Raw genomic sequence first — 55028 nt, 5'->3', positions numbered from 1 at the left:
TTCTCGGTGCCGTCCGGGTGCAGGTGGCAGCTGTTCGGGAAGGGGCAGTGCAGCAGGATCGTCTCGTAGCTCACCTCGAGGCGCCCGTCCTCGACGTCGGTGGCGCTCGCCGAGAGCTTGACGGGCTCACCGACCTTGAAGAGCTTCCCCGCGGCCGGCAGGGTCACCGACAGGGCGGGGGAGTGGTTGGCCGGGTAGACCGTGACCTCGGCGCTGTCCGTGGCGCCGATCTGGTCGGTCGCGGTGACCTTGACCTGCTGCGCGCCCGTGCCGGTGTAGGTGTGCTTCGGGGTCTCGCCGGTCCCCGTGGAGCCGTCGCCGAACTCCCACCGGTAGGTCAGCTTGTCGCCGTCGGGGTCGTACGAGCCGCCGGCGGAGAAGGAGACCGTCCTGCGGTCGGCGTCGGTGGTGAAGGCGATGTCCGCCGTGGGCTTGCGGTTGCCGCTGCCGTAGACGATCCGCTGGATCTTGCCGCTGAGGATGTCGGCGTACGTCATGTCGCCGTTCGGGCCGGGGTGGAAGGCGACCGGACCGCCCGCGCCCTTGATGAAGCCGGCGCCCTCGGGCTTGCGGGTCATCTTGCCGTTCGCGTCGACGGCCATGCTCCACACGAGGTTGCGGGTGTAGTCGCCGAGGAAGTAGGAGTTCTTGTACTGCGCCGGGTAGGCGGAGCCGGTGTAGAGCGCGCCGCCGGTGATCGAGGCGCCGCGCCCGGCGTGGTTGTAGGTCCAGATCGGGCGGACGTCGTCGCCCTTCTTGTAGAGCGCCTTGCAGGTCCCGTAGGTGCCGAAGCTGGTGCGCTTGGCCCCCTCCATGCAGGGCCAGCCGGCGTTGGCGCCGGAGCCGACCATGCTGACCTCCTCCACGTTGCGCCAGCCGACGTCACCGACGTTCAGCAGGCCCGAGCGGGCGTCGATGCTGAAACGGAACGGGTTCCGGAAGCCGTACGCGTAGACCAGGCTCTTGACCGAGCGGGGCTTGTCGTCGTCGTAGAACGGGTTCGAGCTCACGCCCTCGCCCTCCGGCGTGACGTGCAGGATCTTGCCGTGCGGGTCGTCCAGGTCCTGCGCGCGGAGAGCCTTGGGGTCGCCGTTGTTGCCGGCGTTGTCGCCGATGCTCCAGAAGAGCGAGCCGTCCTTCGCCACCACGACGGAGTCCGGGCCGTGCGTGGTCCCGGTCTCGGTGATGTCCTCGGACAGGTCGCTGCCGTCGACGACCGTGCGCGACTTCGTGAACGTCGTGGGGGACGCGGCGGGCAGCGCCTGCCACTCCTCGAGCATGCCGTGTCCGGTGCCGCCGACCTTGCCCTTGTCGTAGCTGAGGTAGACCTTGCCGCTCGTGGCGTGGTCGCGGGCGAGCGCCAGGCCGAGCAGGCCGTGGTCGTCCACGGCGCGCACGCCGGGGACCTTGCCGATCTTGCGGGCCTTGCCGCCGTCGGGGACGAAGGTGACCGTCCCGTCCTTGCCGATCGTCAGCAGGCTGCCGTCCGGCAGCCAGGTGAAGTTCGTGAGGTTGTAGTCGTCCTGCCCGCTGTCGTAGCTCACCAGCGAGAAGCCGGCCGGCAGCTTGGGTGCGGCGACGGCCGGGGCCGCGAGCAGCACGGAGGCCGTGGACACGGCGAGGACGGTGGAGGCGACGAGGAGACGTCTCAGCATGGCGTGACCCTGGGTTTCTCGGCGGCGGACCGGGGCCCGCGGGGAGGTGAGGGCGGCAAGGCTCCCCCGAGCCGCCCGCAGCCCCAGTAGAACTCAGGCGCACCACCCGTGCAACGACCTCGGGGGCGCGCCCGCCGACGAATACCCAGGGCCCGCCCGGCTCAAGCGATCTTCGGCGGGCTGGGCAGGCGGTAGCCCGACGGCCCGACCGTCTTGCGCAGGGCCGCCTTCCAGGAGCCGTCCGCGACGTACGACGTCAGGGCCGCGTTCACGTTCGTCACCATCGCGGTGTCGCCCTTCTTCACCCCGATGCCGTACCGCTCCTCGGAGAAGCCCTTGCCCAGGACGCGCAGCTTGCCCTTGTACTGCGGCTCGGCCGCGAAGCCCGCGAGGATCACGTCGTCGGTCGTGACCGCGTCCACCTCGCTGGCGGCCAGGGCGGAGACGCACTCGGAGTAGCGCGGCTTCTCCAGCAGGGTGATCCGGCCCTTGTAGCGCTTGAGGATCTCGTCCGCCGACGTGGTGCCCGGCACCGTGCACAGCGTGCGTCCGGTCAGGGTGGCCGGCCCGGTGATGTCCTCCTCGTTGCGCCGGACGAGCAGGTCCTGCTCGGCGTCGAAGTAGGGCCCGGCGAAGTCGACGACCTGCTTGCGCTCGTCGGTGATCGAGAAGGTCGAGACGATCAGGTCGGCCCCGCCGGAGGTCAGCAGCTGCTGGCGCGTGTCGCCCTCGGCCTCGACGAACGTGATGTTCTCGGCCGGCACGCCGAGCGCCTTGGCCACGTACGTCGCCGTCTCGACGTCGAAGCCGGAGTAGCTGTCGCCGTCCTTCATGCCGAGGCCGGGCTCGTCGAACGGGATGCCGATGGTGAGCCTCCCCCCGCTGGACGCGCCGGGCACCAGCGAGGGGGAGGCGTTGGGCTCGGCGCTCCCCCCGCAGGCCGCCAGGGTCGTGGTCAGGAGGGCCGAGCCGACGGCCGCGAGCGCGACCCGTCCGGCCCGGCGCGTCCGCGCTGCGTTCACCGTGATGCTCCTTTGCATGGTGGTGGGGTCCTGCTCGGCCCTGGTGAGGGGCCCGTGCTCAGCCGGGGAGCTTGGTGTCGTCCTGCTCCGCGGTGTCGAGGTCCTCGGGCCGGACGTCGTCGCCGTACGTCGGACCGTCGAGCGACCAGACGGCCTTCATCCGGTCGTGGGTGTTCTCCTTGACCTTCGGCTTCACCACGCGCCACCCGATGGCCAGCGCGAGGATCAGGACCGGGATCCCGAACACGACGACGAGGAAGCTCGTCTTGTGCAGGAACTCGTCCGAGGCCTGCCAGCCCGAGATCGCCAGGCCGATCAGCACCAGGACCAGGAACGCGATGCCGACGTAGCTCGTGTACGGCGAGCCGGGCGCCTGGAACGGGCTGGCCGGGACGACCCCGCGGTCGCTGAGCTGCCGCAGCCGGATCTGGCAGGCGAAGATCGTGCCCCACGTCCAGAGGATCATGATCGAGGTCGCCTCGACCGCGATCTCGAAGGCGTCGGGGGTCAGGGCGTTGAGCACCGAGCCCAGGACGAAGACGATCGAGGTCATGAGGATGCCGGCGTACGGGACGCCCGACTTGCTCATCTTCAGCGTGAACTTCGGCGCCTGGTCGCTCATGCCGAGGCTGCGCAGGACGCGGCCGGTGGAGTAGAGCCCCGAGTTGAGGCTGGACATGGCCGCGACGATCAGGACGGCCTGGATCAGGGCGCCCATCCAGCTGAACCCGAGCCGCTCGAAGACGGTGACGAACGGGCTCGTGCCGGCCGTGTAGTCCTGCGTCGGCAGCATGCAGACGAGCAGCAGGATCGAGCCGATGTAGAAGACGGCGATGCGGAAGATCACCGCGTGGACGGCCTTCGGCACCTCCTTCTGCGCGTTGGCCATCTCGCCGGCGGCGACGCCGACCATCTCGATGGCCGCGTACGCGAACACGACGCCCGACATCACGAGGATGGGGCCGTACCAGTTGTAGTCACCGCTGGAGGGCCAGAAGCCGCCCGGGTTGCTCCACAGGTTCTGGAAGCCGGCCTTGTGGCCGCCGATGTCGAAGCCGCCGATCACCACGACCAGGCCGACGAGCAGGAAGACCACGATCGCGCCGACCTTGAGGATGGCGGCCCAGAACTCGAACTCGCCGAACGCGCGGGCCGACAGCAGGTTGATCGCCAGCACGACCACCAGCGCGACGAGGACCGTGATCCAGGTCGGCAGGGTCGGGAACCAGTACTGCATGTAGAGCCCGACGGCCGAGAGCTCGGCGATGCCGGTCAGCGCCCAGTTGAGCCAGTAGACCCAGCCGGTGACGAAGGCCCACTTCTCGCCGAAGAACTCGCGCATGTAGGAGACGAACGCGCCCGAGGTGGCGCGGTGGAGCACCAGCTCGCCGAGGGCGCGCATCAGGAAGTAGGCGATCACGCCGACCACGGCGTAGCTGATGATCAGCGCGGGACCGGTGCTGTGCAGGCGCGAGGCCGAGCCCAGGAACAGACCGGTGCCGATGGCGCCGCCGATCGCGATCATCTGGACGTGGCGGCTGCCGAGCGTCTGGTGGTAGCCGGCCTGCTCGGCGTCGAGGCCGGTGTGCTCGCCCCCGCCGGACTCGGTGTTGTCGGCGGCGTCGGCCGCCTTCGTGCTCTGGCTCATGGGGGTCGTCCTCGGGGGTTCGTGACCTGACGGTCGGTGGGGGAGGAACGTGCCTCAACGAGCACACTGTCGGTTCGGTTCCGGCTTGGCAAGGACATCTATGTAACGGTCCGTCACGCTGGTGTTCCGGCAACGTTCACCTCCGCCGCGAGACGGGGCCCGCGCGCGGAGGTCCCGCTAGTGTCGTGGACCGGTGTCCCGAACGGGTGCGCGCCGGTCCGAGGGAAGAGGGAGGGTGCCGGTGAGCATCAAGGTCGCGCTCGAGCACCGCACGACGTACAGCTTCGGTGCGCCCACCCGGCTCTACCCGCACGCGGTGCGGCTGCGGCCCGCCCCGCACACGCGGACGCCGGTCGAGGCCTACTCGCTGACCGTGACCCCGGACGACCACTTCCTGAACTGGCAGCAGGACCCGTTCGGCAACTGGGTCGGCCGCCTGGTGTTCCCCGAGCCCGCCCGCGAGCTCGAGATCGTCGTCGGCCTGGTCGTCGACCTCGGCGTGATCAACCCCTTCGACTTCTTCGTCGAGGAGTACGCGGAGACCTTCCCCTTCACCTACGACGACGAGCTCGCCGCGGACCTCGGCCCCTACCTGGCCAAGGCCGACGACGCCCCGGGACCGCTGTTCACGGGGTGGCTCGACGGCCTGCCGCTCGACCTGTCGACCCCGCAGCGCACCGTCACCTTTCTCGGCGCGCTGAACTCGCTCGTCACCTCCCGCGTCGCCTACTCGGTGCGCATGGAGGTCGGCGTCCAGTCCCCCGAGCAGACCCTCGAGCGCGGCATCGGCTCGTGCCGCGACTCCGCCTGGCTGCTGGTCGAGGCGCTGCGCCACTTCGGCCTCGCCGCCCGGTTCGTGTCCGGCTACCTCGTCCAGCTCTCCTCCGACGACCCCGCGCAGGGCGGGCCGGCGGAGGACTTCACCGACCTGCACGCGTGGGCCGAGGTGTACGTCCCGGGCGCTGGCTGGATCGGCCTCGACGCGACGTCGGCGCTGTTCGCGGGCGAGGGCCACATCCCGCTGTCGGCCACCCCGAGCCCGGCCTCGTCCGCCCCGATCACCGGGTCGACCGGTCCCGCGGACGTCACCTTCTCCTTCTCCAACACGGTGCGCCGGATCCACGAGGACCCGCGCGTCACCAAGCCGTACGCCCCCGCCCAGGTCGAGGCGCTGCAGCGCTCGGGCGCGGCGGTCGACGCCCGGCTGCGCGACGCCGGGCTGGCGCTGACCATGGGCGGCGAGCCCACCTTCGTGTCCCGCGACGACATGGTGAGCCCGCAGTGGACCGTCGCGGCCGACGGGCCGGAGAAGCGGCTCGCGGCGAACCGCCTGGCCGGCGCGCTCGCGGAGCGCTACGCCGGCGGGGGGCTCGTCCAGCGCAGCCAGGGCAAGTGGTACCCGGGCGAGCCGCTGCCGCGCTGGCAGATCGGCCTGATCTGGCGCCCGGACGGCACGCCCGTCTGGACCGACCCCGCCCGGCTGGCCGACCCGTACGACCCGGCGCACGCCCACGACGACGCGCCCGCGCAGGCCGCGGCCCTCGCCGCGGCGATCGCCACCGACCTCGGGCTGCCGGCCGGGCAGGCGCTGCCCTGCTACGAGGACCCGCTCGCGGCCCTCGCGGTCGAGGTGCGCCAGCCGGTCGGCCCGCCGCCGGAGGTCGACCCGGCCGAGGCCGACCCCGAGGTGGTCGCCCGGCTCGACGCCGACGGCCTCGCCGTCGGCGACGGGGACCGGGTCGGCCGGGACGCCGTGGCCTGGGCGCTGCCGATCGTGCCCGCCTGGTTCGGCGACGTGTGGGCGAGCCCGGCCTGGCGCACCCGCCGCGGCCGCCTCGTCCTGGTCCCCGGCGACTCCCCGGCCGGCGCCCGCCTGCCGCTGAGCTCGGTGGCGTGGCGCGAGCCCGACTACGCGGGGGAGCCCTCGTACGTCGACCCCGACCCGGACCTCTCCGCCTCGGTCGGGCGCCCGCAGGCCGTCGTCGTCGACCCGGTCGAGGTGCCGACCCGGACCGCCGTCGTCACCCAGGCGCGCGACGGCCTCGTGCACGTCTTCCTGCCGCCGGCCGAGCAGCTGGAGCGCTGGCTGGAGGTCGTCGCGCTCGTCGAGCGGGCGGCCGCCGCGACCGACGTCCGCGTCGTCCTGGAGGGCTACGGCCCGCCGCCGGACCCGCGGATCACCTCGCTGCTCGTCACCCCCGACCCCGGCGTCATCGAGGTCAACCTGCACCCGACCGGCAGCTGGGAGGAGCTCACCGAGCTCACCCACACGCTCTACGCCCTCGCCGCCGAGCAGCGCCTCGGCACGGAGACGTTCGCCATCGACGGGCGCCACTCCGGCACCGGCGGCGGCAACCACATCACCCTCGGCGGCGCGACGCCGGCGACCTCGCCGATGCTGCTGCGCCCCGACCTGCTCGTCAGCATGCTGACCTGGTGGCAGCGCCACCCGTCGCTGTCGTACGTGTTCTCCGGCCGGTTCGTCGGCCCCACCAGCCAGGCGCCCCGTTTCGACGAGGGCCGTCCGGAGAACCTGTACGAGATGGAGATCGCCTTCGCCGAGATCGAGACGTACGCGCCCCCGGCCGACGTCGAGGACCCCGACCTGCCCGAGTCGCGGCGCCGCGGCCTGCCCTGGGTGACCGACCGGGCGCTGCGGCACCTGCTCACCGACATCACCGGCAACACCCACCGGGCCGAGTTCTGCATCGACAAGCTCTACAGCCCGGACTCGCCCCGCGGCCGGCTCGGGCTGCTCGAGCTGCGCGGCTTCGAGATGCCGCCGCACCCCGACATGGCCCTGGTGCAGGCGCTGCTGGTCCGGGCCCTGGTGGCCCGCTTCGCCGAGGAGCCCTTCTCCGCGCCGCTGGTTCGCTGGGGGACCTCGCTGCACGAGCGGTTCCTGCTGCCGCACTTCGCCATGGCCGACCTCGGTGAGGTGGTGGCCGACCTGCGCGCCCACGGCTTCGAGATCGAGGAGTCCTGGTTCGCGCCGTACGCCGAGTTCCGCTTCCCGCGGCTCGGGGTCGCCCGCGCGGGCTCGGTCGAGCTGGAGCTGCGCCAGGCGATCGAGCCCTGGAACGTCCTCGGCGAGGAGGCCACCTCGGGCGGGACGGCCCGGTTCGTGGACTCGTCGACCGAGCGGATCCAGGTCAAGGTGACGGGCTTCAGCCCCGAGCTGCACCTGGTGACCTGCAACGGGGTCGCCGTGCCGATGACCCCGACCGGCACGCCGGGCGAGCACGTCGCCGGCATCCGCTACCGCGCGTGGAAGCCGTGGTCCTCGCTGCACCCGACGCTGGAGATCGACGCGCCGCTGCGCGTCGAGGTCGTCGACCGCGCCAACCGGGTCTCGCTGGGCGGTGCGACCTACCACGTCGTGCACCCCGGCGGTCGCTCGTACGACACCCCGCCCGTCAACGCGCACGAGGCGGAGGCCCGGCGCGCCCGACGGTTCGAGGCCATGGGCCACACGCCCGGCGAGATCGACGTGACGGCGCTGGAGGAGGAGCTGCTGCGGCGTACGAGCGACGGCACCGACTACCCGCTCACGCTCGACCTGCGTCGCCGGGTGCCGTCGTCGTGGGGTCGCTCGTGACCGTGCTGGGCTCCCACCTGCAGCGCTACCTCGACGCGGCGCGGCAGCCCGACGCGGAGCAGGCCGGCGACCCCGCGCCGGGAGGGTTCGACGAGCTGGCGATGCCCGACGGCACCCCGCGGCCGGCCTGGGCCGAGCTCGTCGACGGGCTCGCCCTGGCCGCCGACGACCTGACGTCCGCCCGGCGGGAGGTCGCCCGGCTGCTCGAGGACGACAACGTCACCTACACCCCCAGCCCGGCCTCGACGCGCTCGATCGCGGACCCGCCGACCGAGCCGCCGGCGACCCCGGCGGGGCTGGAGCAGCCGCGGCCCTGGCGGCTCGACCCGCTGCCGCTGGTCCTGCAGGACCGCGAGTGGGCCACGCTCGAGGCGGGCCTGGTCCAGCGGGCCGAGCTGCTCGACGCCGTGCTCGCCGACCTCTACGGCGCCCGCCGGCTGCTCGCGCGCGGGCAGCTGCCGCCCGCGGTGGTGCTCGACCACGAGGAGTACCTGCGGCCCGTCGTCGGTGCCGAGAGCGTCGTCGACCAGCGGCTGTTCATGACCGCGGCCGACCTCGGCCGCGACGCGACGGGCGCGTGGAAGGTCATCTCCGACCGCACCCAGGCGCCCTCCGGCGCCGGCTACGCCATGCAGAACCGGCGCGTCGTGTCCCGGCTGATGCCGGAGATCTACCACGCCGCCCACCTGCACCGGCTGACCCCGTTCTTCCAGGCCATGCGGGTGGCGCTGGTCGAGTCGGCCCCGAGCACCGTGGAGGACCCACGCGTCGTCGTGCTGAGCCCCGGCACGCACTCCGAGACCGCGTTCGACCAGGCGTTCGTCGCCTCCCTGCTCGGCTACCCGCTGCTCGAGGGCAGCGACCTCCTGGTCCGCGACGGCCGCGTCTGGATGCGCGTGCTCGGCCGGCTCGAGCAGGTCGACGTGATCCTGCGCCGGGTCGACTCGACCTGGATGGACGCGCTGGAGCTGCGTGGCGGCTCGCGGCTCGGCGTCACCGGGCTGCTGGAGTGCGTGCGCCAGGGGACCGTCAGCGTCGTGAACACCATCGGCTCCGGCATTCTCGAGAACCCGGCGCTGCTGCCCTTCCTGCCCGAGCTGTGCGAGCGGCTCCTCGGCGAGCCGCTGCGGCTGCCGTCGGTCGACACCTGGTGGTGCGGGGACCCGGAGGGCAAGGCGTACGTCCTCGCGCACCTCGACGAGCTCGTCGTCCGTTCCGTGAGCCGCGGCCTGGGCCGCAGCGTCGTCGGTGCCGCCCTGACCCGCGAGCAGCGCGAGCGGCTGCTGGCTCGCATCGAGGACGCCCCGCACCGCTTCGTCGGCCAGGAGGTGCTGCCGCTCTCGTCGGCGCCCACCCTTCCCGACGCCCCCGAGGGCACGGGCTCCGGCAGCGCGGCCGGCCTCGTCAGCCGCCGCGTCGTGCTGCGCTCCTTCGCCGTGCGCAGCGGCAGCTCGTACACCGTCATGCTGGGCGGCCTCGCCCGGACGAACGACGAGGACGCGACCGGCCGCGGGCCGCTCGTCACCGCGCCCGACGGCGGCATCGCCAAGGACGTGTGGGTCGTCAGCAGCGAGCCGGCCCCGGCCTCTCGCGTCGCCGCGACCCGCAGCCGTGCCGAGGAGGGCAGTGCCGTGCTGCCGAGCGCGGCCTCGGCGGCCATGGTGCCGCGCGTGCTGAGCGACCTCTACTGGTTCGGGCGCTACGCCGAGCGGGCCGAGGACCTGGTGCGGCTCGTCCTGGCCAGCCGGACCGTGAGCATCGAGACCGACGCCGACGTCCGGCCCGGCCTCGCCCTCGACGTGCTGCTGCAGGCCCTCACCCACGTCAGCACGACCTACCCGGGCTTCCTCGCCCTGCCCGCCGAACCGGCGCTGCGTCGGGCGGCCGTGATGCCCGAGCTGCGGTCGCTGATGCTCGACCGGCGCCGCTCGGGTTCCGTCGCGCAGTCCCTGCAGGCCCTGACGACCAACGCCCAGGGCGTGCGCGACCAGCTGTCCGAGGACGTCTGGATGGTCCTCGCGAACATGGAGCGCGCGCTGCAGACGCTGGCCCGCCAGCCCCAGGACCAGGGCCTGCACCTCAACGAGGCCGGCGAGCAGGTGCTGTCCGGGCTGCTCGCCCTGTCCGGCATCGCCGGGGAGAACATGGTGCGCGACCCCGGCTGGCTGCTGCTGGACGCGGGCCGCGGGCTGGAGCGGGCCCTGCAGGTGGTGAGCCTGCTGCGCGCGACGCTCGTCGAGTCGTACGGGCCCGACGTCGACCGCGCCGTCCTCGAGGCCGCGCTGACGTCGAGCGAGTCGATCGTCACGTTCCGCCGGCGCTACCGCGGCCGTTCCGGGGTGCCGGCGGTGATCGAGCTGCTGGTCGTCGACGCCACGAACCCCCGGTCCGTGGCCTACCAGCTGCAGCGGATGCAGGCCGACCTGCGGGCGGTGCCCAGCACCTCGCCGACGGCGCGCCCGATCCGGCTGCTCGACCGGCTGGCCGAGACCGTACGCCTCGTCGACCCGGTCGCCCTCGGCGTCGTGCTGCCGCCGTCGCCCGACGCCCCGGCCGACGCCCCGGCCCGCCGCGACGCGCTCGACGCCTTCTGCGCCGAGCTGCACGGGGCGCTGCGCGAGCTGTCCACCGCGGTCCGCGACCACTACCACGAGCCGCCGCCCACCCAGCAGTCCCTGCTGCGCCAGCAGGCGCTGAGCGACGCGCCGACCGGTGCGGAGGTGTCGCGATGACGAGGTACCGGATCGAGCACGTCACCCGCTACGACTACGACGCGGACGTGACGGGGAGCTTCGGGCAGTTCCACCTGACGCCGCGCGACCTGCCCTGGCAGAGCGTGCTCGAGCACGAGGTGCGCATCGAGCCCGGGCCCGGGACGCTGCTGTCGCACACCGACCTCTACGGGAACACCAAGTCGTCGTTCCACGTGACCGAGCCGCACACCGAGCTGGTCGTGCGCGCGGTCACCGTGCTGGACGTGGTCCCGCCCGTGCTGCCGCCCGAGGCCCTCGCCGTGCCGTGGGAGGACGCCCGGCCCGCGGTCCGGACCGATGAGCCGGACGCGTGGGAGGCCACCGACTTCACCTTCGCGTCGCCGTACGTCGACGTCCCGGAGGCGGTCGAGGAGTACACCCGCGTCTCGTTCACCCCCGGGCGCCCGCTCGGGGAGGCGGCCACGGAGCTCATGCACCGGGTCCACGACGACTTCGCCTACAAGCCGCGGTCGACGATCATCGGCGAGAAGGTCGTGGACCTGCTGGTCAAGCGTCACGGCGTCTGCCAGGACTTCTCGCACGTCATGGTCGCGGGGCTGCGCTCGCTCGGGCTCGCCGGTCGCTACGTCAGCGGCTACCTGGCCACCCGCCCGCCGCCCGGACGGCCGCGCCTCGTCGGCGCCGACGCCAGCCACGCGTGGGTGGGCGTCTGGGTCCCCGGCGCCGGCTGGCTGCACCTCGACCCGACGAACGACCGGCTCACGGACGCCTCCCACGCCACCGTGGCCTGGGGCCGCGACTACGGCGACGTGCCACCCGTGCGCGGCGTGATCTTCACCGAGTCCAAGCACTCCTCGATGAAGGTCTCCGTCGACATGGCCCCCGCGGGCTGACCCGGCCTCACCCTCCTCCCGGGCGACCAGTGGTCATTCCGGGCGCTCGCCACGCCGCCAGACCGTCCCCTGCTGACCACTGGTCGACGAGGGGCGGGTCCGGACGAGGGGATGGGAGCCGATGAACGGCGGCACCGGGCCGGGTCGTACGGGAGGTGAGGGGTTCCGAGGCGGGCGTGGGCAAGGTCGTGGTGAACCGGGCGATGTCGCTGGACGGCTTCGTGGCGGGACCTCGCCACGAGATGGGATGGATCTTCGAGCACCTGCGCGACGACCTCTTCCCCGAGGTCGTGGCGGCCACGGGCGCGATGTTCGTCGGCCGGACGACGTACGAGGTCGCCCGCCGGATGGCCCCCGAGGACACCGGCTACGACGGTGGTCCGCAGCTGGTGCTGACCCACCGACCGCCCGAGGAGCCGCGTCCGGGGGTCACGTTCCTGACGGGGGACCTGGCCGAGGCCGTCGCGACGGGTCTGGCCGCCACGACGGGCCGGGACCTAGAGGTCCTCGGCGCCGACCTCGCGAGCCAGTGCCTGCGCGCCGGGCTCGTCGACGAGGTGCTGGTCTACGTGCTGCCGGTGCTGCTGGGCGACGGCGTCCGGTTCTCGACCCCCGGGCTCGGCCGGATCGACCTCGAGCCCCTCGGCTCCACGTCCGCCGGTTCCGTGACGATGCTGCGCTTCCGGGTGGTGGGGTAGACCTCCGGTGAGCCGCGGTCCGGACGCGGCGACGAGGAGCAGCGATGATCGACGACCTGCCCGGTGCGCACGAGCGCCTGGAGGCCCTGCGGCGCCACGCCGACCGCGCGACCGCGCTCGCCCTCTTCGACGCGCTCCCGGCCGTCGCGGTCGAGGACCTGGCCGGCGCGTGGCGCGGTTACGAGGTGCGGACCGGGCACCCGCTGGACGGTCTCCTCGAGCGCTACGGCTGGTGGGGCAAGCGCTTCGACTCACCCGAGGAGGCGCACCCGCTGGTGTTCGAGGACGCGCGCGGCCGGTTCGGCGTCGACCCGGACGGGATCCCGCTGGCCCTGCTGGTCCGGTCGAGCGGGCTGCTGCACCAGAGGCCGCTCGCCCTGGTGGCCCGACGGCTCCGCCGGCTGCGGCGGACGATGAGGCCCAAAGCGCGGCTGCGGATGGTCGAGCACCGCGGCGTCGTCACGGCCGCGATGGTCTACGACGCGCTGCCCGTGCTCGACCATTTCCGCCGGGTCGACCCCGACACCCTGCTCGCGGTGATGGACGCCCGCGGCGTCTCGGAACCGTTCTTCTTCCTGCTGCGCCGGGCCTGAGGTTCAACCGCGGGGGACCTCGAACGCCGTGAGCACGGCGCTGCCCGGGCCGAGCTCGTCCCAGCCGCTGACCACGGCGAAGGAGGCGATCGCGCTGGTGCGGAACTTGCCGAGCGGGCCGTCGCCCGACGTGCGGTTCAGCCGCTCGGCGAGGTCGGGCACGCCGGGTCCGTGGCCGACGAGGACCACGGTGCCGACCGCGGCCGGCAGCTCGCGGAGCAGGTCGAGCAGGGTGTCGGACCAGGCCTCGTAGACCGCGGCCTCGAAGCGGACCGGAGCCGTCCCGAGCACCTCGGGCTCGGCCTCGCACGCCTGGGCCCAGGTCTGCCGCGTCCGCACCGCGGTCGAGCAGATCACCAGGTCCGGTCGGCCGACGAGCGCGGCGAGCCGGTGCCCGGCCGCGGCGGCGTCGCGCCGGCCCCGTCCCGACAGCGGCCGCTCGACGTCGGGCAGGTCCAGCTCGCGCGACGACTTCGCGTGCCGTAGCAGCACGAGCCGTCTGAGCGGCGGGACGCCCGCACCCGGGTCCATGGTCATGGGGCCACACCCTAGAGTGCGCACCATGACACGCGGGCGTGCGACCGTACGCCGCGCCGGGCTCCTGCCCGCCGCCCTCGGAGCGCTGCTGCTGGCCGCCTGTTCGTCGCCCGGCAGCGCGAACCCTCTGGCCACCGACGAGCCCACCCCGAGCGCCACCGTCGAGAGCACCTCCTCGGCCAGCCCCTCGCCAAGCGGCTCGGCCTCGCCCGCCACGGCGTCCCCCGGAACCGCCTCTCCGGGCACCGCGAGCCCCGGCACCGCCTCGCCCGGCACACCCGGTCCGAGCGGCGGTGCCGTCCAGGTCACCTGCGCGACCGTCACCGTGACCGGCCTCGGGCGGACCAGCGTCGGCCCGCTCCGCACCACCGACGTGGCCACGATCGTCTCCGATGGCCGCAACCTCACGCCCGGGACCCGGCAGCAGACCGACTTCACGGTGCCCGTGCTCACCGCACCGGGCGGCGGGACCATCACCGACGCCGGCACGGTCCAGCAGGTCGCGAACCTGCTCGTCGGCCAGAAGCACCGCGTGCTCCTCGAGCGTCCGGCGTCGCCCGACGAGAGCATCGACCCGACCAAGCGCCCGTTCAGCTCACCGGGGACGTACGCGGTCTACAACGCCTCGAGCCTCGTGACGACCCAGGCCGTCGTCCAGTGCGCTGGGCAGGAGCAGACGTGGGTCTTCACTGCGGAGGGCGACCCCGCGACCGGCCAGGTCAACTGCGCCGTCGAACCCGCCCGCAGCGCCTCCCTGGCCAGGTCGGTCTTCGCCCAGAGCTGCTGAGGGCACCAGCACCCTGGGCGCGAGTCGAGTGCGGCTCCCTCAGATCGGCTGCGTCACGGCAGGAGGTCCCACATCTGCGGGCGGGCCTTCATCGCGTGGATCACGAGCTCGTTGCCGCTGTCGAAGACGAGCACCACCGTTTAGAGCAGACGCCCGGCGGTGTCGAACCCGAGGCGGAGCTGTCGTGCAGGGCTGTCCTCGTCGAGGTCCTCGACCCAGAGCGACCACGTCGCGGCCTGCACGGCGTCATGTGCTTGCACTCCGTGCTTGAGCGCTGAGTCGTGCACCTTCACGTGGCGGACAGGGCGAGAGCTTCGCGGATGATCTCCGAGCGCGACTTGTCCTCACGAGCCGCTCGAGCATCGACTGCAGCGAGCTCTGCCGCCGTGAGCCGCACAGCTACGACCTGCGACGGCTCAGCCCCTCGACCGGGCCTGCCTCGTCCGCGCCTCTTCAGCTCCTGGACGTCGAAGCCAGCGTCGGCCTCCGCAGCCCAGGAAGCGATCTGCTCCTCGGTGACGGGGACCCCGCCGATCGTCTCGCCCGTACCCATGCTCATATCGCAATACGATTTGAAGACGGGTCCCGATCTATCTGCGTGACGTAGAGCAGAAGTTGACCGTCGGCCGGAACGCGTGGGCCAACCGCGACTGGCGACCGAGATCGGCCGGGATGGCCCGCCGGGGGAGATGCTTCACCTGGCACAACCGCAGGTAGCACGACGAACCGAGTGGAGCACGGCATGGACGAACCGGCCGTCGCCGAACAGCTGCTGCTCGTCACCGAGGTTCGACTCGCGAATGCTGGCTCCTTATGGGTCCTCGATCAGCCCGTGCTCGTTCACCCCGGGCAGCGCTACTGGCTGGATGAGGACAAGCGGCTCTTGTTCGTCGAGGAACTCGGTGGCGGAACACGGTCCTACCCCTGCTGGTTCGCGCTGGGACCCGAAGCGCCACGCTGACCCTCGTGCCGAGCACGCAGCGTCAGCGGCGAGGGCGGAAGGTGCGAGAGCCATCATCGGAAGGGGTCCTAGACGCCGGGCGGTGAGGCGCCCTCCTGATCGGCTCTACGTCTTCGTAGCAACCCCGGTGACCGGGCATTTTCGCGGGCGGGTCTTGCGAGAATCTGGCTCCGCGTTTAGCCGTGCTCGTCGTGTAGCGCGTGCGCAGTTCCGCTGCAGGGACGGCTTGCGAACGTCGGTTCTGCCCTACTCAAGAGACGCGTCTGATGCCCCTAGCGTGGCTGGAGCTCGACGAGGTCCTCCAGAGACACCCCTGCTGCCCATGCCTCGTATGCGACTTCTACGACGTCCCCCCTGGCATCCAAGGCGGCGGCGGCGAGGACAGCGGCTGCCGCACGGGCATCAGAAAAGGCTCGTAGGTATGTCTCACCGCCGGCACCATCCGATCGCTCGTTGATGTCCCAGGCAACTTCATCGAGGGAATCGACCAGCTTGCTGAGTCGGTCGATCTCGAGAGAAGACGGGGGCGCCCCGCTTTCGAGCCCTGCCAGCATCGCCCTCACCCACGAGTCGAGGCGGCTCGACTCGACGGCCCGTCTTGCGTACGCGAACGCCGTGCGGCGGGCCGCTTCGTCGTTGGCACCACGCAACGCCGCGGCTAACTCAGGAGCGACTGAAGAGAGCCGATCGAACGTCGCCACTTCAGATCTCAGCGCTGCGGACTTAGGAGGGCGCAGATTTGCTCGAAGAGCGTGCAGAACTCGCCGCCGCCCCACGAGTCCACAGGGCCACCGGCATCCTCAAGGGCGTTCCAAAACGGCTCAGAGGATCGAAGGATGTTCTCTGCCGACTGAGACGTGACCTGCAGAGTGGTCCGGAGCATCAGGATCAGCTCGCTGCGCGAGGCAGGCGGCAACTCATCCAGGACGTCCACGACCCGACCATAGGGCGTGCTCCGCACGACGGTCGCTCGGCCTGCTCCGCACGACGGTCGGCTTGCGTGCTTCGCACGAGGGTCTAGCAGCGTCAGGCGGGCAAGGTCATGCTCGCGTGAATGAGGTGGAGGGCGACCCGGCGGAGATCCTCGACATGGAACCGTGTAGGAGGCAAGCGGTCGACGGTCCCAAGCGCTTGCCGGCCGTCCTGAGCCGTGAACGTGACTGCGTGAACGACAGCATTGCGCATCTTCACTGCAGGCCGCCCGGCTTCCTCAGCCCAGGCCACCTGATCAGCTCGGCCCGCGCCTCGTGCGGACTGCTCAAGGCTGCTGACCGCCTGGCCAAGCGTCATCTCAAAAGGTTGATCTGACGCCGCGCCCTGATGTCTATTGATGCTGTCTCGGACGCTGGCGTGTAGCCGCGCAGCCGCCCACCCAACGCGCCCCAACTCGACCAGTAAGTCGGGGTCACAGGGCATCGAGTCGACGTAGCTGTCCGGGGGTAGGGCCATGCGCCACCTTCTCCTGAAGGCCTGTGCCTCGGCGAGCGCAGTACCGGTCACCTGTCTGCGCTGTAGTACCGACACGGCCGACCTGCGTTCCCGAATCCTACGGCGACGAGGGTCAATTTACGTGCGCCCGGCACGACGACCGGGACGCGTGCTCCGTAGGACGGACGACTTGCGGACAGTTGACCGCCGCGCCAGCAATGCGCGAACGAGTCTGGTGGCTGGCTCTACTCGGCGTCCCCGAACGAACCGCCGCGCAGCACCTCGACGTCTTCGGCCAGTACCTCGATGACGCACTCTTTGAGCGGCGCTATGAAGTGCCGTAACCGCCTTCCACTATCGAGCCCTTCGCCTACCTGCCAGTCCGAACCATCAACCACGCCCAACCAGAGCAGCCGATCCAGCCCAAACGTGTAGAGCGGGTGGGCCCACAAGCCCTCGTCGTTGATGGCGGAGAATTTGCTTGCGACTGCAGTCCGCCAGATCAGACGAATCGAGCGCCGGTCCAGATCGTCGAAGTGTGGAGCCAGGCTCAGTTCAACAGGGCCGTCCGCTCGAGAAGTCAGCAGTCCGCGAGAGTCGTTGGGGTGCCATTGCACGTCTCCCACGGGCACCACGCGTAGCGTCACCCAATCATCATGCCGGGGGGCAGGCCCGACAGCCGCCGGTACAACCGGGTCGGATTGCTCGACGAGAGGTCGGCCTGCTGGGCGTGCTTCGCACGACGGTCGGCTTGCGTGCTCCGCACGAGGGCCGCCCTAGGGCGACGCGACGGCTGATCTTGCAAGCCTGTCGCTTCGGCATCATGAGTGTGTGGCGGCGAGGTCTAATTCTTCGGATGGAGGCGTGTGGAGAAGGGGTGGCGACCACTGGATCCTTCCCATCGAGGGCCAGCTCGTGACACAACTTCGCTTCGACTACGGACTGACGTTCCTCTTCGAGGAGGGCCTGGACGTACGCGTCGAGCAGGCCTTCGTCTTGCACCGGGCCGGCGACGAGGATCTGCTGATGGATCCTGAGGGCGATCACGAGTTGCTCGCGCCTGTGCTCCGACTCGGACGAGCCACGGTGATGGGCGGCCTCGCGTTCGACGACGGTCGTCTTGAGCTCACCTTCGCGGAGGGCAGCCGACTCTCCGTTCCGTCCAGCGATCAGTATGAGGCGTGGCAGTTGAACGGTCCTGGCGGGGTGCTCGTCGTATCAGTAGGGGCCGGAGCGCTGGTGACCTGGGGACTAGGCGCGCAACCCTGAGGCTGGCACAACCGTCTGGTCGGGGTCGGAACTCCGTCGTCGACCCGTCGGGTTGCTTGCTCCGCACGAGGGTCGGGTTGCTTGGTCCGCACGAGGGTCGGCTTGCGTGCTCCGCACGACGGTCGGCTTGTGTTCAGTGCAAGAAGCGTGGCGAACCCGGGGTGGCGGTCGCGTTCCCCTGTCAGACTCCGGCCGTGAGTAGTCAGATGCTGCACCGGCGAAGGAACCCTGACCAGGTGATGGGCTCGGCGGCCATCGTCGGTCTAGTGGCCGGAGCGGTTGTCGGGATCCTGTGCGTGTTTGCGCCGCTGTTTGTTCGCGCGCTACTCGACGGCGGCAGTCTCGGGCAGGCGCTCATGGCGATGGCGATCACCGACTCCGAGGACTGGGAGCTGATACCCGTGTTCCTCGGAGGTGCGCTCGTGGTCGGTGCGCTGACCTCTGTCGCAGCCGTTGTCGTCTGGTGGGCTATCACCACTCGCGTGCCTGGCCAGCCGTGGGTTGCTCGACTCGGTGCTGCTGTCAGCGCTGCGGCTGCCTGCCTGCTCATGCTCGCTGGGACGACGAACCTGTCGATCGCCGTGCCAGCGGCGGTCGCAGCTGGAGTCGTCGCCGCGGTTGCGGCACCGCTCGTCGGCTTCGACCGCAGCCAACGGAGCGCCGCCTCGACGTAGGGCTGCTCACCCGCGCGCCGCGCGAGGACTGCTTCCGTCTTCGCACGACTGTCGGCTTGCGTGCTCCGCACGACGGTCGGGTTGCGTGCTCCGGACGACGGTCACGACGGGTCGCCCCGCCGGGTTGGCAGAACGCGGTGATTGTTCAACAGGTCTTCATCTACCCGCACTGCATCACTGCTTCCTCGATGCGGATGGGGCAGAGACGATTATGTCTGTGGCTGAACAGAGACGTGCCGAGCCGTGGTGGTTTTGGCTGTTCGGCGTAGTTGCTGCGACTGTGGGATCAGCAGTCGGAGCGGCAGCGGACCACTGGTGGTTGCCAGCGATGGCCGGTTGGTGTCTTGGTGTGATGGCCGTGCTGATTGGTCCCTCATCTGGTACTGGGAGGGGCCTTCTGAGTAGGCCGCCAGTCACGTGGGTTATCCGTGCACTTTTCTGCGCAGGGTGCATCATCACCGCCGGGATAGCCGCCGTAACGGCTCGTAGCACGTTCGAGGTGACTTTTTCCGTCGCGCTACCTCTGCTGAGTGTCCTGGTAGCAATTCTGTGGAGAAGGCGCTTCGGCGCCTTCGGCTTTATTAACTAGCTCGCGATACTCGCCGCCTCCCCTTGCCGATGGGCTACGGCGCGCCTTGCATGCTCCGCACGAGGGTCGGCTCGCATGCTCCGCACGAGGGTCGGCTTGCGTGCTCCGCACGACGGTCGGGTTGGTGTGCTCCGCACGAGGGTTGGGTTGCGTGCTCCCCCGACGCGGTTGCGGGCGTGGAGCTTAGTCCTCGTCGTCGTCCCACTCGTCACGGAGTTCCTTCTTGAGGACGGCAACCTGAACGACGAGCGCGCCCAACAACTCCTCACGGTTGAGCGCGTTCGTGGTGCGGTACGACCAGCTTGCGTGACCCTCAGCGTCGAGCAGCTTGATCAGCACGAAGGCCTCGATCGCAGTCTCGTTCTGCTCCAGGGGATGCAGTTCCAAGCCCGGGAGAACGTCAGCTACGGGGACGCGATCTCGGCCTGGCTCCGGAGTACCTGAGTGGCTGCCCATGACGTCAGCCAACCACGGCGACGGTGGCCGCGTGCTCCGCGCGACGGTCGTTCTGCGTGCTCCGCACGACGGTCGTTCTTACGAGGACGAGGAACGGGTCCTGGGCAGGAAGCAGGATGCTGACAGCTCGAGTGGCACGACATCCGGCAGGGAACCGCTTCGCGCTGCAGATGAGGTGTCAGCTGGGCACGAGCGGCTGCCGACCTCGGTGAAGCCGGACCGGCGGCCGTCGCACCCGGCAGAGGAGTTCCTTGGCCGGGAGAGCGAGAGCGCTCAATCCTTGCCCCCGGCACCTCCGCCGAACCCCGGCCCCTTGCCCTTGCCCTTGTCGGGCTTCCCGGGCTTGAGGCCCTCCCAGATCTCCTTGCACTCCGGGCAGACCGGGAAGCGCTCGGGGTCCCGGCTGGGGATCCACACCTTGCCGCAGAGCGCGACGACGGGCGTGCCCATCACCATCGCCTCGGTCAGCTTCTCCTTGGGCACGTAGTGGGCGAACCGCTCGTGGTCGCCCTCCTCCACGCGGAACTCGCGGGTCTCGGTCCGCTCGTCGACGATCGTCTCGGCGCCGGGTGCTGTCTGCTGACTCACGCCGGCCATTCTAGAGATCTCCGCCCAAGCCGCTACCCCTCCGACGCGTCGGAGCGTCGAGGGCTTCCGACCGGGTCCGTACGCGCGCCCGGCGTGAACCGGTTCGCGTCGAGGCGGCTCCGGGTGGTGGACTGGGGCGAGTGAGCAGGAACGAGACGATCCCGACGGACCAGGGGTCGCCGCTCCCGCTCTCCCAGCGGGCGCTGACCATCGGCATCTGCACCATGACGGTGTCGATCGCCTTCGAGTCGATCGCCGTCGCCACGGCGATGCCCGTCGCCGCGCGAGACCTGAACGGCATCGCGTACTACGCCTGGGCGTTCTCGCTCTTCGTCATCGGCATGCTCCTCGCGACCGTCCTCGCCGGCCGGGTCTGCGACCGCATCGGTCCGTCCCGCCCCCTGCTCTTCGGGCTCGGCGTCTTCGTGGTCGGCCTGGTCGTCGCCGGCACCGCGGAGACGATGGTCCAGCTCGTGGCCGGGAGGTTCGTCCAGGGGCTCGGCGGCGGCGTGCTCAACACCGCGATGTTCGTGACGGTGGCCAAGGCCTACCGCCCGGCCCAGCGGCCACGGGTCTTCACCTACATCTCGACGGCGTGGGTCCTGCCGTCCTTCGTCGGGCCGCCCGTCTCCGCCTGGCTCACGTCGCACCTCTCCTGGCACTGGGTGTTCTTCACCGTCATCCCGCTCGCCGTGGTCGGCGGCGCGATGGTGCTGCCGACCGTGCGCGTCATGATGCGGATCCCGATGCCCGAGGTGTCGGAGGAGGACGCCTCCGGCCTGCGGCCCGCCCCGGTCTGGGCCGCGTTCGCCACGGCCGTCGCCGCCGCGCTCCTGCAGGTCGCCGGGCAGCGGCTGGACTGGTGGGGCCTGGCCCTCGCCGTGCTCGCCGTGGCGCTGCTGCTCCTGGGGCTCCCGCGGCTGATGCCGCCCGGCTTCCTGCGGCTCGGCCGGGGCCTGCCGAGCGTGATCCTGGCCCGGGCGCTGCTGCCCGGGGCCTACTTCGGCGGCGAGGCCTTCCTGCCCCTGATGCTCGTCGAGCAGCGGAACGTCCCGCTGCTGCTCGCCGGCGGCACGCTCACCGTCGGCGCGGTCGGCTGGACGACCGGGTCGTTCCTGCAGGCCAACCGGCGGCTGCCGCTGCGCCGGGACCAGCTCATCACCATCGGCTGCCTGAACGTCGCCATCGGGCTCGCGCTCGCCGGCGTCATCGCCCTCTTCCCGACCCTGCCGTACGCGCTGATCGCCCTGTCGTGGGTGTTCGCCGGCCTGGGCATGGGGTTCGCGACCGCGAGCACCTCCCTGGCCACCATCACGCTGTCGCCCGTCGACGCGCAGGGCCGCAACGGCTCCTCGCTGAACCTCGGGGACGCGCTCGGCTCGAGCGTGTTCGTGGGGCTCGCCGGGACGATCTTCGGCGCCCTGCACCCGGGCGGGAACCTGGCCGTCACCTTCGGCGCCGTGCTGCTGAGCATGAGCGTCGTCGCCGTCCTGGCCATGCTGGCGTCGCTGCGCGTCGGCCCGGTCAGCGACCCCGTCGACTGACCGCGGCCGTCTAAACTTCCCCGGATGTCCCAGCCCGAGCTCGCCCCGACGGGGCTACCCCCAGCCTTTCCCGGCCGGGCGGCGTGGGGGACCGCCGGAGCGCTCCGCGCGTGGCAGACGGCCGCGCTCGAGCAGTACTTCGCCGACGAGCCGCGCGACTTCCTCACCGTCGCCACGCCCGGCGCCGGCAAGACGTCCTTCGCGCTGACCGTCGCCGCCAACCTGCTCGCCCGCCGCCGCGTCGACCGCGTCGTCGTGGTCGCGCCGACCGAGCACCTCAAGGTGCAGTGGGCGCAGGCCGCCGAGCGGATCCACCTCGCCATCGACCCCGAGTACGGCGTCCGGCAGGGCAAGGCGTCCCGCGACTTCGTCGGGATCGCCCTCACGTACGCGGCGGTGGCGGCCAACCCGCTCGCCCTGCGCGTCCGCGTCGAGGGCTTCAAGACCCTGGTGATCCTCGACGAGGTGCACCACGCCGGCGACGCGCTGAGCTGGGGCGAGGCGGTGCGCGAGGCGTTCGAGCCCGCCACCCGGCGCCTGATGCTGACCGGCACGCCGTTCCGCTCCGACACGAACCCGATCCCGTTCGTGCGCTACGAGGCCGACGCCGCGGGCGGTCTGCGCTCCCGCGCGGACTACGCGTACGGCTACGCCGCCGCCCTGACGGACGGCATCGTCCGGCCGGTGCTGTTCATGGCCTACTCCGGCGACCTGCACTGGCGCACCAGCGCCGGGGACGAGGTCAGCGCCCGGCTCGGCGGGCCGATGACCCGCGACCTCGCCGGCCAGGCGCTGCGGACCGCGCTCGACCCGCACGGCTCCTGGATGCCCGCCGTCCTGCAGGCGGCCGACACCCGCCTGACCGAGGTGCGGGCGCACGTCCCCGACGCCGGCGGGCTGGTCATCGCCACGGACCAGACCGTCGCCCGCGCGTACGCCGAGCTGCTGCACGCGATCAGCGGCAGCAAGCCGGTGCTCGTGCTGTCGGACGAGCCGGGCTCGAGCAAGCGCATCCAGGCCTTCGCCGAGTCCGACGAGCGGTGGATGGTCGCGGTCCGGATGGTCTCCGAGGGCGTCGACGTGCCCCGGCTCTCCGTCGGCGTCTACGCCACGTCGATCTCGACACCGCTCTTCTTCGCGCAGGCCGTGGGGCGCTTCGTGCGCGCCCGCAAGCGCGGGGAGACCGCGTCGGTCTTCGTGCCGAGTGTGCCGCACCTGCTGCTGCACGCCGCCGAGATGGAGCGCGAGCGCGACCACGTGCTCCGCGCGCCCGCGGGCAAGGACGACGACGGCCTCGACGACAGCCTGCTGGCCGAGGCCGAGCGTGAGCTGTCGGAGGACGAGCGGCCCGAGGGCGGCGGGTTCGCGGCGCTGGCCAGCGAGGCCGACTTCGACCGCGTCGTCTTCGACGGCGGTGAGTTCGGCATGACGGCGCAGACCGGGAGCGCCGAGGAGCAGGACTACCTGGGGCTGCCCGGGCTGCTCGAGCCCGACCAGGTGAAGGACCTGCTGCGCCGCCACCAGGACTCCCAGTCCCGCAGCACCGGTCGGGCGACGGTCGCGTCGGACCCGACGACGGGGGAGCGGCTCAAGGAGCTGCGTCGGGAGCTGAACGGCCTCGTGGCCGCGTGGCACCACCGCACGTCCAGCCCGCACGGCGTCATCCACGCCGACCTGCGGACCGCCTGCGGCGGCCCGCCCACCGCCGTGGCCTCCGCGGACGATCTCGAGCGGCGCATCGCCACCATCCGCAGCTGGGCCGTCCACCGGCGCTCGTAGCCCCGACGCAGCCGAGCCCGCCGGAGGGTGTCCTCCGACGGGCTCGGTCGTGGTGCCGCGGGGTCGCGCTCCCGGCGCGCCCCGAGGGTCTAGCGGGTGCCGGCGACGATCTCCTCGAGCGTCGCGCGGGAGCCGCGCTCGTGCAGCGAGGCCAGCGTCGCCAGGTAGGGCTTCGTGAACGCCTCCTGCTCGGCCAGGTCGCCGAACAGGTCGGTGTTCTTGACGAACGCCAGCGGGTCGTCGTGCTGGGTCGCGGCGATCTTCTTCAGCTCGTCGGCCAGCTGGTCGACGATCTCGATCGGCTCGCCCTGCTCGTCGACCGCCTCGTCGTAGCGCGCCCAGCTGGCCACGATGGCGGCGGAGCAGGTGACGTCGCGGCCCGCGGCGACGTTCTCCTTGATGACGGGCACGAGCCACTTGGGGATGCGGTCCGAGCTCTCCGCGCACAGCCGCGCGACCGTGTCGCGCACCCCGGCGTTGCTGAACCGTTCGATCAGCTGGGGCTTGTAGACGTCGAGGTCGATGCCGGGCACCGGCTGCAGCGTCGGCGTGGCCTCGCTGTTCATGTAGTCGAGCAGGAACGTCGCGAACAGCGGGTCCTGGCACACCTCGTGCACGAGGCGGTAGCCGGCGAGGTAGCCGAAGTAGCAGAGCGCCTGGTGGCTGGCGTTGAGCAGGCGCAGCTTCATCAGCTCGTACGGCTCGACGTCGGGCACGACCTCGACGCCGACCTCTTCGTACGGCGGGCGGCCGTCGGGGAAGTTCTCCTCGAGCACCCACTGCGTGAAGGGCTCGCAGACGACCGGCCAGGCGTCGGTGATGCCGAAGCGCTCGGCGACCTGCGCCCGGTCCTCGTCGGTGGTGACGGGGGTGATCCGGTCGACCATCGAGTTCGGGAAGGAGACGTTCTCGGTGATCCAGCCCGCCAGCCCCTGGTCGCCGGAGGCCTCGCCCTTGAGGCGGGCGTACGCGGTGAAGACCTCGGCCGCGATGTGACCGTTGCCCTGGATGTTGTCGCAGGACATGATCGTGAACGGCTTGACGCCGCGGTCCCGGCGGCGCACGAGCGCCTCCACGACCAGGCCGAACACGGTCTGCGGGGCCGCACCCGGCTGCAGGTCGGCGACGACCCGCGGGTTGGTGGCGTCGAACTGTCCCGTCACCGGCGAGAAGTTGTAGCCGCCCTCGGTCACGGTCAGCGAGACGATCCTGGTGGCCGGGTCGGCCATCTTCTCGATCACCGCCTCCGGGTCGTCGGGGGCGTAGAGGTACTCCACGATCGAGCCGATCACGCGCGGGGTCCAGGTGCCGTCGGGCGCCTTGAGCACGAGCGTGTAGAGGCAGTTCTGCGACACCAGCGCGTCGCGCATCTTCAGGTCGAACGGCATGACGCCGACACCGCAGATGCCGAAGTCCAGGGCCTTGCCCTCGTTCATCAGCCGGTCGAGGTACATCGCCTGGTGGGCGCGGTGGAAGCCGCCCACGCCGAAGTGCACGACGCCCGTCGTGACCTGGCTGCGGTCGTAGGCGGGAACCGGGACGTCGAGCGAGCCGACGGTGGTGGCGTCGAGCTTCACGGGGGTCACTTGACCGCCCCCAGCGACAGGCCCTGCACCAGCTTGTCCTGGGCGGCGAAGCCGGCGATCAGCACGGGCAGCGACACGGCGGTCGCGGCCGCGCAGACCTTGGCCAGGAAGAGGCCCTGCGAGGTCACGAAGCTCGTCAGGAACACCGGCGCCGTCTGGGCGACGATGCTCGTGAGGGTGTTCGCGAGGAGCAGCTCGTTCCAGCTGAAGATGAAGCAGATCAGCGCGGTGGCGGCGATCCCGGGGGAGATGATCGGCACGATGATGCTGCGCAGCGTGCGGACCAGGCCGGCGCCGTCGATGGCCGCGGCCTCGAAGAGCTCGACCGGGATGTCGGCCAGGAACGAGCGCAGCATCCACACCGCGATCGGCAGGTTCATCGCCGTGTAGAGGATGACGATGAAGTTGATGTTGTCCAGCAGGCCGATCGTCTTCGCGATGATGTAGAGCGGCAGCAGGCCCGCGACGGCCGGCAGGAACTTGGTCGACAGGAAGAAGAACATCACGTCGGTCCACTTCTCGACCGGCTTCACCGACAGCGCGTACGCGGCGGGGATCGCGAGCACGATCACGACGATCGTCGAGACGATCGAGGCGGTCGCGGAGTTGATCAGCGGCGGCCACGGGCTGGCGCCGGAGGAGGCCCCGAAGAACTCGCGGTAGCCGTCGAGGGTGAGCGGCGCGAAGAAGCTCGGCGGGTTCGTGGCCGCGTTGAACTCCGAGTGCAGGCTGGTCAGCAGCATGTAGACGACCGGGAACACGAAGATGATCCCGATGACCCAGGCGAGCAGGCCGAGGAAGACGTTGGCGCCCCGGTTGCCCCGGCGGCGGACACGGGCGTTCGAGGCCCGCTTCGCTGCGGCGGTCTTGGACGGTGTGGCGGCGAGTGCGGTCGTCATCGTCAGTTCCCTTCCTCGAACAGGCTAGACACGGTGCGCAGGGCGAAGGTCGCGACGATGATCGTGCCGATCACGACGATCACGCCCTGGGCCGAGGCCAGGCCGTAGTCCTGGGCGTTGTAGAGCGTCTGGTAGATCGTGTACGGCAGGTTGGCCGTCCCGTACGCGCCGGCGGTCAGGGTGAAGACCGAGTCGAACTGCTGGATGATGTAGATCGTCCCGAGCAGGCCGGCCAGCTCCAGGTAGCGCCGCATGTGGGGCATGGTCATGTTGACGAAGGTCTGCCAGGTGTTGGCGCCGTCGACCTGCGCGGCCTCCATCACGTCGCCGGGGCGCGATTGCAGCCCGGCCAGCAGGATCAGCGTCATGAACGGCGTCCACTGCCAGATCAGCTCGCCCATGATCGCGAGGCGGGGGAAGTCGGTGATCCAGTCCGGCTGCGGGGCGTTCGCGCCGAAGACCTGGGTGAGCAGGCCGTTGAAGAGGCCGTACTCCGGGTTGTACATGGCGTGCTTCCACAGCAGCGCCGCGGCGACGGGCACCACGAGGAACGGCGCGATCATCATCGTGCGGACGGCCCCGCGGCCGATGAAGTTGCGGTTCAGCAGCAGCGCGATGCCCAGCCCGAAGGCGAGCGAGACCAGCACGACCGTGACGGTCAGCAGGATGGTGAAGAGCACGCTCTGGCGCAGGCCCGAGTCGGTGAAGACGGTGATGAAGTTCTGCAGGGTGCCGAACTTGATCTCGTCGGGGTAGTTCGCGTTCCAGTTCGTGAACGACACGAGGATCGTCGCCACGAACGGCAGCTGGGTCATGATCACGATGAAGACGAGGGCCGGCAGCAGGGGGACGCGGCGCGCCCAGCCCTTCTTGTCGCCCCAGCGCTCGCCGAAGCTCCGCTGCGGTGGCTTGCTCTTCTTCGTGGCCCGCTCCGCCTGGCTGGGCGGTGCGGCGGTGGCGGTGGCCATGCGCTGCTCCTCGCGTGTGGTTCAGGGTGGTGGGCCCCGCGGGCCCGGGTGTCGACGTCCGGAAGTGGGTCGAGGCCGGGCCGCGCCGCGCTGGTCAGACCAGCGCGGCACGACCCGACCTCGTGGGGGTTACTTGCCCTTGTACTTGTCGCCCGCGGCCTGCGCGAGCTTCTGGCCGTTGTCGAGCGCCTCGTCCACGGTCTTCTTGCCCGCGATCACCGAGGACACGTCCTGGCTGATCTTGGTGGCGAAGTCGGTGAACTCGGGGATGTCGACGAACTGGATGCCGATCGTCGGCCGCGGCTGCACGCCGGGGTTCGTCGGGTCGGCGGACTCGATCGCCTTGCGGGTCGGCTCGGCGAACGCCTCGGCGGCCTTGATGTAGTCGGCGTTCTTGTAGGTCGACTCACGCTTGCCGGCCGGCACGGTCGCCCAGCCGTCCTGCGCACCCACGAGCTCCTCGTACTTCTGCGAGGACGCCCAGGAGATGAACTTCCAGGCGTTGTCGGCCTTGGTGCTCTTCTTCTCGATCATCCAGGACCAGGCGTACAGCCAGCCGGAGGCCTTGGTCTCCTTGACCGGGGCCTGGACGTAGGCCATCTTGCCCTTGACCGGAGAGTCGGGCGCCTCGAGCGAGCCCGCGGCGGAGGTCGCGTCGTACCACATCGCGACCTTGCTCTGGGTGGTCGCCGTCAGGCACTCGGCGAAGCCGGCCTGCGCCGCGCCCGCCTCGCCGTGGGCCTTCACCAGGTCGGTGTAGAAGGTCGTCGCGTCCTTGAACGGCTGCGCGTTGACCTGGGCGTTCCAGTCCTTGTCGAACCAGGTGCCGCCGAAGGTGTTGACCACGGTGGTGAGCGGGGCGAAGACCTCGCCCCAGCCGGGCAGGCCGCGAAGGCAGATGCCCTTCATGCCCGACTCGGCGCCGTCCATCTTCGCGGCCGCCGCGGCGACCTCGTCCCAGGTCGGGGTCTCGTTGAACTTGACGCCCACCTTGTCGGCGATGTCCTTGCGGTACATCAGGAAGGACGACTCGCCGTAGAAGGGCTCGCCGTAGAGCTTGCCGTCCGGGCCGGTCAGCGACTTCGTCATCGACGGGAAGATGTCGGCCTGGTTGAACGAGGTGTCGGCCTTGTACGCCGGGATGTCGTCGAGCGCGGTGAGCCAGCCGTTCTTGGAGTAGAACGGGACCTCGAAGTTCGAGAGGGTCGCGACGTCGAACTGGCCGGACTGGTTCGCGAACTCCTGCGACGCCTGGTTGCGCATGTCGTTCTCGGGCTTGACGGTGAAGTTCACCGTGATCCCGGACTCCTTGGTGAACTCGCCGATGTGCTTCTGCAGGGCGAGCATCTGCGGGTTGTTGACCATGAGGACGTTGATGGAGTTGTCGCTCGCACCACCACCGCCTCCTCCGACACCACCGGCACCACCGGCGCCGCTGCACGCGGCGGTCGCGGCCAGCACGGTGGACAGGCCGACGGCGGCCACCAGCTTGGACGTCAAGCGCATCTGGGAAAACCTCTCTGACTACGGACGGGACCGCCCGGAGACGAGACGAGTGCCTGCTCCGACGCGGGTCGGCAGCCTCTGAGGACCTCCGGGTGCCGGCGCCTGCCACGTCCGTCGAGGCCGGTCACGAGGTGCGCGGCGCTCGCCGCCGACCCGTCGTCCCGCCCTGATCTGACGCTGATCAGTACACGTCGCTCCGCAGGCCGTCGCCGGCTGCCCTTGCTGAGGACTAGGTATATATGAACGCGCCTGAGATGACCAGACGTCTGCGCGTGTTGCCCGAGTCTTTGTTATCGGATCGGTACCGGGCCTGATTCGGGCGGGGGCCGTGCCCACCTGGTTGGAATCGGTCCCACAGGACCGGGAAACTAGGATGATCGACATGTCTGACATCCCGGTCGGGTCGCCCCCGGCTCCTCCGGGTCGCCACGCGGCGCCGGGCGGCTGGTACCCCGACCCGCTCGACGTGAACCGCGAGCGCTACTGGGACGGCTGGCAGTGGTCCCGCAACACCCGCGAGTCCGAGGTGCCGGCGGCCTACCGCCAGGGCCCCGGAGCCCCGGCCGGGCAACCGTCCGCGTACGCCTACGGCCCGGGTCCCGCGCTCCCGTACGCGAGCGCGCCCGTCCCCGGCGTCTCCCGCCAGGCCTCGGCGACCGCCGACGGCGTGCCGCTCGCGGGCTGGTGGTGGCGGGCGCTGGCCGGCCTGGTCGACTCCCTGGTCGTGGGCACCGTCTCGCTCGTCGCGACGCTGCCCTTCTACCGCGAGCTCTTCGCCGCCGTGCGCACCTTCTGGGGCACCGCGATGAGCGCCGCCCGGACCGGTGCGCCGCCGCCGGCCACGCCGAACTTCGCCGCGATGATGTCCGGCGGTGACCAGCTCCTCGTGATCCTGGTGACCTTCGCGATCGGGATGGCCTACCACCTGCCGTTCCTGCGGGTCCGCGGAGCGACGCTCGGGATGATGGCCTGCGGGCTGCGCGTGGTGCCCCAGGACGAGGGCCGCGCCACCGGTCGGCTCCCGTGGTCGACGGTGCTGATCCGGGTCCTGATCTGGGTCCTGCCCGGCGCGCTGAGCCTGCGGATCCTCACCGTCGCCGACGTGCTCATCCCGCTGTGGCACCCCAGGCGGCAGACCCTGCACGACCTCGCCGCCCGCACCCAGGTGGTTCGGCTCCGCTAGCCAGGACGTCCCCTGAGCTTGTCGAAGGGCCACGACGTGGTCGGCGTTCGTCAACCGCCGAGGAGCCCCGCGGCGCCCAGCCGCTCGAGCGTCCCCGCCACGTCCGCGCAATCCACGCCGTGCAGCCGGCGGCGGACGCGGGCCGACGTGGCGGCGTCCCAGGCCGCGAGGGCGTTCGTCGCGCGCTGCTCGTCGACCCCGCCGAGCAGGGCGTCGGCGTCGCGAGGGTCGGCGCCGTCGACGAGCGCCTCGACGGCCATCAGCAGCGCGACCAGGCCGTACGCGCCGAAGGGGTCGGCGCCCAGCCCGGTCGCCTTGAACGGCAGGTCGGCCTCCACCAGCACGGACAGCTGCGCGCCGGCGCCGGTCCCGCCGCGGGCCTCCGCAAGCGAGACCCGGCCCAGCAGCCCGGCCGCCTCGACGACCTCCACGGCCTCGACCGCACCGCGGGCGGCGGGCACGCCGACGTAGACCTCGACCCCGTCGCCGAGCCCGGTCGCCGCGGCCGCGACGCGGCCGGCGTTCCCGGCCAGGTCGTCCAGGTCGCGCAGCACCGTCTCCGCGGACACCAGCGGCAGGGTTTCGGCGCGGCGGGCGAGGGCGGTGAGTCCGCCGGCGCCGCCACCGATCAGCACGCTCAGCGTGACCCCGAGGTCGCCCGCCGTGCCCAGGCCCGCGAGCCGCTCGTCGGGGACGACCAGCGGCCCGACGGTCCAGCCGTCGGCCCGGTCGAGCAGGGCCCGGTGGGCGGTTGGGTCGGGAGACGAGCCGGGGTCGGGGGCGTCGTGCAGCAGCGCGCGGAACACGTCCATGCCCGCACCCTACGGACGCCGGTCAGCGGTGCCGGCGCCGCCGCTCGTAGATCCACAGGACCGGTCCGAGCACGACGAGCGCGACGAGGAAGGCGAGGATGCCGGCGGGCACGCTGTCCGTGCGCCACACGACGTACGAGCCGGCGGCCGCGCAGGGCAGCCCCAGCAGCCAGAGCCTCGCGGTCTGGCCGAGCTCCTCGCGTCTCTTGGGGTCGAGCTGGACCATCAGGGCCTCTCGTGGGTCACAGGGCGGGGAGCCGTTCGGCGTACGGGCCGAGACGGTCGCGTTCGCCGAGGGTAGGCGCCCGTCGGCCGGTGGCGAGCAGGAGAGCGTCCTCGTCGTCCTCTACGGGGACGGGGCAGCCGAGCAGCGCCTCGACCGTGCGGCGGCCGACGGCGAGGGCCCGGGCGGGTGGGCGCGCCACCTCGAGGTCGCGGCCGAGGTCGAGCTGGTGGACCGCGAGCTCGACCGCCCAGGTCGCGAGGAGGTCGCCCGTGGTGAGCACCCACCCCTGGAACCCGAGCGCGCCGTCCTCCAGCGACGCCACCCGCGTCGTCAGGGCGTCGGCGACGGTCCGCAGGGGAGGCAGGGCGCCCGTCGGCGCGTGGGTGGCCGAGGCGACCCGGCGCAGCGCGAGGATCCCGGCGAGCTCGTCGCCGCCGGCCGGCTGCGTCTCCCAGTAGGTGGCCGCGTCCCGGTCCGGCGCCTGGAGGTCGGTCCCGGCGGTGAGCAGGCAGGAGGCGACCTCCTCCAGCCCGAGCCGCACGTGGGTGACGACGTCGACGACGCACCAGCCCCAGCACCGGCTCGCCGCGAGCAGGGCCCGGTCGTCCAGCGGTCGCACGGCGCCGACGAAGCCGTCGAGCGCGTCGAGGAACGCGGCCCGGCCCTCGTCGTGGGGGACGCTCAGCACGGGGCGCGAGGTTCAGCCCTCCGTGGTGACGACGCCGCCGGCGCGCCAGGCGGCGTACGTGTCCTCGAGCCGCTCGGGCGCGACCGCCGCGGTCAGCCCCGCGAGCACCGTGGGGGAGAGCCCCTCGCGGGCGGCGTCGAGCGCGGTGGCGCGGACGCAGTAGTCCGTGGCGATGCCGCAGACGTCGACCCGGTCGATGTCGTGCGCCCGCAGCCACGCGGCCAGCCCGGTGCCCTCGGCGTCGACGCCCTCGAAGCCCGAGTAGGCCGCGGCGTACTCGCCCTTGTCGAAGACGGCGTCGAAGTCGGCGGCGTCCAGCGGGTCCGTCAGGTCGGCGCCCGGCGTCCCGGCCACGCAGTGCGGCGGCCACGAGTCGACGTAGTCGGGGGTGGCGGAGAAGTGGGCGCCCGGGTCGATGTGGTGGTCCCGGGTGGCGACGACCGCTGCGTAGCGGTGGTCGGTGCTCAGCAGCTCCTTCACCGCGGCCGCGACGGCCAGCCCGCCGGCGACGGCGAGGGAGCCGCCCTCGCAGAAGTCCCGCTGGACGTCGACGACGACCAGAGCGGTGCGGCCGCCGGTGCCGCCCGGGCCGGTGCTCGAGGAGGTGCTCACGAGGACGCTCCCTGCGAGGCGTACGGGTTGGTGGTCGGCGCGGTGGCGCCGGTGTAGAGCGTCGGGATGACGGGCTCGCCCTTGGAGAGCTTGCGTGCCTCGAGCGGCAGCTCGGCCCGGGCGGCCGCGTGCCGCCGCCGGGCGGCCTCGAGCGGCTCCTCGCCGACGATCTCGCCGTCGCGGACCAGGGGGACGAGCAGCGGGCGGTCGTTGCCGTCGTCGACCGGCGTCTCGCCCACGCCGATCACCTCGGCCTCGGCGACGCCGTCCGCGTCTAGCCGCCGCAGCGCCCACTTGCGCCCGCCGACCGACACCTTGTCCTGGCTCTTCTTCGCCACGGCGACCAGCGGAGCGCCCGGCTCGTCGGAGTCGGCCCGGGCGACGAGCTTGTAGACGAAGCCGCTGGTCGGGTGGCCGCTGCCGGTGACCAGCGCGGTGCCGACGCCGTAGCTGTTGACCGGGGCCCCGGACAGCGCGGCGATGGCGTTCTCGTCGAGGTCGCTGGTCACCACGATGCGGGTGCCCGTCGCGCCCAGCGAGTCCAGGAGCTCCCGGACCCGCACGGCCAGCGCCGCCAGGTCGCCGGAGTCGAGCCGGACCGCGCCGAGGCGCCCGCCGGTCAGCTCGACGCCGGTCCGGACGGCCTTCTCGACGTCGTACGTGTCCACCAGCAGCGTGGTGCTCTCGCCCAGGGCGGCGAGCTGGGCCGTGAAGGCCTCCCGCTCGTCGTGGTGCAGCAGGGTGAAGGAGTGCGCGGCGGTGCCGGTGGTGGGGACGCCGTAGCGCCGGCCCGCCTCGAGGTTGGACGTGGCGTCGAAGCCCGCCACGTACGCCGCGCGCGCGGCGGCCACGGCCGCCAGCTCGTGCGTACGGCGCGAGCCCATCTCGACGCACGGCCGGCCGTCGGCCGCCAGGGTCATCCGGGAGGCGGCCGACGCGATCGCGGAGTCGTGGTTGTAGATGCTGAGCAGCAGCGTCTCGAGCACGCAGCACTCCGCGAACGTGCCCTCGACGACCATCAGCGGCGAGCCCGGGAAGTAGATCTCGCCCTCGGGGTAGCCCCAGATCTGCCCGCCGAAGCGGAACCCGTCCAGGTAGTCGGCCGTCCGGGCGTCCACGATCCCGCCCTCGGTCAGGAAGGTCAGCGACTCCTCGTCGAAGCGGAACTGCCGCAGTGCGCGGAGCGCCCGGCCCACGCCTGCGACGACGCCGTAGCGGCGACCGTCGGGCAGCCGGCGCCCGAAGAGCTCGAAGACCGAGTGCCGCTCCGCCGTGCCCGCCTGGAGGGCCGAGCGCAGCATCGTCAGCTCGTACTGGTCGGTCAGCAGCGCGGTGGTCGGCGCCTCGCGGGGACCGAAGCGGGCGCGCCGCGCCTCGCTGTCCAGGTCGGCCGCCGGTCCGGGCAGGTGGGTGGTGGGGCTGCCGTCGCTCACACCCGCCAGGGTACGAGCCCCCCTGTCGGGCGCAGGCTCGCACCCGGGTCCGCCCCGGTGCCTGCGATGATGGGAGGCGTGTCGGAGACCGGAACGCCCTCGGTGACGCCTGCCGGTGGCACTGCGGTGGCCGAGCGTCCGCTCGAGCAGGTCGTGCCCGACCTGCCCTGGGTGACGATCGTCTGGGACGACCCGGTCAACCTGATGTCGTACGTGGCGCACGTCTTCTCCACCTACTTCCACTACCCAAAGGCGAAGTCGGAGAAGCTGATGATGCAGGTCCACAACGAGGGCAGGGCCATCGTCAGCAGCGGCACCCGCGAGGCGATGGAGCGCGACGTCACCGCGATGCACGAGTACGGGCTGTGGGCCACGCTCGACAAGTCCGACGAGTGAAGAAGTTCGCCCGCCGCCGCGGCGTCCTGACCGCTGCGCTCAGCCCGTACGAGGTCGAGCTGCTCACCTCGCTCGTCCGCCAGGTCGTCGACCTGGTGTCCGACGGCGAGCCCGAGGGCTTCGCCACGCCCGACCCGTCCGCGGACCCCTTCGAGGCGCTGGCCGCCGACCTGCAGGTCGACCCCGACGCGCCCGAGGTCTCCGACGACCCGGTGCTGCGCCGGCTCTTCCCCAACGCCTACCCGCACGACGCGGACGCGTCCTCCGACTTCCGCCGCTTCACCGAGCGCGGCCTGCGCACGACCAAGGTGACCGACGCCCAGGTCGTGCTGGAGGACCTGGCCGCGACGGAGGAGGGCCGGGTCGACCTGCGTGTCCGCCCCGACCACGTCGAGGCCTGGCTGCGGACCCTCACCGGCGTCCGGCTGGCCGTCGCCACGCGCCTGGGCATCACCGACAACGAGTCGGCGGAGGAGCTCGCCGCCCTCGACGAGTCGGACCCGCGCAGCTTCATGGTGAGCGTCTACGACTGGCTGGGCTTCGCCCAGGAGACGATGGTCGGCGCGCTGTGAGGGTCCTGGCGACGACTTTCGCGACGACGGGGACCGCGCGCTGATGCTGCACGACGGCAACGGCTGGGTGGTCGACGACCGCGGGCAGCGGCACTGGGGGCGGTTCGGCGCGGCCGGCCTGCTGGTCGTGGACCGGCGGGGGCCGGGTGCACCCGTCGTGCTCCTGCAGCACCGGGCGGCGTGGACCGCGGACGGCGGCACCTGGGGCATCCCCGGCGGCGCGCGGGACAGCCACGAGGACGCGGTCGCGGCCGCGCTGCGCGAGGCCCACGAGGAGACCGGGCTGCCGGCAGACGCGGTGCGCCTGCTCGACGACCCGTACGTCGACGACCGCGGCGGCTGGAGCTACACGACCGTGCTCGCCGAGCTGGTGGCCGACGTGACGCTGGTCGTGGAGCAGGAGTCGGAGGCCCTCGGCTGGGTCGCCGTGGACGAGGTCGACCACCGCCTGCTGCACCGGGGGTTCGCCGGTGCCTGGCCGGTGCTGCGGGCCCGGCTGGCCACCTCCGGCTGAGCCCGTCCGCCGCGCCGCGCAACCGCGGGACCCTCCGCGCGAGAACTTGTTCCCATGGACTTCTCCCGCCGCCGCTTCCTCGCCGGCTCCGCGGCGCTCTCGGCGCCCCTCGCGCTCGCCGCCTGCGGAGGGTTCGCACCCGCCGGCTCCCAGCCGAGCCAGCAGGCCGGCACGCTGAGCTTCACCACGTGGGGCACCGACGCCGAGCTCGCCGGGCTCCGCCAGGTCATCGAGCGCTTCCAGGCCGCCAACCCGGGCACGACCGTCAACCTCAACGCCGTCCCGTACGAGCAGATGTTCTCCAACATCGACGCTCAGATCCAGGCCGGCAACCCGCCGGACGTCTTCCGGGTGCCCTACTACACGTTCGGCAGCTACGCCGGCGCCGGTCAGCTGCTCGACCTCACCCCGCACCTGCCCGCCGGCTTCGCCGACCGCTTCACCCCGCAGGCCTGGGCCGCGGTGCAGAACGGCGGCAAGCCGTACGGCGTCCCGCACCACACCGACACCTCGGTGATCCTCTACAACAAGACCCTCCTGGACGCGGCCGGCGTCACCTCGGTGCCGACGAAGGTCGACGAGGCCTGGACATGGCCGCAGCTGCTCGACGTCGCCGGCAGGCTCCGCGGCTCGCTCCCGGGCAAGCAGTACCCGATGGCCTACAACTGGCAGGGCAACGGCGTCACCCGCTGGCTGAGCCTGCTCTTCCAGGCCGACGGCCGCTTCCTCGGCGAGGACCTCAAGAGCCCGGCCATCGACTCCGACGCCGGCCGCGCGGCGATCGACTTCAGCAAGCGGTTCTTCGCCGACAAGCTCGTCCCGGCGAACGACTCGGTCAAGTCGACGACCTACGCCGCCGACACCTGGTACTCCCAGACCTCCGCGATGGTGTGGGGCGGGGCGTTCATGCTGCCGGACGCCGACAAGACGGCCGACTTCGCGTGGGGCGCCACGTTCGCCCCGCGCAACGTCCGCGCCGGCAGCGACTTCGGCGGCAACGCGCTGGTCGCGACGGCCAAGGCCAAGGACCCCGCGCTCGCGGCGAAGTTCCTGGACTTCGTCACCGAGGCGGAGTCGATGCGCGACTTCTGCACGACCGCCTCGCTGCTGCCGACCCGGGCCGACCTCCGCGACGACGGCATCAGCTTCACGGTGCGGCCCGAGCTGACGCCGGTCTTCCTCGGCCAGGCCGCTCAGGTCCGGGCCAGCGACTCGGGCCAGGTCGCGTCGCCGTCGATGTCCAAGATCATCACCGTGCTCAAGGACCAGCTCGAGCAGGCGTTCGTCGGCGGCCAGAGCACCGACGCGACGCTCGCGGGGATCACCAAGGGCATCGCGGCCGCCACCGGCGCCGCATGATGCGCCGGTGAGGTCGCGCCAGGTCCGGGGGGAGGCGCGGGCGGCGTATGTGCTGCTCGCCCCCAACCTGCTGCTGCTGGGGCTGTTCGTCTTCGTGCCGCTCGTCGGTGCGGCGGTGATCAGCTTCCAGCGGACCGACGGCTTCGGCTCGGGTACCTTCGCGGGGCTCGCCAACTACGCGCGTCTGGCGACCGACGGGCTGTTCTGGCGTTCGTTGGTCAACACGACGGCGTTCACCGTGCTGGTGACGCCGCTGTCGATGGCGCTCGGCCTCGGCGCGGCCGTGCTCCTGAACTCGGTCCTGCCGGCCCGCGGGGTGTTCCGGTCGGTGCTGATCCTGCCGATGGCGATCTCCGGCGTGGCCACGGCGCTGCTCGGCGTGCTGATCTTCGACGAGAACAGCGGCGTGCTCGACAAGCTGCTCACCTCCGTCGGGCTGCCGGGCGTCGCGTGGCAGTCGGGCAGCGGGGCCGCCTTCTCGTCCGTGGTGCTCGTGACGCTCTGGTGGCGGGTCGGGTTCAACATGCTGATCTATCTCGCCGGGCTGCAGGGCATCGGTCCCGAGCTCTACGAGGCGGCGGTGCTCGACGGCGCGGGCCGCTGGCAGCAGTTCCGTCAGCTCACCGTCCCGCTGCTCGGAGCCTCGACGTTCTTCCTCCTGATCCTCAACGTCATCTACTCGTTCCAGGTCTTCGACATCGTCTTCGTCCTGACCGGCGGGGGACCGCGCAACGCGACGTCCGTGCTCGTGACGTACGCGTACGAGACCGGCTTCGACGTGCGTGACCAGGGCTACGCCGCGGCGATCGGGATGGTGCTGCTCGTGCTGACCATGGCCTTCACGCTCGTGCAGTGGCGCACGAACCGCAGCCGGGACGAGGTCGGGTGAAGCGCGAGCAGCGTGGCCTCTACGTCGTCCGCCTCGTCGCGGCCGTGCTCGTGTCGGTCGTGATCGTCTTCCCGCTCTACTGGATGGTCGTCGTCGCGCTCTCCAGCCGCTCCGACCTGCTCGGCTCGGCGCTCCGCCTCTGGCCGCGGGCGCTCACCACCGAGAACTTCTCCCGCGTGTTCTCCGCGTTCCCCGTCACCACGTGGTTCGGGAACTCGGTGGCGATCGCGCTGACCACGGCGATCATCACCGTCGTCGTGAACCTGCTCGGCGGCTACGCGTTCGCGCAGCTGCGGTTCCGGGGGTCGAACGCGCTGTTCCTCACCGCGCTCGCGACGCTCACCCTGCCGGTGCAGGTGATCATGGTCGCGCTGTTCCGGCTGGTCACCGTGCTCGGCCTCTACGGCAGCTACTGGGCGGTCATCCTGCCGACCGCGGCGTCGGCGTTCGGGCTGTTCCTGGCCCGGCAGTTCATCCTCGCCATCCCGCGCGACCTGATCGAGGCCGCACGGATCGACGGGGCCGGGCACTTCCGGGTGTTCACGCGGATCGTCCTGCCGATGTCGAAGCCGCTCGTCGCGGTGCTGTTCTTCATGAGCCTGCTGAGCACCTGGAACGACTTCGCCTGGCCGCTCGTCGCGCTGCAGGACAACCGGCTGTTCACGCTGCCGATCGGCCTGCTCTACCTCCAGGGCCAGTTCGGCCCCGACTACGGCGCGACGATGGCCTTCGCGCTGATCAACGTGACGCCGATGGTGATCTTGTTCCTGGCGTTCCAGCGCTACTTCGTCCAGGGGTTCGCGAGGAGCGGCATCCGCTGACGGCTGTGACGCCGGCGGGGCCCGCGCCGGGCCTCAGGTGGTGACGACCGCGGCGGGCGTGGCCACCTCGCGGCCGCCGGTGCGTTCGGCGCCGATGCCGGCGACGACCACGAAGACGATGCCGGCGACGGCGAGCGGGCGGGGGACCTGGCTCAGGACGACCAGGCCGACGAGGAGCGCGAAGGCCGGCTCGAGGCTCATCAGCGTCCCGAACGCCGCCGTGCTCAGCCGGCGCAGGGCCAGCAGCTCGAGGCTGAAGGGCACGATCGGCAGCAGGATCGCCAGGCCGATCCCGGCCAGCAGCAGCTCGGGGGTCATCCGGCCGAAGGCCGACGGGCCGACGGTCACGGTCGCGACGAGGGCCGCCACCGGCATGGAGATCGAGAGGCCCGCGAGGCCCTGGACCTGGTCCCCGACGCGCTGCGTCAGCAGGATGTAGGCCGCCCAGCAGCAGGCCGCGCCCAGCGCGAAGGCCACCCCGAGCGGGTCGGCCGTCCCCGCCCACGGCTCGGTGAGCAGCAGGACCCCGACGGCGGCGAAGAGCGGCCAGACGAACCGCCCCGAGCCACGACCCCGCGCGACCGCCACGCCGAGCGGGCCGAGGAACTCCAGCGCGCTCGCCGTGCCCAGCGGCAACCGCGCGACCGCGGCCATGAAGAGCAGCGTGACCGACGCGGTCGCCACCCCGAGCAGGACGGCCGCACCGAGTGCGGACCGGCTCAGCCGCAGCCGCCACGGCCGGCCGATCAGGAGGAAGAGGGCCCCGGCCCAGACGAGGCGCAGCCACGCCGCGCCCTCCGCGCCGATCCGGTCGATGAGGGTCACGGAGACGGCGAGGCCGACCTGGACGCAGAGCATCGAGGTGGTCGCCATCGCGGCGCCGGAACGCGAGCGGCCGACGACGGCGTACGAGGTGGTGCTGGTCACGGGGACCAGTAGAGACCGGATCGACCCTTCACGTCCACGTGGTCCGGGCAGACCCACCGTTCAGGTTCGGTGAACGATCGGGTGGAAGATGGCGGCCATGGACGTCCGCCGCCTGCGCCTGCTGTTCGAGCTGTCGAGGCTCGGCTCGATGCGGGCCGTGGCGGAGACGTACGGGCTGACGACCTCGACGGTCTCGCAGCAGGTCGCCGCGCTGGCCCGCGACGTGGGCACCCCGCTGGTCGAGCCGGACGGTCGGCGCGTCCGCCTCACCCCGGCCGGGCGCCGGCTGGCCGACCACGCGGTGACGATCCTCGCCGGCGTCGACGCCGCCCGTGCGGACCTCGACCCGCACGCGGAACCCACGGGCACGCTGCGGGTGGGCGGCTTCGCGACCGCGGTGCGGGCCTCGCTGCTGCCCGTCATGGCCGAGCTCGAGGAGACGCACCCGGCGGTGCACGTGCAGGTGCACGAGCACGAGCCGCTCGAGGCGTTCACGATGCTGGCCGAGGACCAGCTCGACCTGGCCCTGACCTACGACTACAACCTCGCCCCGGCGCCGCTGCCCAGCACCATGACGTCCGTGCGGCTGTGGTCGACGGCCTGGGGCCTCGGCGTGCCCGCGGCGGCCGCGGCCGACTCACCCGTCCGCGACCTCGCGGCGTGGGCGGAGCACGACTGGATCGTGAACTCGCGCAACACGGCCGACGAGCGCGCCGTCAGCACGCTCGCGTCCCTCGCCGGGTTCACGCCCCGGATCGCCCACCGGATCGACAGCCTCGACCTCGTCGAGGACCTCGTCCTGGCCGGCCGGGGGATCGGCCTGCTGCCCGCCGACCGCCCCGAACGTCCCGGGGTGCGTCTCCTGGAGCTGCGCGACCCGCCCGTCGTGATGACCGCCTACGCGGTCACCCGGCTCGGGCGGGAGCGCTGGGCCCCGCTGCGGCTGCTGCTCGACCGGCTGGCGGTCAGTGCCGCTCGATGACCAGGAACTGGCCGTCGTCGACCGAACCGTCCGGCCGCGTCTTGGCCACGAGGCCGAAGGGTGCCGCCGTGCCCGTGCTGTCGGAGATCCCGAAGTCGCTGTCGTTGGAGACGATGATCTTGCGGCCGCCGTCGAGCACCGCGACGCCCTCGATCTTGTCGTGGTCGAAGAACGTCCCGCCGGGCGCCGCGGCCGCCGTCAGGGCGCCGAGGTCGAGGTAGAGCTTCTTGCTCACCGGCGTGACGCCCGCCGCCGCGAGGGCCGTCGTCGCCGCGGCGGTGTCGCCCGTCCCGGCCACGGCCTCGAGGCTGAGCCCGCCCAGCTGCACGCCGGTCTTCGCGTCGTACGTCCCGGCGGTCGTCTTCGGGCCGACGTCGGTCGCCTGCGCGAGGTCGACCTCGTAGAGCTTCTTCTCGGCGCCGGGACCGAACTCGCCGTCGCGCTCGTCCACGACGAACCGGGTCGCGGACAGCGCCGCGATCTCGCTCACCGCCGTGCCGAGCTCCTTCGGGTCGTTCAGCACGTACGCGTACTCGTGCGTCGCCCGGGTGCGCAGGTCGACCGTCACGATGCGGGTGACCGCGACCGACTTGGGCTTGCCCGCGTCGGCCTGGGTGAGCGCCGACTGCATGATCCCGACGAGCGTCTTCCCGTCGGGGGTGAGAGTCAGGCCCTCCATGCCGCGGTTCGGGGTGCGCAGGGCCAGCTCGCGCGGCAGCGTGCCGTCGAAGGGCGACAGCCGCTCGATCGCGCGGCCCTTCTTGGAGAAGTGCGTGATGAACGGTCCGTACTCGTCCGACACCCAGAAGGTCCCGTCCTCGAGCGCGACCAGGCCCTCGGAGTCGTACCCGTACGGCGAGGGCGGCAGGACGTTGCCGTCGAGGTCGGTGATCGTCTCGCCGGTGGAGGCCTGCGGGTCGACCTGCCCGTTGTAGGGCGTCCCGTCCTTCGCGCGCAGCTTGATCGTCTTGACCAGCTCCGCCTTGCCGTTCTTGAGCTTGAAGCGCCCGATCGACGGCGTGAAGCCGGGGTAGGGCTCGATCTTGCTGTCGTCCGGCCCGTCGACGTTCGGGCCGCGGTCGGTCAGCCCGTAGACCTCGTTCTTGTGCCGCGGGACGGGCGCCACGGCCGAGCCGAAGCCGTCGCCGCTCACCCGCACGCCGCCGATGGTGCCGATCGGGCCCACCTGCTCGGTGTAGACCTTGAGCGAGATCGAGGTCTGCTTCGCGGGGTCGAAGGGGCGCGTGGCCTGGGCCGGCACGGCCGTCGCCGCTCCCGCCAGCGTCAGCCCGCCGACGAGGAGGGCGCGGGTACCGAGGGTGAAGGTTCGACGAGGGGTCACGAGCCGGGAACGTAGGCCCGGCGGGTGAACGCGGCGTGCCGCCCAGGTGACATCGCGGGGAGCGCGGCCGGCACCGCTTCGGTCACGATCGCCATGCCGGCCTGGCGCCGGGCGGCGAGCGGGCGGACGATCACGGGATGACGACCCGGGCCCGCCGCGTGCTGGTGGTCGCGCTCGCCGTGGTCCTCGTGCTCGGGGCGGCGGCGTACGGCCTGTGGCGCACGCAGCGCGAGGTCCCGGTGGTCGTGGACGCCGCCTGCCCGTTGCTGCTGACGAACACCAGCAACGGTTCCGAGGACTTCGCCGACGTCGTGACCTGGACGGGCCGCACCTACGTGAGGGTCGACGACGGACCCGACTGGGTGCTGGGCGACGCGGCCGGTGCCGTCACCTGCTCGATCGGGCAGATGGAGAACCCGGAAGGCTGGCGGGTCGCGCCCGGCGCGTGGCCCGACGGGACGGCGACCCGGTTGCCGCGGAGGACCGTGCTGCGCGCGACCGGCGACCGCGAGCTGGTGGCCGACGAGCCGGGCGGACCGACCCTCTACTGCCAGGCCGACGGCGTGCTCGAGCCGGCCTGCTGACTCAGTCTTCCCCGGCCTCGTCGGGGTACCACTGCCCGTGGAACCCCAGGGGTGCGGCGTGCGGCACCTCGGCCCGCGCGACCTCACGGAACGTGACCGCGTCCAGGACGAGCAGGAACGAGCGCCGGGTGCGTCCCTCGAGGACGAGCGAGAGCACGACCCCGTCGTCCTCGGCGGTCCCGGTGGGGTCGGCGACGAAGACGGGTTCGCCCGGCCAGCAGCCCGGCTCGGCCCAGGTGCGGCTGCTGCCGTCGTCGACGTCGACCTTGACCAGCCGGTCGGAGAACGACGTCGTCAGCGTGCCCGGCGTCCCGACGCCGTAGACGTGGAGGTAGGGCCGGCCGAGGCGGGTCTCGTACGCGATCCTCGGGAACTCCAGCGGCGTCGCGCTCAGCAGCCGGTAGGTGACCGGGCCGCCGTCGAGCGGCACGCGGTAGCGGCGCAGCTCCCCGGCCGGCGTCCGCGGTCCCGGGCCGCGCAGCGCGGCGAGGTCGAACTGGTGCATCGCCTGCTCGCCGCCGGTCGAGGGCAGGTCCACGAGCAGCGCGCCGTCGTCCTCGAACGCGTTGACCTGGTGGTAGCAGAAGAAGGCCGGGGTCGTGCTGCGGCAGACGACCGACCCGGTCGACCGCTCGACCACGGTGAAGCGCGTGCCCTGGGCCGGCCGCCAGTCGTGGCTGTCGACGATCGAGCGCCCGGCCAGCAGCGACACCGCGTTGGCCAGCAGCGGGTACTCGACGAGCACGGCGAACCGGGGCGTGAGGGCGAAGGAGTGCATGTAGGACGGCCGCCCGGCCGCGGGGACGCTGGCCACCAGCCGGCGCTCCAGGCTGTCGTCGGCGAGCTCGTAGAGGTGGTAGGTGCTGCGGCGGCCGTACTCGACGGTGAACCCGGTCAGCACCCCGCCCCCGGCGGGACCCGCGATGTCCTCGTGGTGCGGGTGCGCGCAGCACCAGTCGCCCGGCAGGTCGTCGTCGTAGCCGACCGGGGCGAGCGTCTCCAGGGTCGTGGGGTCGTACGGGACCGCGTCCGGGGTCTCGGTCACCGCGACGTGCCGGCCGCCGAGGCGGAGGACGTTCACGACGGCGTTCGTCCCGGTCTCCGGCGGCCGCCCGAAGCGCCGCACCCGCTCGACCAGCGAGCGGGTCGGCACCGTGCCCACCTCCGCGTACCCGAACGCCCCCGTCTCCGTCGCCGCCCGCCAGGCCGGGCTGTGCACGTAGCGGTTGGCGTAGGTGACGCGGCCGTCCTCGACGCGGAAGCGCTGCAGCATCGCGAGCCCGTCGAACCAGTGCTTCGACCGCTCTCCGCGCCCGCCGGGCTGCGCGCTCCAGCGGCCGGGACCGTTGCGGACGAGGGTTCCGTGGAGCCACGCCGGCAGGGTTCCGGTCGTCTCGAGCTCGGTGTCGGCGAGCTCGGCGTCGAGCGCCTCGAGCCCGACCCGGTAGTCGTCGGAGGACAGGACCACTACGGCTCCGTCAGGTGGTCGAAGTCGCCCGAGACCCAGGCGACGTAGCGGTCGGCGGAGCGGGCGACCCAGGTCCGCGCGTCGGCCAGGACCTGGCCGCCGAAGTTGTCGTAGAGCCGGTCGGGGTCGAGCGCCACGACGCGGTCCGCGACGCGACGGACCACCGCGGCCGAGAGCGGGACCTTGTTCGGGAAGCTCCGCATGAAGGACACCCAGTGCTCGTCCGGCGTGCCCGCGACGGTGTCGCCGGTCAGCAGCACGTTCCGCCCGTCGGCCCCGACGAGGTGGGCGACGGCGCTGCCCGGGAAGTGCCCGCCGATGCGGTGCAGGGTGACGCCGGGCAGCACCTCGAACGCCGCTTCCCACGTCCGGATGCGCGGGTCGTCGCGCTGCACCCAGCCGCGGTCGGCCGCCTGCACCCAGACGGGCGCGTCGAGCTGCTCGCCCCAGGTGACCTGGGCACCGAACATGTGGGGGTGGCTCGACGCCACCGCCGCCACGCCGCCGACAGCGCGCACCGCCGCGACCAGGTCGTCGTCGACGTAGCCGGTCGGGTCCCACAGCAGGTTGCCCGCGGGGGTCCGCACGAGCAGCGCCCGCTGACCGATCCCGACGCCCGGCGTGACCGTGACGCCGAGCAGCCCCGGCTCGACCTCGGCGAGCGTGCCGTGGTGGCCCTCCGCGGCCAGCTCCGGCAGCGAGGTCCAGCGCTGGCCGGACGGGCACACGTACTGACGGTCGTCGCTGCAGATCGCGCACGCCGACGCCGGCTCCGCCGTGTCCGGCTGCTCGACGGCGCAGGTGCGACAGATCCAGACGGTCACGAGGCGATCCTGCTCCCGGTGTCCTCGCCGGCGCCGTACGGGGTCGGACCGTCGACCGACGGCGGATGCGTCAGCTCGGCGTACGCGGCGTCGAGCGCGACCCCCGCCGCGCCCAGCCCCTCGATCCGGCTGACCACGTCCTCGAGCCGCGGTGAACGCCACTCGTACGCGAGCAGGTCCATGCTCATCGCCACGACCAGGGCGTGGCTGTGCAGGGCGACGTCGAGGACGTTCCGGAGGCGCTCGTCGTCGGGGTCGGCGCAGCGCGGGGGGAGCTCCTCGCGCAGCGCGAAGAACCGGCGGACGAGGGGCCCGCCGCGCGGCGCGATGATCCCGAGGTGCCCGTGGCCGCGGACCTCGGCCAGCACCGCCTCGGCCCGGTCCTGCAGGATCACGGCCTCCGCGGCGCAGCGGCGCAGCACGGCCCGCTCGTCGACGGGCGGGGCCGCGGGCGGCAGGTCGACGAGGACGGCCGGTCGGGCACGCAGCCACGAGGGCAACCAAGCCACGCGCTCAGCCTAGGTCGGGGTCCGGCCGGGGGATAGCGTGCGGGACATGCCTGCCGACCCCGTCGCGCCGACCCGGGACCGTCCCCTGCGACGGCTCGGGTTCCTCACCATCGGGCTCTTCGACGCCGCGGACCCCGGTCCCGGCCACCACGTGACGCTCGAGATGATCGAGCTCGGCGAGCGCCTGGGGTTCGACAGCGCCTGGCTGCGCGACCGGCACCTGCAGCACGGCATCTCCTCGCCCGTCGCGGTGCTCGCGGCCGCCAGCCAGCGCACCTCCCGGATCGACCTCGGCACGGCGGTCATCCCGCTCGCCTGGGAGAACCCGCTCCGCCTCGCCGAGGACCTCGCCACCGTGGACGTCCTGTCCGGCGGCCGGCTGAACCCGGGCGTCAGCGTCGGGCCGCCGATGTCCTGGGACGACGTCCGGTCCTCCCTCTACCCCGACACCGCGGACGTCGAGGACTTCGGCTACGCCCGCGTCGAGCGGCTGCTCGGGTTCCTGGCGGGGGAGCGGGCGAGCACGTTCTCGGGGACGCGGGGGATCGAGGTCTTCTCCGACCGGGTGCAGCCGCAGTCGCCCGGCCTGCGGCAGCGGATGTGGTACGGCGGCGCGAGCCTGCGCTCGGCCACCTGGGCCGGCGAGCACGCGATGAACTACCTGACCAGCAGCGTCGTGAAGTGGGAGGGGCCCGACCAGCCCGAGGGCGGCTACGACTTCGCCGAGGTCCAGCTCGCGCAGGTCCGGGCGTTCCGGTCGGCGCACCCCGACGGGGACCGCGCCCGCGTCTCGCAGGGCCTCGTCGTCCTGCCCACCGACACCGCGACCCGGGAGCAGCGCGAGAAGTACGAGGCGTACGCCGCCTCCCGCCTGGAGCGGACGCGCACCCCGCAGACCCCGGCGAAGCTGCTGTTCGCGCCCGACCTCGTCGGCACCTCCGAGGAGCTCGTCGAGCAGCTGCGCGCGGACCCGGCGTTCCGCGAGGTGGACGAGGTCGCCTTCGCTCTGCCGTTCACCTTCGAGCCCGAGGACTACGTCCAGATCCTCACCGACATGGCCACGCGCCTCGCCCCGCTCCTGGGCTGGGAGCCGGGTCTGCTCAATACGTAGCGCTCGATCGCGATCCGGGCGCCCGTGAGGGCCGAAAGCCCCGTCGAGCGCTACGGATCGAGCGGGAGGCCGCCAGGTCTCAGCGGTTGGGAGCCAGGACCCCGGCCACGCGGCCCGCCTAGGGTGACCGCGTGCTCCGGATCAGCCAGACTCTCGTGGACGGGATGGTCGCCCACTCCCACGCGGACCACCCCGACGAGGCGTGCGGGGTGATCGCCGGGCCGGAGGGTTCCGACACCCCGGTGCGGCTGATCCCCATGATCAACGCGGACCGCTCGCCGACGTTCTTCCGCTTCGACCCGAGCGAGCAGCTCGCCGTCGCCAAGCAGATGTGGGACGACGACGAGGAGATCGTCGTCGTGTACCACTCGCACACGGCGACCGAGGCCTACCCCTCGCGGACCGACGTCTCGTACGCGGCCGAGCCCCAGGCGCACTACGTGCTGGTGTCGACGGCCGAGTCCGGGTGCGAGCCCGGCCCGGTGTCCGTCCGGTCCTACCGGATCGTCGACGGCACCGTCACCGAGGAGGAGATCGAGCTCGTCGCCGACGTCGCGGACGTGCTCGACCCGGAATAGCCCCCTGGGGCGAGGCGTTCGACTCGAGGATCTGATCGGCAAGTGGAAGAGAGTGCGGCGATGGCGGTAGAGGTGCGGATCCCGACGATCCTGCGGACCTACACGGGCGGCGAGAAGGCCGTCTCCGGGCAGGGGGCCACCCTGGCCGAGCTCATCGACGACGTCGAGGGCCGGCACCCGGGCCTCAAGGCGCGGATCGTCGATGCGACCCCCAGCGCGGCCAGCCTGCGGCGGTTCGTGAACGTGTACGTGAACGACGAGGACGTCCGCTTCAGCGGCGGCCTCAGCTCCCCGGTCTCCGACGGCGACGTCGTCGTGGTCCTGCCCGCCGTTGCGGGGGGTTCGCGCTGACCCGGTACGCCTCCCTCGAGGACTCCGTCGGGAACACGCCCCTGGTCGGTCTGCCCTCGCTCTCCCCGAGCGAGGACGTCCGGCTGTGGGCCAAGCTCGAGGACCGGAACCCGACCGGTTCGATCAAGGACCGGGCGGCGCTGGCGATGATCCGCGCCGCCGAGGCGGACGGTCGCCTGCGGCCGGGCGCCACCATCCTCGAGCCCACCAGCGGCAACACGGGCATCTCGCTCGCGATGGCCGCCAAGGTCCGCGGCTACCGGATGGTCTGCGTGATGCCGGAGAACACCTCGGTCGAGCGCAAGCAGATCCTGGCCATGTGGGGCGCGGAGATCGTGTCCTCGCCGGCCGCCGGCGGCTCCAACGAGGCCGTCCGGGTCGCCAAGGAGATCGCGGCTGACCACCCGGACTGGGTGATGCTCTACCAGTACGGCAACCCGGCCAACGCCGAGGCGCACTACCGCACGACGGGCCCCGAGATCCTCGCCGACCTGCCGACCGTGACGCACGTCGTCGCCGGTCTCGGCACCACCGGGACCCTCATGGGCATCGGCCGCTTCTTCCGCGAGAACAAGCCCGGCGTGCAGATCATCGCCGCCGAGCCGCGCTACGGCGAGCTCGTCTACGGCCTCCGGAACCTGGACGAGGGCTTCGTCCCCGAGCTCTACGACGCGACCATGATTGACCGGCGCTTCTCCGTGGGCGCGCGCGACTCCGTGCGCCGCGTCCGCGAGCTCCTCGAGCGCGAGGGCATCTTCGCGGGCCTCTCGACCGGCGCGATCATCCACGCCGCGCTCGCGCAGGCGGCGGCCGCGGTCAAGGCCGGGCAGCCGGCCGACATCGCGCTGGTCATCTGCGACGCGGGCTGGAAGTACCTGTCGACCGGCGCCTACAACACCGACCTCGACTCGACCGAGGACTTCCTCGACACCCAGGTCTGGGCCTAGGCCCGGAAAGGTCGCGCGCGACCGACCTGCCGTCGTGGGGGTCGGGCGCGTGGTCCAGGATGGGCGCATGAGCCAGCACCCCGCCGAAGCCGTCAGCCCCGCCGGCATCCACCACCTGCGCCTGACCGTCACCGACATCGCCCGGTCCAAGGCCTTCTACACCCGCCTCCTCGGGCGCGAGCCGGTCATCGACCAGTCCGACGCCGTCGACGAGCCCGGGGTGCGCGAGGACCAGAGCCGCTTCTACGGGGGCGTCGTCTACTCCTTCGGCGACCAGGTGCTCGGCCTGCGCCCCGTCGCCCCGGCCGAGGACACCTTCTCCTCGACCCGGGTCGGGCTCGACCACGTGGGCCTGCTGGTGGCCTCGCGGACGGATCTCGACAAGGCGGCCGAGCGGCTGAGCGCGGACGGCGTCCCGCACGGCGAGGTCACCGACATCGGCTCGATGCTCATCCTCTCGGTGCAGGACCCCGACGACATCAACCTGGAGCTCTGCTTCCCGACGGCCTGAGCGGCGCCGGACCCCTAGGATCGCCGACGTGGCAGCTCCCGGAACCGAGGCCCCGATCGGGATCTTCGACTCGGGCTTCGGCGGGCTGACCGTCGCGCGGGCGGTCATCGACCTGCTGCCGTACGAGGACATCGTCTACCTGGGCGACACCGCCCGGTGCCCGTACGGCGACAAGCCGATCGGCGAGGTGCGCGAGTACGCGCTCGAGTGCCTCGACCACCTCGTCGAGCAGGGCGTGAAGGCCCTGGTCATCGCCTGCAACGCGGCCAGCGCCGCGGTGCTGCGCGACGCCCGCGAGCGCTACTCGGTCCCCGTCGTCGAGGTCATCTCGCCGGCGGCCCGGCGCGCGGCCGCCGCCACCCGGAACGGTCGCGTGGGCGTCATCTGCACCGAGGCCACGGCCACGTCGCAGGCGTACGACGACGCCTTCGCGGCGGCCCCGACGATCACGCTCAGCACCGTCGCGTGCCCGCGGTTCGTGCCGTTCGTCGAGGCGGGCATCACCGGCGGCCCGGAGCTCCTGGCGGCGGCGGAGGAGTACCTCGCCCCGCTCGCCGGGGCGGCCGGCGTCGACACCCTGATCCTCGGTTGCACGCACTACCCGCTGCTGACCGGCGTGATCTCGCTGGTCCTCGGCGACCAGGTCACGCTCGTGTCGAGCGCCGACGAGGGCGCCAAGGCCGTCTACGCCGAGCTGACCCGGCGGGGACTGACGCACGGCGACCCGCGCCCGAGCACCCACCGCTTCCTGACCACGGGCAACCCGGAGGCCTTCGAGCGGCTCGGCGCGCGGCTGCTGAACGGCCTGGTCAGCGACGTCGAGCAGTTCGTGTGATGCGCCTGACGGTCGTGGGCTGCAGCGGCTCGACCTCCGGCCCGGACTCGCCCGCGTCCTGCTACCTCGTCCAGGCCGAGCACGAGGGTCGCACCTTCACGCTCGTCCTCGACCTCGGCCCCGGCTCCTTCGGCGCCCTGCAGCGCTACGTCGACCCCCGCACGATCGACGCGTACACGCTCAGCCACCTGCACCCCGACCACTGCCTCGACCTGTGCGGCGCCTACGTGGCCGGCCGCTACTCCGCGACCGCACCGTGGCCCCGGCCGCCCGTCTACGCGCCCGCGGGCGCCGGCGAGCGGCTCGCGCGGGCGTACGACGTCGCACCGCGTCCGGGTGGCACCGCCGAGCCCGGGATCCCGATCGGGGAGTGGTTCGACTTCCGGGTCTGGGCGCCCGAGCAGCGCATCGGCCCCTTCCGCGTGGCGACCGCGCCCGTCGACCACCCCGTGGAGGCGTACGCGGTCCGCGTCACCGAGGTCGGCGACGGCGGCGGGTCGCTCGTGTTCTCGGGGGACACGGGGCCCTGCGACAGCCTGGTCGAGCTCGCCCGCGGCGAGGACGGCAGGGGCGTCGACCTGCTGCTGGTCGAGTCCGCCTTCCTCGACGGCCCCGGCCTGCCGTCCGGGGTGCACCTCACCGGTTCGCAGGCCGCGACGGCGGGCGAGCGGGCCGGCGTCGGGCAGGTCCTGCTCACCCACGTCCCGCCCTGGCACGACCCGGAGCAGGTGCTGACCGAGGCGACCCCGCACTTCTCCGGCCCGACCTCCCTGGCCGTCACCGGCGCCGTCTGGACCGTCGGCGCCTAGCGCGTCGGAACTGTCGGCGGCGCCACCTAGGCTCGGGCATATGACCACCCGCGCTGACGGCCGCCGCCCCGACGAGCTCCGGGAGGTCAAGATCACCCGCGGGTGGCTGGGCCAGGCCGAGGGGTCCGTGCTCGTCGAGTTCGGCCAGACGCGCGTCCTCGTCGCCGCCAGCGTCACCCAGGGTGTGCCGCGCTGGCGCAAGGGCTCCGGGCTCGGCTGGGTGACCAGCGAGTACGCGATGCTGCCCCGCGCCACGAACACCCGCTCCGACCGCGAGTCGGTCAAGGGCAAGATCGGCGGGCGCACGCACGAGATCAGCCGCCTCATCGGGCGCAGCCTGCGGGCCGTCATCGACTACAAGGCGCTCGGCGAGAACACGATCGTCCTCGACTGCGACGTCCTGCAGGCCGACGGCGGCACGCGGACGGCGAGCATCACCGGCGCGTACGTCGCCCTGGCCGACGCCGTCAGCTGGCTCCGCGACCGCAACGCCCTGAGCGGCGAGCCGCTCACCGGGTCGGTCGCCGCCGTGTCCGTGGGCGTGGTGGGGGACACCCCGATGCTCGACCTCGCCTACTCCGAGGACTCCGTCGCCGAGATCGACCTCAACGTCGTGACCGACGGCACCGGCCGGTTCATCGAGGTGCAGGGCACCGCCGAGGGCCAGCCCTTCGACCGCGCCGTGCTGGACACGCTGCTCGACCTCGGCGTCGCCGGGACCGCGACGCTCACCGAGCTGCAGCGCGCGGCGCTCGCGGGCTGAGGCCGCCGTGCGCGACGTCGTCCTGGCCACCAACAACCGCAAGAAGCTCGTCGAGCTCCGGCGGCTCGTGGAGGCCGCCGGCGCGGACGTCCGGGTGCTCGGCCTGGGCGACCTGCCGCCCTACCCCGAACCCGCGGAGACGGAACGGACGTTCGTCGGCAACGCCCTGCTCAAGGCGCGCGCCTGCGTGGCCGCGACCGGGCTGCCGGCGCTGGCCGACGACTCGGGGATCGCGGTGGACGTGCTGAACGGGATGCCGGGCGTCCGGTCGGCCCGCTGGTCCGGCCCGGACGCCACCGACGACCGGAACAACGCCCTGCTGCTGGCCCAGCTCGACGACGTCGAGGACCCCGACCGCACCGCCCACTTCGAGGCGGCCGTCGCCCTCGTCCTGCCGGACGGGCGCGAGCGGACCACGACGGGCCGGATGGATGGTCGGCTGCTGCGGGCGCCGGTCGGCGAGAATGGCTTCGGCTACGACCCGCTGTTCGTGGCCGACGGCCAGCGGGTCAGCAACGGCGTGCTGGACCCGGTCGCCAAGGACCGGATCAGCCACCGCGGGCGGGCCGTCCGGGCGATGCTCCCGGTGCTGCTGGAGGAGCTGAAGGAGCCGCAGGGATGAAGACCTATCTCGACCTCGTCCGGCACGTGCTCGACCACGGGGTCCGCAAGGGCGACCGGACCGGCACCGGGACGCTCAGCACCTTCGGGTACCAGATGCGCTTCGACCTGCGCGAGGGCTTCCCGCTGCTGACGACCAAGAAGGTGCACACGCGCTCGGTCGTGGCCGAGCTGCTGTGGTTCCTGCGCGGCGAGACCAACGTGCGGTGGCTGCACGAGAACAAGGTGACGATCTGGGACGAGTGGGCCGACGCGGACGGCGAGCTCGGGCCCGTCTACGGCTACCAGTGGCGGTCCTGGCCCACGCCGGACGGGCGGCACGTGGACCAGATCGCGGAGGTGATCCGCTCGATCAAGGCCAACCCGGACTCTCGCCGGCACCTCGTCAACGCCTGGAACGTCGGCCAGCTCGACGAGATGGCCCTGCCGCCCTGCCACACGATGTTCCAGTTCTACGTCGCGGACGGCGCGCTGTCCTGCCAGCTCTACCAGCGCTCGGCCGACGTCTTCCTCGGCGTGCCCTTCAACATCGCCTCGTACGCGCTCCTCACCCACCTCGTGGCGCAGGTGTGCGGCCTGGAGGTCGGCGACTTCGTGCACACGCTCGGCGACGCGCACCTCTACCTGAACCACCTCGACCAGGCCCGCCTGCAGCTCACGCGCGAGCCGCGACCGCTGCCGCGTCTCGTGCTCAACCCGGACGTGCACGACATCGACGGCTTCGCGCTCGACGACATCGCCATCGAGGGCTACGACCCGCACCCGGGCATCAAGGCCCCGATCGCGGTATGAGCGCGCCCGAGCTCGTCGGCATCGCCGCCGTCGCCCGCAACGGCGTCATCGGCTCCGACGGGGACATCCCGTGGCGCATCCCCGCCGACTGGCGCCGCTTCAAGGCCCTGACCACCGGCCACGTGCTGGTGATGGGCCGCAAGACCTACGACTCCATCGGCCGGCCGCTGCCGGGCCGCACGACGATCGTGGTGACCCGGGACCGCAGGTGGCGGGGCGAGGGCGTCCTCACGGCCCCGACCCTCGACGAGGCGCTCGCGCTCGCCGCGGAGCGGGAGCCCGAGGTCGTCTGGGTCGCAGGCGGGGGAGAGGTCTACGCCGCGACCTGGGACCGGCTGGACCGCCTCGAGGTCACCGAGGTCGCGCTGGACCCGGAGGGGTCCGTGCGGTTCCCGGAGATCGACCCGGACCGCTGGCGCGAGACCGCCCGCGAGGAGCACGACGAGGCCGGGGGCTCCCCGGCGTACGCGTTCGTCTCGTACGCCCGTCGCTGACGGGTCGGTGCCGGAGAAGGGACTCGAACCCTCACGCCCTGCGGGCACAGGAACCTAAATCCTGCGTGTCTACCGTTCCACCACTCCGGCTCGACCCGAGAGCCTAGGCCCCCGGGTCGGCCCGCGACCGAGAGCGCGAGCGGTCAGACCCCGAGCTCGCGCTTCAGCTTGTCGACGTGGCCGGCGGCGCGCACGTTGTACTGCGCGACCGCGACCGTCCCGGCGCCCTTGGCGTCGACGTCGACCACGAAGGTGGAGCGGATGACGCCCTCGACGAGCTTGCCGTAGAGCAGCTTCTCGCCGAACGCCCCGTACGCGGCCAGGACCGTGCGCTCGGGGTCGGAGAGCAGCGGGAAGGCGATCGACTGACGTTCGCGGAACTGCGCGAGCTTGCCCTGGTCGTCGGGAGAGACGCCGAGCACGTGCAGGCCGGCGTTGCCCAGGTCGTTGATGGCCGCGGTGAAGTCGACGGCCTGCGTGGTGCAGCCCGGGGTGAGGGCGGCGGGGTAGAAGTAGACGATCACGCGCTGCCCGGCGAAGTCCGAGAGCGACACCTCGCGGCCGTCGGCGTCGGGGAGGGTGAAGGCGGGGGCGGGGTCGCCGGCGTCCAGTCGCGTCATGACCGGAACCTTAGTGAACCGTCCGCTCGCGCAAGCACTAGGCTTCGTCGAACCACCGCGGTGACGCGGTCGGTCCGTCGTGCGAGCAGTCAGGAGGACAGGTGACGACCCAGGCCAGCGGGCCCAGCCTCACCGGTCGGTCGAAGTCGGAGATCGAGGCCGACCTCGGAGCCAACCGCGACCGCCTCGCCGCCTCCGTCGCGGGGCTGATCGACGAGGTGCACCCCAAGCGCATCAAGGAGCGCACCGTCGGACGCATCCGCGCTGCCGTCCAGGCCCGGGTCGACGACACGCGCGCCTACTTCTTCAACGCCCGCGGTGACGTGCGGACGGACCACGTGCTCAAGCTGTCCTCGGTCGTGGCCGGGACGGTCACGGTGGTCCTGGCCTTCCGCGCGCTGCGTAACCGCCGCCGCCGCTGACCCCGCCGCCCGCTTCCTGAGAGGCGGGCCTGCGGAGCCCCCGGCCTCGGGGTGCGCGCTAGCAGGTCGGAGCCGCGTCGGCTGCTGAATGGATTAAGTAGCGTCGACCGCCGGACGGGCGCGAGATCTTTCGACGAACGACCTGATCCGCGCCTCTTCCCAACCGCCCTCCGGGCGTGTTACAGGGTTGATAACGATCTTGACGAAATCGTTGTGCGTGTTGCGCTGGTGCGACGGGGTGCCCCTACTGTGGCCGACAGCACCAACCGGAATGGGTGCGTTCTCAACAATGAAGTGAGGCCTGTATGCGTTTCGTTCGTTCTGGGCGTCGAGTCGCCGTCGCGGCCGTCTCCCTCGGTGCGCTGCTCGCCGCAGCCGCCTGCGGTGGCAGCAGCTCCGACTCCGGCTCCGGCACCGGTTCCTCCGCGCCCGCCGTCGACTTCACCAAGCAGGGTGACATCGAGTACTGGCAGGGCAAGGACAGCTCCGGCAACCTCCCCAAGCTGATCGCCCAGTTCAACGCGCAGCACCCGAACGGGCAGGTCAAGTTCCACGAGCTCCCGGACTCCGCCGACCAGCAGCGTCAGCAGATGATCCAGAACACGCAGATCAAGAACCCGGCCATGGGCGTGATCAGCGTGGACGTCGTCTGGACCTCCGAGTTCGCGGCCAAGGGCTACGTCGTGCCGCTGCCGGCCGACCAGTTCCCGACCACGGGCTTCCTGCAGTCCGCCGTCACCGGCGCGACCTACTTCAACAAGCTCTACGCCTACCCGTCGACCTCCGACGGCGGCCTGCTGTACTACCGCAAGGACCTGCTCGACAAGTACGGCATCACCGCCCCGCCGACGACCTTCGACGAGATGAAGGCCGCCTGCGACAAGATCCGTGCGGGCGAGAACGACGACAAGCTCGGCTGCTTCGCCGGCCAGTACGACAAGTACGAGGGCCTGACGGTGAACTTCGACGAGGCCGTGCACAGCGCCGGCGGCGTCATCGTCGGTGACGACGGCAAGCCGAACGTGGCGACGCCCGAGGCGGCCAAGGGCCTGCAGACGCTGGCCGACTGGTTCAAGAACGGCGACATCCCCAAGGCGGCCGTCACCTGGCGCGAGGAGAACGGTCGCACCGCGTTCGAGGCCGGCCAGCTGATCTTCCACCGCAACTGGGGCTACGTGTACAACCTCGCCCAGAGCGACAAGGACAGCAAGGTCAAGGGCAAGTTCGACGTCGCCCCGCTCCCGGGCATCAGCGGCCCGGGCGTCTCGAGCCTCGGCGGTCACAACCTCGCCATCGCCACCAACGGCGACAACAAGGGCACCGCGGTCGACTTCGTGAAGTTCATGGCCTCGGAGGAGATCCAGAAGTCCAACACGCTGGCGACCTCGCAGTCGCCGACGCTGGAGAAGCTCTACACCGACGGTGACCTGGTCAAGAAGTTCCCGTTCATGCCGACGCAGCTCAAGTCGATCCAGGGCGCCATCCCGCGTCCGAAGGCCGTCGAGTACGGCGACGTGACGCTGGCCATCCAGGACGCCGCGTACGGCGCCATCCAGACCGGCGCGGGCGGCGGCACCGCCGACGCGACCGCCGCTCTGCAGGGCCTGCAGACCAAGCTGCAGACGCTGATCAAGTAAGCCC

60 protein-coding genes and 1 tRNA gene (1 of these 61 cut by a window edge) are annotated in these 55028 nt (G+C 72.0%); 34 read left to right on the top strand and 27 right to left on the bottom strand.

Annotated elements, in window-relative coordinates; genetic code table 11:
- The 3 genes from ABD665_RS14275 to ABD665_RS14265 all read right to left on the bottom strand — a co-directional run.
- Nucleotides 1-1655 carry the 5' portion of a PQQ-dependent sugar dehydrogenase gene (locus ABD665_RS14275; RefSeq protein WP_204913312.1) on the bottom strand. Its footprint begins 958 nt before the window's first position, so the window shows 1655 of its 2613 coding nt (coding positions 1-1655); its start codon is at nt 1653-1655; the stop codon falls past the left edge of the window.
- Between the two features lie 161 nt (nt 1656-1816).
- On the bottom strand, nt 1817-2677 hold the full coding sequence (locus ABD665_RS14270; protein WP_344742468.1) for a glutamate ABC transporter substrate-binding protein: 861 nt from the start codon (nt 2675-2677) through the stop codon (nt 1817-1819).
- A gap of 58 nt (nt 2678-2735) precedes the next feature.
- Nucleotides 2736-4325 (bottom strand): amino acid permease, encoded by a 1590-nt coding sequence (locus ABD665_RS14265; protein ID WP_204913310.1) that lies wholly within the window; start codon nt 4323-4325, stop codon nt 2736-2738.
- Nucleotides 4326-4566: 241 nt separating this feature from the next.
- Between ABD665_RS14265 and ABD665_RS14260 the strand changes: the two genes are divergently transcribed.
- From ABD665_RS14260 to ABD665_RS14240, 5 genes are all read left to right on the top strand, one after another.
- On the top strand, nt 4567-7923 hold the full coding sequence (locus ABD665_RS14260; protein ID WP_204913309.1) for a transglutaminase family protein: 3357 nt from the start codon (nt 4567-4569) through the stop codon (nt 7921-7923).
- Nucleotides 7920-10655: a circularly permuted type 2 ATP-grasp protein gene (locus ABD665_RS14255; RefSeq protein WP_204913308.1), complete on the top strand. Its 2736-nt coding sequence runs from the start codon at nt 7920-7922 to the stop codon at nt 10653-10655. Before ABD665_RS14260 ends, ABD665_RS14255 begins: the two co-directional genes overlap by 4 nt.
- Nucleotides 10652-11530, top strand: coding sequence for a transglutaminase N-terminal domain-containing protein (locus ABD665_RS14250; RefSeq protein WP_204913307.1), 879 nt, complete (start codon nt 10652-10654; stop codon nt 11528-11530). The genes ABD665_RS14255 and ABD665_RS14250 overlap by 4 nt, the downstream gene beginning before the upstream one ends.
- Nucleotides 11531-11685: 155 nt before the next feature.
- Entirely contained in the window at nt 11686-12228 is a 543-nt protein-coding gene (locus ABD665_RS14245; RefSeq protein WP_204913306.1) for a dihydrofolate reductase family protein, read from the top strand.
- Nucleotides 12229-12272: 44 nt separating this feature from the next.
- Nucleotides 12273-12821: a DUF4334 domain-containing protein gene (locus ABD665_RS14240; protein WP_204913305.1), complete on the top strand. Its 549-nt coding sequence runs from the start codon at nt 12273-12275 to the stop codon at nt 12819-12821.
- Nucleotides 12822-12824: 3 nt separating this feature from the next.
- On the opposite strand, the gene ABD665_RS14235 is transcribed toward ABD665_RS14240, so the two are convergent.
- Complete coding sequence (locus tag ABD665_RS14235; RefSeq protein ID WP_204913304.1) at nt 12825-13358, bottom strand: histidine phosphatase family protein; 534 nt, start codon at nt 13356-13358, stop codon at nt 12825-12827.
- Between the two features lie 25 nt (nt 13359-13383).
- On the opposite strand from ABD665_RS14235, the gene ABD665_RS14230 reads away from it, so the two are divergent.
- Complete coding sequence (locus ABD665_RS14230) at nt 13384-14145, top strand: hypothetical protein (RefSeq protein WP_204913303.1); 762 nt, start codon at nt 13384-13386, stop codon at nt 14143-14145.
- Nucleotides 14146-14434: 289 nt separating this feature from the next.
- On the opposite strand, the gene ABD665_RS14225 is transcribed toward ABD665_RS14230, so the two are convergent.
- Nucleotides 14435-14698 carry a ribbon-helix-helix protein, CopG family gene (locus ABD665_RS14225; protein WP_204913302.1) on the bottom strand — a complete coding sequence of 88 codons (264 nt, stop codon included), beginning with the start codon at nt 14696-14698 and terminating at the stop codon, nt 14435-14437.
- A gap of 189 nt (nt 14699-14887) precedes the next feature.
- Here ABD665_RS14225 and ABD665_RS14220 point away from each other — a divergent pair, with 189 nt between their 5' ends.
- Nucleotides 14888-15106: a hypothetical protein gene (locus ABD665_RS14220; protein WP_204913301.1), complete on the top strand. Its 219-nt coding sequence runs from the start codon at nt 14888-14890 to the stop codon at nt 15104-15106.
- A gap of 272 nt (nt 15107-15378) precedes the next feature.
- Here ABD665_RS14220 and ABD665_RS14215 read toward each other — a convergent pair whose 3' ends face one another.
- A complete protein-coding gene (locus ABD665_RS14215; protein ID WP_204913300.1) occupies nt 15379-15807 on the bottom strand; it encodes a hypothetical protein in 429 nt (142 codons plus the stop codon).
- 8 nt (nt 15808-15815) lie between these two features.
- Nucleotides 15816-16040, bottom strand: a complete 225-nt coding sequence (locus ABD665_RS14210; RefSeq protein ID WP_204913299.1) for a hypothetical protein — start codon at nt 16038-16040, stop codon at nt 15816-15818.
- A 116-nt stretch (nt 16041-16156) separates the two neighbouring features.
- Here ABD665_RS14210 and ABD665_RS14205 point away from each other — a divergent pair, with 116 nt between their 5' ends.
- Nucleotides 16157-16414 (top strand): hypothetical protein, encoded by a 258-nt coding sequence (locus ABD665_RS14205; protein ID WP_204913298.1) that lies wholly within the window; start codon nt 16157-16159, stop codon nt 16412-16414.
- Nucleotides 16415-16779: 365 nt separating this feature from the next.
- On the opposite strand, the gene ABD665_RS14200 is transcribed toward ABD665_RS14205, so the two are convergent.
- Nucleotides 16780-17181, bottom strand: a complete 402-nt coding sequence (locus ABD665_RS14200; protein WP_204913297.1) for a hypothetical protein — start codon at nt 17179-17181, stop codon at nt 16780-16782.
- Between the two features lie 184 nt (nt 17182-17365).
- Between ABD665_RS14200 and ABD665_RS14195 the strand changes: the two genes are divergently transcribed.
- The gene (locus ABD665_RS14195) at nt 17366-17803 is read left to right on the top strand and encodes a DUF6188 family protein (protein WP_344742467.1); all 438 of its coding nucleotides are present in this window, start codon (nt 17366-17368) and stop codon (nt 17801-17803) included.
- A gap of 194 nt (nt 17804-17997) precedes the next feature.
- Nucleotides 17998-18477, top strand: coding sequence for a hypothetical protein (locus ABD665_RS14190; protein WP_204913295.1), 480 nt, complete (start codon nt 17998-18000; stop codon nt 18475-18477).
- A 772-nt stretch (nt 18478-19249) separates the two neighbouring features.
- Here the strand turns inward: ABD665_RS14190 and ABD665_RS14185 are convergent.
- Both ABD665_RS14185 and ABD665_RS14180 read right to left on the bottom strand, forming a co-directional pair.
- Nucleotides 19250-19453 carry a hypothetical protein gene (locus tag ABD665_RS14185; protein ID WP_204913294.1) on the bottom strand — a complete coding sequence of 68 codons (204 nt, stop codon included), beginning with the start codon at nt 19451-19453 and terminating at the stop codon, nt 19250-19252.
- A 342-nt stretch (nt 19454-19795) separates the two neighbouring features.
- Entirely contained in the window at nt 19796-20110 is a 315-nt protein-coding gene (locus ABD665_RS14180; protein WP_344742466.1) for a DUF3039 domain-containing protein, read from the bottom strand.
- A gap of 140 nt (nt 20111-20250) precedes the next feature.
- Here ABD665_RS14180 and ABD665_RS14175 point away from each other — a divergent pair, with 140 nt between their 5' ends.
- Nucleotides 20251-21654 carry an MFS transporter gene (locus ABD665_RS14175; protein ID WP_204913292.1) on the top strand — a complete coding sequence of 468 codons (1404 nt, stop codon included), beginning with the start codon at nt 20251-20253 and terminating at the stop codon, nt 21652-21654.
- A gap of 24 nt (nt 21655-21678) precedes the next feature.
- Nucleotides 21679-23433 (top strand): DEAD/DEAH box helicase family protein, encoded by a 1755-nt coding sequence (locus ABD665_RS14170; RefSeq protein ID WP_204913291.1) that lies wholly within the window; start codon nt 21679-21681, stop codon nt 23431-23433.
- An 89-nt stretch (nt 23434-23522) separates the two neighbouring features.
- Here ABD665_RS14170 and ABD665_RS14165 read toward each other — a convergent pair whose 3' ends face one another.
- The 4 genes from ABD665_RS14165 to ABD665_RS14150 form a co-directional block, all read right to left on the bottom strand.
- Complete coding sequence (locus ABD665_RS14165) at nt 23523-25019, bottom strand: mannitol dehydrogenase family protein (RefSeq protein WP_344742464.1); 1497 nt, start codon at nt 25017-25019, stop codon at nt 23523-23525.
- Nucleotides 25016-25918: an ABC transporter permease subunit gene (locus ABD665_RS14160; RefSeq protein ID WP_204913290.1), complete on the bottom strand. Its 903-nt coding sequence runs from the start codon at nt 25916-25918 to the stop codon at nt 25016-25018. The genes ABD665_RS14165 and ABD665_RS14160 overlap by 4 nt, the downstream gene beginning before the upstream one ends.
- A 2-nt stretch (nt 25919-25920) precedes the next feature.
- Entirely contained in the window at nt 25921-26886 is a 966-nt protein-coding gene (locus ABD665_RS14155) for an ABC transporter permease subunit (protein WP_204913289.1), read from the bottom strand.
- Nucleotides 26887-27015: 129 nt separating this feature from the next.
- Complete coding sequence (locus ABD665_RS14150) at nt 27016-28392, bottom strand: extracellular solute-binding protein (protein WP_204913288.1); 1377 nt, start codon at nt 28390-28392, stop codon at nt 27016-27018.
- Nucleotides 28393-28774: 382 nt separating this feature from the next.
- On the opposite strand from ABD665_RS14150, the gene ABD665_RS14145 reads away from it, so the two are divergent.
- Entirely contained in the window at nt 28775-29575 is an 801-nt protein-coding gene (locus ABD665_RS14145; RefSeq protein WP_204913287.1) for an RDD family protein, read from the top strand.
- Nucleotides 29576-29625: 50 nt separating this feature from the next.
- On the opposite strand, the gene ABD665_RS14140 is transcribed toward ABD665_RS14145, so the two are convergent.
- From ABD665_RS14140 to ABD665_RS14120, 5 genes are read right to left on the bottom strand one after another with little or no spacing between them, the layout of a single operon-like run.
- On the bottom strand, nt 29626-30387 hold the full coding sequence (locus ABD665_RS14140) for a hypothetical protein (protein WP_204913286.1): 762 nt from the start codon (nt 30385-30387) through the stop codon (nt 29626-29628).
- Nucleotides 30388-30409: 22 nt separating this feature from the next.
- Entirely contained in the window at nt 30410-30613 is a 204-nt protein-coding gene (locus ABD665_RS14135) for a hypothetical protein (protein ID WP_204913285.1), read from the bottom strand.
- Nucleotides 30614-30629: 16 nt separating this feature from the next.
- Nucleotides 30630-31301: a maleylpyruvate isomerase N-terminal domain-containing protein gene (locus tag ABD665_RS14130; RefSeq protein ID WP_204913284.1), complete on the bottom strand. Its 672-nt coding sequence runs from the start codon at nt 31299-31301 to the stop codon at nt 30630-30632.
- Between the two features lie 12 nt (nt 31302-31313).
- Nucleotides 31314-31913: an isochorismatase family protein gene (locus ABD665_RS14125; protein ID WP_204913283.1), complete on the bottom strand. Its 600-nt coding sequence runs from the start codon at nt 31911-31913 to the stop codon at nt 31314-31316.
- Complete coding sequence (locus ABD665_RS14120; protein WP_344742581.1) at nt 31910-33298, bottom strand: nicotinate phosphoribosyltransferase; 1389 nt, start codon at nt 33296-33298, stop codon at nt 31910-31912. The genes ABD665_RS14125 and ABD665_RS14120 overlap by 4 nt, the downstream gene beginning before the upstream one ends.
- A gap of 117 nt (nt 33299-33415) precedes the next feature.
- Here ABD665_RS14120 and clpS point away from each other — a divergent pair, with 117 nt between their 5' ends.
- Genes clpS through ABD665_RS14090 form a run of 6 tightly spaced genes read left to right on the top strand, consistent with a single transcriptional unit; the run spans nt 33416 to nt 37897 of the window.
- Complete coding sequence (gene clpS, locus ABD665_RS14115) at nt 33416-33742, top strand: ATP-dependent Clp protease adapter ClpS (RefSeq protein ID WP_204914907.1); 327 nt, start codon at nt 33416-33418, stop codon at nt 33740-33742.
- Nucleotides 33739-34314, top strand: coding sequence for a DUF2017 family protein (locus ABD665_RS14110; protein WP_204913282.1), 576 nt, complete (start codon nt 33739-33741; stop codon nt 34312-34314). The genes clpS and ABD665_RS14110 overlap by 4 nt, the downstream gene beginning before the upstream one ends.
- A gap of 43 nt (nt 34315-34357) precedes the next feature.
- Nucleotides 34358-34828, top strand: coding sequence for an NUDIX domain-containing protein (locus ABD665_RS14105; RefSeq protein ID WP_204913281.1), 471 nt, complete (start codon nt 34358-34360; stop codon nt 34826-34828).
- Nucleotides 34829-34882: 54 nt separating this feature from the next.
- Nucleotides 34883-36187, top strand: coding sequence for an extracellular solute-binding protein (locus tag ABD665_RS14100; protein WP_204913280.1), 1305 nt, complete (start codon nt 34883-34885; stop codon nt 36185-36187).
- A 7-nt stretch (nt 36188-36194) separates the two neighbouring features.
- Entirely contained in the window at nt 36195-37076 is an 882-nt protein-coding gene (locus ABD665_RS14095; protein ID WP_204913279.1) for an ABC transporter permease subunit, read from the top strand.
- Nucleotides 37073-37897: an ABC transporter permease subunit gene (locus tag ABD665_RS14090; RefSeq protein WP_204913278.1), complete on the top strand. Its 825-nt coding sequence runs from the start codon at nt 37073-37075 to the stop codon at nt 37895-37897. Before ABD665_RS14095 ends, ABD665_RS14090 begins: the two co-directional genes overlap by 4 nt.
- Nucleotides 37898-37930: 33 nt before the next feature.
- On the opposite strand, the gene ABD665_RS14085 is transcribed toward ABD665_RS14090, so the two are convergent.
- Nucleotides 37931-38824 (bottom strand): EamA family transporter, encoded by an 894-nt coding sequence (locus ABD665_RS14085; protein ID WP_344742462.1) that lies wholly within the window; start codon nt 38822-38824, stop codon nt 37931-37933.
- Between the two features lie 97 nt (nt 38825-38921).
- Between ABD665_RS14085 and ABD665_RS14080 the strand changes: the two genes are divergently transcribed.
- Nucleotides 38922-39806, top strand: a complete 885-nt coding sequence (locus tag ABD665_RS14080) for a LysR substrate-binding domain-containing protein (RefSeq protein ID WP_204913277.1) — start codon at nt 38922-38924, stop codon at nt 39804-39806.
- Here the strand turns inward: ABD665_RS14080 and ABD665_RS14075 are convergent.
- Complete coding sequence (locus tag ABD665_RS14075) at nt 39790-41148, bottom strand: esterase-like activity of phytase family protein (protein ID WP_204913276.1); 1359 nt, start codon at nt 41146-41148, stop codon at nt 39790-39792. The genes ABD665_RS14080 and ABD665_RS14075 overlap by 17 nt on opposite strands.
- A complete protein-coding gene (locus ABD665_RS14070; RefSeq protein ID WP_204913275.1) occupies nt 41145-41282 on the bottom strand; it encodes a hypothetical protein in 138 nt (45 codons plus the stop codon). Before ABD665_RS14070 ends, ABD665_RS14075 begins: the two co-directional genes overlap by 4 nt.
- Before the next feature lie 3 nt (nt 41283-41285).
- Between ABD665_RS14070 and ABD665_RS14065 the strand changes: the two genes are divergently transcribed.
- Complete coding sequence (locus ABD665_RS14065) at nt 41286-41732, top strand: hypothetical protein (protein WP_204913274.1); 447 nt, start codon at nt 41286-41288, stop codon at nt 41730-41732.
- Nucleotide 41733: 1 nt separating this feature from the next.
- Here ABD665_RS14065 and ABD665_RS14060 read toward each other — a convergent pair whose 3' ends face one another.
- From ABD665_RS14060 to ABD665_RS14050, 3 genes are read right to left on the bottom strand one after another with little or no spacing between them, the layout of a single operon-like run.
- Nucleotides 41734-43200: a carotenoid oxygenase family protein gene (locus ABD665_RS14060; protein ID WP_204913273.1), complete on the bottom strand. Its 1467-nt coding sequence runs from the start codon at nt 43198-43200 to the stop codon at nt 41734-41736.
- A complete protein-coding gene (locus tag ABD665_RS14055) occupies nt 43200-44024 on the bottom strand; it encodes an MBL fold metallo-hydrolase (RefSeq protein WP_204913272.1) in 825 nt (274 codons plus the stop codon). Before ABD665_RS14055 ends, ABD665_RS14060 begins: the two co-directional genes overlap by 1 nt.
- Complete coding sequence (locus ABD665_RS14050) at nt 44021-44533, bottom strand: hypothetical protein (protein WP_204913270.1); 513 nt, start codon at nt 44531-44533, stop codon at nt 44021-44023. Before ABD665_RS14050 ends, ABD665_RS14055 begins: the two co-directional genes overlap by 4 nt.
- Before the next feature lie 46 nt (nt 44534-44579).
- Between ABD665_RS14050 and ABD665_RS14045 the strand changes: the two genes are divergently transcribed.
- From ABD665_RS14045 to ABD665_RS13995, 11 genes are all read left to right on the top strand, one after another.
- A complete protein-coding gene (locus ABD665_RS14045; RefSeq protein WP_204913269.1) occupies nt 44580-45644 on the top strand; it encodes an LLM class flavin-dependent oxidoreductase in 1065 nt (354 codons plus the stop codon).
- A 131-nt stretch (nt 45645-45775) separates the two neighbouring features.
- On the top strand, nt 45776-46222 hold the full coding sequence (locus ABD665_RS14040; RefSeq protein ID WP_344742461.1) for a M67 family metallopeptidase: 447 nt from the start codon (nt 45776-45778) through the stop codon (nt 46220-46222).
- 60 nt (nt 46223-46282) lie between these two features.
- Complete coding sequence (locus ABD665_RS14035; RefSeq protein ID WP_204913268.1) at nt 46283-46573, top strand: MoaD/ThiS family protein; 291 nt, start codon at nt 46283-46285, stop codon at nt 46571-46573.
- The gene (locus ABD665_RS14030; RefSeq protein WP_204914901.1) at nt 46570-47520 is read left to right on the top strand and encodes a cysteine synthase; all 951 of its coding nucleotides are present in this window, start codon (nt 46570-46572) and stop codon (nt 47518-47520) included. Before ABD665_RS14035 ends, ABD665_RS14030 begins: the two co-directional genes overlap by 4 nt.
- Before the next feature lie 67 nt (nt 47521-47587).
- A complete protein-coding gene (locus tag ABD665_RS14025) occupies nt 47588-48031 on the top strand; it encodes a VOC family protein (protein WP_204913266.1) in 444 nt (147 codons plus the stop codon).
- Nucleotides 48032-48059: 28 nt separating this feature from the next.
- Complete coding sequence (gene murI / locus ABD665_RS14020) at nt 48060-48866, top strand: glutamate racemase (RefSeq protein ID WP_344742460.1); 807 nt, start codon at nt 48060-48062, stop codon at nt 48864-48866.
- A complete protein-coding gene (locus tag ABD665_RS14015) occupies nt 48866-49675 on the top strand; it encodes an MBL fold metallo-hydrolase (protein WP_204913265.1) in 810 nt (269 codons plus the stop codon). The genes murI and ABD665_RS14015 overlap by 1 nt, the downstream gene beginning before the upstream one ends.
- Before the next feature lie 40 nt (nt 49676-49715).
- The gene (gene rph / locus ABD665_RS14010) at nt 49716-50438 is read left to right on the top strand and encodes a ribonuclease PH (protein ID WP_204913264.1); all 723 of its coding nucleotides are present in this window, start codon (nt 49716-49718) and stop codon (nt 50436-50438) included.
- Between the two features lie 7 nt (nt 50439-50445).
- Nucleotides 50446-51060 carry a non-canonical purine NTP pyrophosphatase gene (locus ABD665_RS14005; protein WP_204913263.1) on the top strand — a complete coding sequence of 205 codons (615 nt, stop codon included), beginning with the start codon at nt 50446-50448 and terminating at the stop codon, nt 51058-51060.
- Nucleotides 51057-51851 carry a thymidylate synthase gene (locus tag ABD665_RS14000; RefSeq protein ID WP_204913262.1) on the top strand — a complete coding sequence of 265 codons (795 nt, stop codon included), beginning with the start codon at nt 51057-51059 and terminating at the stop codon, nt 51849-51851. The genes ABD665_RS14005 and ABD665_RS14000 overlap by 4 nt, the downstream gene beginning before the upstream one ends.
- Complete coding sequence (locus ABD665_RS13995) at nt 51848-52345, top strand: dihydrofolate reductase (RefSeq protein WP_204913261.1); 498 nt, start codon at nt 51848-51850, stop codon at nt 52343-52345. The genes ABD665_RS14000 and ABD665_RS13995 overlap by 4 nt, the downstream gene beginning before the upstream one ends.
- Before the next feature lie 8 nt (nt 52346-52353).
- On the opposite strand, the gene ABD665_RS13990 is transcribed toward ABD665_RS13995, so the two are convergent.
- Together ABD665_RS13990 and bcp are read right to left on the bottom strand one after the other, a co-directional pair.
- A tRNA-Leu gene (locus ABD665_RS13990) sits at nt 52354-52435 on the bottom strand.
- A gap of 53 nt (nt 52436-52488) precedes the next feature.
- Nucleotides 52489-52965 (bottom strand): thioredoxin-dependent thiol peroxidase, encoded by a 477-nt coding sequence (gene bcp, locus ABD665_RS13985; RefSeq protein WP_204913260.1) that lies wholly within the window; start codon nt 52963-52965, stop codon nt 52489-52491.
- A 101-nt stretch (nt 52966-53066) separates the two neighbouring features.
- Between bcp and ABD665_RS13980 the strand changes: the two genes are divergently transcribed.
- Nucleotides 53067-53387 (top strand): DUF3618 domain-containing protein, encoded by a 321-nt coding sequence (locus ABD665_RS13980; RefSeq protein ID WP_204913259.1) that lies wholly within the window; start codon nt 53067-53069, stop codon nt 53385-53387.
- A 305-nt stretch (nt 53388-53692) separates the two neighbouring features.
- Nucleotides 53693-55024, top strand: coding sequence for an extracellular solute-binding protein (locus ABD665_RS13975; protein ID WP_204913258.1), 1332 nt, complete (start codon nt 53693-53695; stop codon nt 55022-55024).
- The last annotated feature ends 4 nt before the right edge of the window (nt 55025-55028 follow it).

This window comes from Microlunatus spumicola, from assembly GCF_039536445.1.
Classification (GTDB): Bacteria; Actinomycetota; Actinomycetes; order Propionibacteriales; family Propionibacteriaceae; genus Microlunatus; species Microlunatus spumicola.
Note: the sequence above shows the minus strand (reverse complement) of the source record. Positions and strands in the feature narration are given on the sequence as shown.

What these genes read in the sequence shown, in the direction of transcription:
- bcp (WP_204913260.1), bottom strand. Translation starts at nt 52,965, where the DNA reads ATGACGCGACTGGACGCCGGCGACCCCGCCCCCGCCTTCACCCTCCCC.
- ABD665_RS14225 (WP_204913302.1), bottom strand. Translation starts at nt 14,698, where the DNA reads ATGGGTACGGGCGAGACGATCGGCGGGGTCCCCGTCACCGAGGAGCAG.
- clpS (WP_204914907.1), top strand. Translation starts at nt 33,416, where the DNA reads ATGGGAGGCGTGTCGGAGACCGGAACGCCCTCGGTGACGCCTGCCGGT.
- ABD665_RS14235 (WP_204913304.1), bottom strand. Translation starts at nt 13,358, where the DNA reads ATGACCATGGACCCGGGTGCGGGCGTCCCGCCGCTCAGACGGCTCGTG.
- ABD665_RS14250 (WP_204913307.1), top strand. Translation starts at nt 10,652, where the DNA reads ATGACGAGGTACCGGATCGAGCACGTCACCCGCTACGACTACGACGCG.
- ABD665_RS14145 (WP_204913287.1), top strand. Translation starts at nt 28,775, where the DNA reads ATGTCTGACATCCCGGTCGGGTCGCCCCCGGCTCCTCCGGGTCGCCAC.
- ABD665_RS14150 (WP_204913288.1), bottom strand. Translation starts at nt 28,392, where the DNA reads ATGCGCTTGACGTCCAAGCTGGTGGCCGCCGTCGGCCTGTCCACCGTG.
- ABD665_RS14155 (WP_204913289.1), bottom strand. Translation starts at nt 26,886, where the DNA reads ATGGCCACCGCCACCGCCGCACCGCCCAGCCAGGCGGAGCGGGCCACG.
- ABD665_RS14170 (WP_204913291.1), top strand. Translation starts at nt 21,679, where the DNA reads ATGTCCCAGCCCGAGCTCGCCCCGACGGGGCTACCCCCAGCCTTTCCC.
- ABD665_RS14080 (WP_204913277.1), top strand. Translation starts at nt 38,922, where the DNA reads ATGGACGTCCGCCGCCTGCGCCTGCTGTTCGAGCTGTCGAGGCTCGGC.
- ABD665_RS14265 (WP_204913310.1), bottom strand. Translation starts at nt 4,325, where the DNA reads ATGAGCCAGAGCACGAAGGCGGCCGACGCCGCCGACAACACCGAGTCC.
- ABD665_RS14065 (WP_204913274.1), top strand. Translation starts at nt 41,286, where the DNA reads ATGACGACCCGGGCCCGCCGCGTGCTGGTGGTCGCGCTCGCCGTGGTC.
- ABD665_RS14140 (WP_204913286.1), bottom strand. Translation starts at nt 30,387, where the DNA reads ATGGACGTGTTCCGCGCGCTGCTGCACGACGCCCCCGACCCCGGCTCG.
- ABD665_RS14100 (WP_204913280.1), top strand. Translation starts at nt 34,883, where the DNA reads ATGGACTTCTCCCGCCGCCGCTTCCTCGCCGGCTCCGCGGCGCTCTCG.
- ABD665_RS14035 (WP_204913268.1), top strand. Translation starts at nt 46,283, where the DNA reads ATGGCGGTAGAGGTGCGGATCCCGACGATCCTGCGGACCTACACGGGC.
- ABD665_RS13995 (WP_204913261.1), top strand. Translation starts at nt 51,848, where the DNA reads ATGAGCGCGCCCGAGCTCGTCGGCATCGCCGCCGTCGCCCGCAACGGC.
- ABD665_RS14160 (WP_204913290.1), bottom strand. Translation starts at nt 25,918, where the DNA reads ATGACGACCGCACTCGCCGCCACACCGTCCAAGACCGCCGCAGCGAAG.
- ABD665_RS14015 (WP_204913265.1), top strand. Translation starts at nt 48,866, where the DNA reads ATGCGCCTGACGGTCGTGGGCTGCAGCGGCTCGACCTCCGGCCCGGAC.
- ABD665_RS14045 (WP_204913269.1), top strand. Translation starts at nt 44,580, where the DNA reads ATGCCTGCCGACCCCGTCGCGCCGACCCGGGACCGTCCCCTGCGACGG.
- ABD665_RS14105 (WP_204913281.1), top strand. Translation starts at nt 34,358, where the DNA reads ATGCTGCACGACGGCAACGGCTGGGTGGTCGACGACCGCGGGCAGCGG.
- rph (WP_204913264.1), top strand. Translation starts at nt 49,716, where the DNA reads ATGACCACCCGCGCTGACGGCCGCCGCCCCGACGAGCTCCGGGAGGTC.
- ABD665_RS14220 (WP_204913301.1), top strand. Translation starts at nt 14,888, where the DNA reads ATGGACGAACCGGCCGTCGCCGAACAGCTGCTGCTCGTCACCGAGGTT.
- ABD665_RS14230 (WP_204913303.1), top strand. Translation starts at nt 13,384, where the DNA reads ATGACACGCGGGCGTGCGACCGTACGCCGCGCCGGGCTCCTGCCCGCC.
- ABD665_RS14000 (WP_204913262.1), top strand. Translation starts at nt 51,057, where the DNA reads ATGAAGACCTATCTCGACCTCGTCCGGCACGTGCTCGACCACGGGGTC.
- ABD665_RS13975 (WP_204913258.1), top strand. Translation starts at nt 53,693, where the DNA reads ATGCGTTTCGTTCGTTCTGGGCGTCGAGTCGCCGTCGCGGCCGTCTCC.
- ABD665_RS14240 (WP_204913305.1), top strand. Translation starts at nt 12,273, where the DNA reads ATGATCGACGACCTGCCCGGTGCGCACGAGCGCCTGGAGGCCCTGCGG.
- ABD665_RS14135 (WP_204913285.1), bottom strand. Translation starts at nt 30,613, where the DNA reads ATGGTCCAGCTCGACCCCAAGAGACGCGAGGAGCTCGGCCAGACCGCG.
- ABD665_RS14025 (WP_204913266.1), top strand. Translation starts at nt 47,588, where the DNA reads ATGAGCCAGCACCCCGCCGAAGCCGTCAGCCCCGCCGGCATCCACCAC.